Origin of the sequence: Rathayibacter sp. VKM Ac-2762 (assembly GCF_009866585.1) — a bacterium.
In the GTDB taxonomy this organism is placed as follows: Bacteria; Actinomycetota; Actinomycetes; order Actinomycetales; family Microbacteriaceae; genus Rathayibacter.
Genome location: NZ_CP047419.1, coordinates 277,538 through 334,473, shown reverse-complemented (window position 1 = coordinate 334,473; position 56,936 = coordinate 277,538). Strand labels below are relative to the sequence as shown.

Sequence of the window (56,936 nt, the reverse complement as noted above, 5' to 3'; positions counted from 1 at the left end):
TGGTCACCCACTCGCTCGAGCAGGTCGGCGAGCTCTGCGACCGCACCATCGTCCTCGAGAAGGGCACCGTCGTCTTCGACGGCGAGACCTCCGAGGGACTCCAGGTCCTCCGCGAGAGCTTCGAGGACCGTCGGGCCGCCCGCCAGGAGCGCGAGGCCGAGGCCGCCGAGGCCGCGGACGAGCCCGCCCCCCAGCTCATCGAGATCCTGGGCTGCCGACTGCGCGGCGGATCGATCGAGCACGGCGGCACGGTCGTCCGCAGCGGCGAGACCCTCGAGTTCGACGTCACGGTGCGCACCAGCCGCCCGGTCGACGACTGGAACATCGGCATGGGCATCGACACCCCCCTCGGCCAGCGCGTCTTCGGGACGAACACCGAGCGCATCGGCACGCCGCTGAGCGCGGTCGACGGAGAGATGACGGTCACGTTCACCCTCCCCGACCTGCACCTCGGCGCCGGCAACTACGCCGTGCACGCCTCCTCGGCCACCTTCTCGCAGGGCGAGACCATGCGGATCCCGGTCGCCGCGACCTTCACGGTCGAGCGGGCCTCCGTGCACGACGGCGTCGTCGACATCGACTCCACCGTCCGCCTCAGCAGGCCGTGACCGCGCGGCGCCGCCGCCTCCTGGTCGACGCGACCGCCCTCGCGGCGCCGCGCCTGACCGGGGTCGGCCGCGTCCTGCTCGGCCTGCTGCACGCGCTGGACACCGATGCGACCGCCGCAGACGTCGAGGTGCTCCTCGTCGTGCCGGCGAGCGAGGCGGGCTCGCTCGGGCGCTTCGGCTTCCGTACGCTGCGCGTCCGACCGGTGCCGCTGCCCCGGCCGGTGTGGAGCGCACTGACCCGAGTGCCCGCGCCGGGGATCGACCTCCTGCTCGGCCGCGGCGCCTACTTCTTCCCGAACTTCCGGAGCTGGCCGCTCGCCCGCTCCCGCTCGATCACCTTCGTGCACGACGTCTGCTTCGCGGTGATGCCCGAGCTCGTTCCGCGCGAGCGCCGAGAGCTGCTGTCGCGGTCCGTGCCCCGGTGGATCCGGCGCAGCGACCTGGTCCTGACCGGCACCCCGTCCTCCGCGGCCGAGGTCGAGAGCGCTCTGGGCGTCGATCCGGCGCGCGTCCGCGTGCTGCCGACCACGATCGACGCCGACCTCTTCCATGCCCGCGGCGAGGAGGAGGTGGCGCGGGTCCGGGCGGAGCACGGGCTCGGGTCCTACCTGCTCTTCGTCGGATCGATCGAGCGCCGCAAGAACCTCGTCACCCTGGTGGACGCGTACCGGCAGGCCGAGCGGCCGGAGAACCACACCCTGCTCCTGGTCGGCGGGGACGGCTGGGACAACAAGGACGTCCACTCCGCCGTCGCCCGCGCGGTCGCCGCAGGAGCCGACGTGCGCTTCGCCTCCTCCTACGTCGCCGACGAGGATCTGCCGGCCCTGCTCACGGGCGCCGACGCCGTCGCCATGCCCTCCTGGCACGAGGGCTTCGGCCTGCCCGCCCTCGAGGCCGTCGCCTGCGGCACTCCGGTGCTCGCGGCAGACATCCCCGGCCTCCGCGACGCGCTCGCCGGGCGGGAGTCCGCCGCCGTCTTCATCGACCCGGCGGACCGCACCGGGTGGTCGGCCGCGATCGGAGAGGCGCTGCGCCGTCCCCGGCGACTCGCACCGGAGCCCATCCCGGGGTGGGACCGCACCGCCCGGCGCCTGCTCGAGCTGGCCTTCGACGACCGCTGATCAGCGCCGGGTCGTGAACAGCAGCCAGCGCCCGGAGGCGGAGGCGACCTCGGGCTCGACGTCCCCCGTCGCCGCCTCGACGTAGGCCCGCCAGCCGTCGGGGTCGTCGGTGTAGCCGGCTGTGTCCACGTAGACGGCGCAGGCGCCGCTGCCCGCCACGGCGTCGGCGAACTCCGCGGGGTCGTCGACGTCGCCCCAGACGTCCCAGCCGTAGGTGCCCTCCACCGCCCCGTAGCTCCAGCGGAGGCGTCCCTCCTCGGTCGCGAGGTAGGGCAGCGCCTCGTCGTAGTCGGAGAGCGCTCCGATCCGCCCGCTGTCGGGGAAGCTCTTCAGGGGGAGCTCCACCACTCCGCAGCCGTCGTCCAGCTGCGCGTCGGCCTCCGACACGAACGAGCGCATCTCGGAGTCGTCGGTCGGAGCGATCGGCACCGCGGCCGATACTCCGGCCAGCTGATCGACCACGGCGACGGCGGCGAGCAGCGCCGCCACGAGGATCCGGACACCGCCACGGGCCGTGATCCGATCGAGCAGGAGCGCGAGCACGCCGAGGACGAGGACCGCGATGACGATCGACATCCGCGCCCACGCACGGATCGTCGGCCCCGCCACCAGCGAGACCACGACGCCCAGGCCCGTCACCGTGTAGAAGAGGAGCGCGGCCAGTGTCGCCACGGCGAGGACGCGCACGCGGGCGTCCGAGAAGAACCGGCCGACCGCGGTCGCACGGAGCGCCCGTCCGCCGCCGAGCGCGGTGATCGGGAGCGCCACGAGCGTGATCAGGAGCGCGACGCTGGCGAGGATCGAGAACCCGGGCGGCTCCGTCGTCGGCGCCACGCCGGACTGGCCCGCGTAGGTGTTCAGCAGGCCGTACCCCTGCGGCAGCCCGGTCCCCGACCAGGGCAGGCCCAGCAGCACCAGCTTGCCGGCGTAGGCCTCCGACTCCCCCACGGTCCGCGACGTGAAGTACGGGCTGTAGCGCTCCCCGAAGTCGAGCGAGAGCAGCAGCAGCGAGAGCCCGACGAACACGCCGAGCGCGAGGATCGGCACCGACGAGACCGCGAGCACGCGCAGCCGCTCGCGGGAGAGGAGCCCGGCGGCCGTGCTCACCGCCCAGGTCGCTCCGAGGACCAGGACCGCGAAGACGTAGTAGTAGCCGCCCGTGCTCGCCACCAGGAGCCCGAGCACGACTCCCGGGACGACGGAGCGCAGTACGCGGCTCCTCCGCGTCGCGCCCCGCTCGGCCCAGGCTCGGAGAGGATCGGTGCGCGGTCCGGCGACCATCAGCACCATCACGCCCAGGAGCGGGATCGCCCAGTAGTTGGCGAGGAACGCGTGGCCGAATCCGATCCGGAGGAAGTGGTACGGCAGCAGCGACAGCAGGACCGCGGAGAACGCCGCGACCCAGGGCCGCGTGCGGAGGGTGCGGAAGAACACGTAGCCGGTGACGGCGACCGTCGCGAACGTGCCCAGGTAGAAGACGTTCAGGAGCGTCGTCCCGTCGCGCACCACGAGGGCCAGGACCGACACGGCGAGGGCGGAGGCGACGTCGAACTGCGCGCTGAAGAAGGCGTTGAACCCGTCGGGGAAGCCGAGCGCCGCGTTGCCGTCGAACGGGAACGCCTGCGTGGCGCTGGTGAAGAGCGTGTAGTGCAGGATCTGGTCGTCGCCGCCCACGGTCCAGCGGGCCGTCAGGTCCTGCGGCCCGATCCCGAGCGCGAGCACGGCGGCGACGACCGAGACGAGGGCGGCGACGAGGGCCCATCCGAGCTCGACGAGCGTCCGGCGCCGCCGACTCGCCGTCCGCGGGCCGCGCACGTCAGTAGCCGCGCTCACGGCGCTGCTCCTCCACGCTGGTCTGGACGATCCGGTTCAGCTCGGTCTCGCCGTCGGTGCCCGCGTAGTCGTAGATGTCGAACCCCCCGCAGGCGACGATATCGGAGGGAGCGCCGAGCGTCCCGCGCGCGAGCCCCGCCCAGTCGGGCGAGCGGTCGGCCAGGACGAAGCTGTACTGCCGGTCGCGGTAGTCGCTCAGGTTGTTCATCCACAGCTGCACCGTGAAGTCGAAGTTGACCTGCTGGACGTGCAGCGAGGCCGGCCCGTAGAGGTCCAGCGGCCGCGTCGACCAGAACGAGCCGACGCCCGCGAGCTCGCGGCCGTCGATCCAGCGCTCCAGGCAATCGGCGTCCGGGTCCGATCGCGCCTCGGCCGCCGCGGAGGCGACCGCCGTTGTGGCCGGCACGGCGGCGACGACGAGGCCTGCGGCGGCCAGCGGAGCGACGACGCGGACGACCGGCGCCAGCCGCGCGCCCGCAGCACGCCGGTGCGCCGCCGCGGCGCCGATCAGGGCGATCACGACCACGGTCGCGGTCACCGGGATCGGCATCAGGTAGCGGCTGACCGAGCTGCCGGTGAAGACCTGCACCACCAGGAGCACCGCCGTCTGCGCCGGCAGGAACGCGCACACCGCGAAGCGCGCACGGGCCGCCTCATCGAGGGCGGCTCCCCGCGCCAGTCGGGCGACACCGGCCATGACGACGGCGAGGGCCGCCAGCAGCAGCAGACCCAGCAGCGCCACCTCGAGCTTGCCGATCAGCGGCGCCTTCAGCACCAGGAACTGCACGATCAGGTCGTCCAGGGCCGTCCCGGCGAGCGGCAGCCGGAGGTACCCGCCGGCGTCGGTCCCGATCAGGAAGCCGAGCGGGACCCGCAGCGCGGCTCCGAGCGCGGCGGCCCCGAGGACCGTTCCCGCGACGATCAGCACCGCTCGGGGAGCAGCGAGAGCGAGCACCAGCAGCACGACGAGGACCACCAGCAGTGGGCCGACGAACTGCACGAGGAGGAGCGGATCGGAGAGGGTCGTCGCGGCGACGGCCGCTCCGACCAGGAGCAGCGGACGCGCGGCCGGACGGCGCTCGCGCAGCGCGCCCAGGGCGACGGCGAGCCCGGCGAGGCCTGTGAGCACCGCGCCGTAGTAGTAGGTCGTGAGGAGGAAGGTGGTCGCCAGGGCCCCCTCGTTGTTGAGCGCACGGCCCTCCGTCAGGCAGAGCACCAGCAGCACGGCGATGCCGGCGAGCGCGGCGGCGGGCCGCAGCCGGCGGTGCCGGTCCGCGACGAGCCGTCGCGCGAGCATCCGGAGCACGCCGTAGAGGAGGACGACGTTGAGCACGGCGTTGACCGCGAGCGACGCCGCGGGATCGCCACCGGTCAGCAGCCACGCGACGCCGAAGACGGGGAGCTCGGGGAAGAGGAAGAGCTGGCTCGTCATCACCCACGCCGCGGGGCGGCCCTCGGCGAAGGACTGCAGGATCAGCGGCAGCGCCAGCGAGTCGCCGTCGCGGAAGAGCAGCGGCCGCCACGGCGTGCCGACCATGAATCCGAGCACGAGCAGGGTCCCGCTGACGACGACGGCGAGGGCGGCGAGCTCGAGGAGGGCCCTCCGGGTCCGAGGGGATCCCGTCGGACCCGCCGTCACCGGTGCTTCCCGCCGAACCGGATGGCCAGGACGAGCAGGAGGTTCTTCAGGAGGGTGTCGCTCGGGATCTTGGAGTTGCCGACCGTGCGGTCGAGGAAGACGATCGGGATCTCCTTCACTCCGCGGGCCCGGCGCAGCGCCCGGTACTTGAGCACGATCTGGAAGCCGTAGCCGGCTGCGCGGATCGTCTCGAGGTGGAGGGTGCGCAGGAGGTCGGCGCTGAAGAGGTTGAAGCCGCCGGTCCAGTCGGTGATCTTCGAGCCGAGGAAGAGGCGCGTGTAGAGGTTGCCGCCACCGCTCAGCAGCTTGCGGTCGAGCGTCCAGTCGGGAGTGCCCCCGCCCGCGATGTAGCGGGAGGCGACCACGAAGTCGGCGCCCGCGCGCACCTCGCGGAGGAAGGCGTCGATGTAGTCCGGGTCGTGCGAGAGGTCGGCGTCCATCTGCAGCAGGTAGTCGTAGCGGCGCTCGGCCGCGAGGAGGTGCTGGAAGGCCCAGATGTACGCCGCGCCGAGCCCCTCCTTCTTCTCGCGCGAGAGCACGAGGACCTCGAAGGTGTCGGACCCGAGCTCGGCCGCGAGCTCGCGCGCGCGGTCCGCGGTGCCGTCGGGGGAGCTGTCGTCGATGACGGCGACGGTCACGTGGAAGTCGGGGTTGCGGGACGCCGCGAGCGCGACCCGCGGCAGCGCCGTCGCGATGTTCGCGACTTCGTTGTAGGTGGGGACGACGACGGCGAGGGAGCGCATGAGGCGGGGAGGATCCGTTCTTCCGGTGCACCGGCTGACCGGTGAGAGCCCTGCGAGTATAACGAGGCGGTGCTCGCGAGCCTCCGAGCGCGCCCCGCGGCCCGCCGCCCCGTCCGCGCACTCTCTCAGGAACATGGCACCGGCTGTTCGACCGCCCGGCAGGGGTCCGCGGTTACGATGGACGACAGTGCACGGCGGTTCACCCCTTGTTCGCCTGCCCCGATGGACGCCCGTCGGAGCCCGACGGTCGGGCATCGACGCCAGAGGGGGACGGGAAAGAGCACCGCAGATGAAGAGACTCCTCGAATCGCAGAAGGTCCGCTTCCTCATCGCGGGCTGCACCAACACGGCGATCGACTTCCTCATCCTCAACACGCTCGTGCTCCTGCTCGGTCTGCCGACCCTCGTCGCCAACGTCTTCTCCGTCCTGGTCGGCATCACGATCTCGTACGCGCTGAACCACTTCTTCGTCTTCCGCCACCCGGGCAGGGTCTCGGTCGCCACGTTCGCGAAGTTCTTCCTCGTCACCGGGTTCAGCTCGCTGGTCCTGCAGTCGGCGATCATCTACGGCTTCGAGGTCTTCTTCGACACCCGCTTCGGCAACTCGCTGCTCTTCCTCCCCAGCTCCGGCGAGAACGCCTTCCTCGCGATCAACATCGCCAAGGCCGTCGCGGTCCTCGTGGGACTGGTGTGGAACTTCTGCATGTACAAGTTCGTCGTCTTCCGCCGTCCTACGCACGATGCGCTGCCCGCGATCGAGACGGTCTCCCCCGCCGCCGTGGCCGTCAGCACCGAGCCCGTCGACATCGTCCGCTGAGGGCCGCAGGCTCCCGGGCACCGCTCGACCCGCGTGCTAGCCTCGTCGAGTTCTTCCGACGGGGCACTCCTCCCGTCGACGCCGCACCACCCGGAGGCTCCCATCGCCCGCTCGACGTTGCCCATCGCGGTCGTCGTCGTCACCCACTTCTCGGGTGAGGTCCTCCGCGCGTGCCTCGAGTCCGTGCCGGAGGCGACGGAGCACGACGTGCGCATCGTGGTGGTCGACAACCTGACCACGGACGACTCCGTCCGCAGCGTCGTCGAGCGCCTGCCGCAGGTCGAGTTCCACGAGACCGGGCAGAACCTCGGCTACGGCCGGGCCGTCAACTACGCGGTCGACCGCCTCGGGCCCGATGTCGAGTGGATCCTGGTGACCAACCCGGACACGGTCTTCCTCCCCGGCTCGATCGACGCCCTCTACGCCGCCGCGACGGCGGACGACCGGATCGGCTCGATCGGGCCGCGGATCCTCGACTCCGACGGCACGATCTACCCCTCCGCCCGCGCTCTGCCCTCGCTCGGCACGGGCGTCGGGCACGCCGTCTTCGCCCACGTCTGGCCCGGCAACCCCTGGTCGGCGACCTACCGGCGCTCGCGCGCGGTCGAGACCCTCCGCCACGGCCGGATGGAGGCGGGCTGGCTCTCCGGCGCCTGCGTGATGGTGCGCCGCACGGCCTTCGAGGAGATCGGCGGGTTCGACGACCGCTACTTCATGTACTTCGAGGACGTCCAGCTGGGCGACTCGCTCGGACAGCGCGGCTGGACCAACGTCTACCTCGCCGACGCGGTCGTCTCCCACCTCGGCGGGCACTCCACCCGCCTGGCCTCGGCGCGGATGCTCGCGGTCCACCACCGCAGCGCCTACCTCTACCTCGCGCAGAAGTACGGCGCCTGGTACCAGGCGCCGATCCGCGCGGCGGTCCGCGCCGGGCTGGGCGCCCGGGTCGCGCTGATGCGCCTGCGCTCGAAGAGCTGATCCGCTCCGATCGGGCGGGCCGCCTGGCCGGCGCCGGGCGGCCCGCCCACCGGAGCGGCGGTCAGGACGCGGAGTCGAGCTCCGTGTAGAAGGCCCGCGCCTCGTCCCAGGTCGGCAGCAGGCCCTGCGCCTCGGCCTCGGCCAGCGTCGGTGCGTCGGTGTCCTTCGGCGAGAGGAGCAGCTCGCCGGCCTCCTCCGGGAAGCGCAGGCCGATCTGCTCGTCGAGCGGGTCGATACCCTTCTCCCGCACCGGGTCGAAGGTGGCGTTCACGAGGTACGAGACCACGGCGCCCTCGGTCAGCGCCACGAAGGCGTGCGCGACCCCCTCGGCGATGTAGACGGAGCGGCGGTCGACGTCGTCGAGCAGGATCGACTCCCAGCGCCCGAAGGTCGGCGACCCGACGCGCACGTCGATCACGTAGTCGAGGACCGCACCGGAGAAGCACGAGACGTACTTGGCCTGCGACGGCGGGATCTGCGCGAAGTGGATGCCGCGGACGGTGCCGCGCCGCGAGACGGAGGTGTTGCCCTGCCGGAGCGAGAGCGGGTGCCCGACCTTCTCGGCCAGGCGGTCGAAGCGGTAGAACTCGTAGAAGACCCCGCGATCGTCGGGGAACTGGCGCGGAGTCACTTCGTAGACGTCGGGGATGTCGAGCTCTCGGATCTGCACGGTCGCCAGTGTAACGACGGCGTGTCACGGGCCCGCGACGCCTCTCTGCGCCACCCGGCGGCGTGCCGGAGCGCCGACCGTCGGCCGACGGACCGCTCGGGCATGATGAGGAGGTGACCTTCCTCATCACGGGCGCCTCCGGCATGCTCGGCACCGACCTGCGCGCGGCCCTCGGCTCCCGCCCCAGCACCGCCCTCGGCCGCTCCGACCTCGACGTGACCGACCTCGACGCCGTGCGCGCCGCCGTCGCGGGACACGACGCCGTGGTGAACTGCGCCGCGTACACCCGCGTCGACGACGCCGAGACCGACGAGGAGGAGGCGCACCGCGTCAACGCCGTCGGAGCGCGCAACCTCGCCCTCGCCACCGCCGAGACGGGAGCCGCACTCGTGCAGGTCTCCACCGACTACGTCTTCGACGGCTCCGCGACGACCCCCTACTCCGAGGACCACCCCCGGAACCCGATCTCGGCCTACGGCCGCACGAAGGCCGAGGGCGAGCGCCTGGTGCTCGAGGCCAACCCGGAGCGCGGGTACGTCGTCCGCACGGCCTGGCTCTACGGCGAGCACGGCGGCAACTTCGCTAAGACGATGGTGCGACTGGCGGGCGCGCACGAGACGCTGACCGTGGTCGACGACCAGCACGGCCAGCCCACCTGGACCGCCGACCTCGCCGCGCGCCTGATCGAGCTGGTCGACGCGGAGGCCCCGGCCGGCGTCTACCACGGCACCAGCTCCGGCGAGACGACCTGGCTCGGCTTCGCCCGTGCCGTCTTCGCCAAGGCGGGCCTGGATCCCGAGCGCCTGCGCCCGACCGACAGCGGCTCGTTCGTCCGCCCCGCTCCGCGTCCGGCCTACTCGGTCCTCGGACACGACGGCTGGAGCCGGGCGGGCCTGCCGCCGTTGCGCTCCTGGCAGGACGCGCTCGCCGCCGCACCCCTCGAGGCGGTGACCCCGTGACCACCACTCTCCGCGTCGTCGTCGACCAGATGCTCGCCCGCGTGCCCGGCGGCATCGGCCGCTACACCGAGGAGCTCACCCGCGAGCTGATCGCGACGGCTCCCCGCGACTGCGAGGTGGAGGCCGTCGTCTCCGCCCACCCGCCCGAGAAGGAGGAGGAGCTGCGCCTGCGCCTGCCCGGCCTCGCGCGCATCCACCGGCTGCCGCTCGGGCGCCGCGAGCTCTCGCGCGCCTGGCAGTACGGGATCGCCATCCCGGCCGGCGGCGGCATGATCCACGCCCCGAGCCTCTTCGCCCCGCTGCGCAGCCACGACGGGAGCGAGGGCGAGCAGATCGCCGTCACGATCCACGACACGGTGCCGTGGACGCATCCCGAGACCCTCACCCCGCACGGCGCGAAGTGGCACCGGGCGATGGCCAAGCGCGCCCGCAAGCACGCGGACGCCGTCGTCGTCCCCACCCACGCCGTCGCCCACCAGCTCTCCCAGCTGATGGACTTCGGCGATCGACTGCGCGTGATCGGCGGAGCCGTCGGCTCCGGCCTGGTCGTCCCGGAGGACGCCGACGAGCGCGCCACGGCGCTGGGCCTCCCCCCGGAGTACGTGCTGAGCGTCGGCACGCTGGAGCCGCGCAAGGGCCTGGTCTCGCTGATCGCGGCCTTCGGAGGAGCGTCCGCGCCGGCGGTCCCGCTGCTCCTGGTCGGCCCGACCGGCTGGGGCGACCTCGACGTGGCCTCCGTCGCCGACGAGCAGGGCCTCGACGAGACGCGCGTGCGCGCCCTGGGAGTCCTCAGCGACGCCGACCTCGCCGTCGTCCTCTCCCGGGCCACCCTCTTCGTCTACCCGAGCATCGCCGAGGGCTTCGGCCTGCCGGTGCTCGAGGCGATGCACTTCGGAGTGCCGGTGGTGCACTCCGACGACCCCGCGCTGATGGAGGTCGCCGCGGACGCCGGCGTCGCCGTCGAGCGCGGCGACGCGAAGGACTACCCGGACCGCCTCGCCCTCGCCATGAGCAGCGTGCTCGCCGACACCGGGCTGCGCGAGCGGATGTCGGTGGCCGGCCGCGACCGCTCCCGCGCCTTCAGCTGGCGCGACTCCGCGGAGCGCGTCTGGGCGCTGCACGCCGACCTCTGAGGCGTGCGGCCCCCGGCCGTCTACGGCGCGGAGTCGCCCGACAGTCCGGCGCTCACCAGCGAGTGCACGACGTCGTAGTCCGGGTCCTCCGGGTCGACGGCCGGCGGGACCAGCTCGATCGGATCCACCGGCTGCGACTTCGTCTTGAGCCCCAGCTGCACGAAGTAGCCGAGCATCCCCTGCGGGACGTCCGTCTTGATGACCTGGGACCCGGCGGACGCGACGTCCTGGAACTTGGCGAGGACGTTGCCCGGCTCGAACTGGGCGAGCAGCGCCTCCTGCACCTGCCGCTGGCGCGCCATCCGGTCGTAGTCGCTCGTGGTGTAGCGAGACCGGGCGTAGGCGAGGGCCTGCTCGCCGTTGAAGTGCCAGTGCCCGGGATCGATCCACTGGTTGACGCCCTGCATCACGCCGTCGGAGTCGGGCAGCCCGCCCAGGGGCAGCGGCTCGTCGGCCACGTAGTCGATGTCGATGCCGCCGAGCGCATCGATCAGCTGGGCGAAGCCCTCCATGTCGATCAGCGCGTAGTACTGGATCCTCAGGTCGAGGATGCCCTCGACCGCGTCGCGCATCGCCTCGATGCCGGGCTCGCTGCCGTGGTCGACGGCGTCGGGGTAGAGCTCCGGGTGCTTCAACTCGACCTCGGTGTAGACCGAGTTGAGTTTGCAGACGTCGACGGCGCAGTTGTCGGTGTCGTAGCCGTCGGGGTAGAGCTCGTGCATCGGGCTGGTCTCGGGAAACGGGAAGTCGACGAACTCGCGCGAGACGCCGATGATCGAGGCCTTGCCGCTCGACGCGTCGATGCTGACCACCGAGATGCTGTCGGGGCGAAGACCGTCGCGGTCCTCTCCCGCGTCGCCGCCGAGGAGCATCACGTTGTAGCGGCCGTCGATCGGCTGCTCGATCGCTCCGCCGCCGAAGATCGACGACAGCGTCCCCCGTGTCACGCCGAGCAGGTAGGTGCCGTAGGCGGTGGTGCCGACCGAGACCGCCATCAGCGCGATCGTCGCGAACGCGAGCACGCCGCGCATTCGCGGGCGCACCCGGACGACGCGGATCAGGCGGAGGGTGTCGAGCGTCAGCACGGCCCAGACCACCCCGTAGACGACGAGCGCGGCCTGGAGCGCGAGCATCGAGACGTCGAAGGTCGCGAGCGTGTAGAGGCCGGTCGGGAAGACGAAGTAGAGGAGCACCGCGACCAGCAGGGCGACCCAGAGCCCGAGGGTGAAGCCGAGCCCCAGGCGCCCGAGCCGGCGGTTGCCCGCGAGGACCTGAGCGGACCCGGGCACCAGCAGGTTGACGATCAGCAGCCACCACGCCCGCCGCGTCATGAAGGCGCGGGAGGCGACGTCCGGGTGCCGCAGCGGCAGGGCGACGGCCGTCACAGGCCCGCCACCAGGGCGTCGTTCTTCGCGGCGACCTGCACCTCGAGGTCGGCGGCGAAGGCGTCGAGCGCTGCGGAGAGGGCGTCGTCCGCGGTCGCGAGGATCTTCACCGCGAGCAGTCCGGCGTTCCGCGCTCCGCCGATGGAGACGGTGGCGACGGGGACGCCCGCGGGCATCTGCACGATCGAGAGGAGGGAGTCGAGCCCGTCGAGGCGGGCGAGCGGGACCGGCACTCCGACGACGGGGAGCGAGGTCACGGCGGCGAGCATGCCGGGGAGGTGGGCGGCTCCGCCCGCTCCGGCGATGACGACCTTCAGGCCGCGGCCGCGGGCCTCGCGTCCGTACGCGATCATCGCCTCCGGGGTGCGGTGCGCGGAGACGACGCGGACCTCGTGCGCCACGCCGAACTCGGCGAGGACGGCGGACGCCGCCTGCATGACGGACCAGTCCGAGTCCGAGCCCATCACGACGCCGACGAGCGGCGCGGGCCCGTTCACGAGCGCGTCCGCGCTCACGAGAGGGCTCCGGCAGGGGTCGGGGAGGTCGGCAGGCTCGTCACGGCGACCATCGTACGGGTCAGTCCGTGAGAACGGCCGCCGCCGCGCGAGCCTCGTAGACCACGAGGTCGAGGTCGTCGCCGGTGGCGTTCACGTGCCCGACCTTGCGGCCCGGTCGCGGCTCCTTGCCGTAGTTGTGCACCTTCACGCCCGGGTGATCGGCGAGCACCCGCGGATAGCGGTCGGTCAGCGACTCCCCCACCGGGCCGCCGAGCACGTTGACCATCACGGTCCACGGATCGCGGCAGCCCGTCGCGCCGAGCGGCAGGTCGAGGACCGCGCGCAGGTGCTGCTCGAACTGCGACGTTGTCGATCCGTCCATCGTCCAGTGGCCGCTGTTGTGTGGGCGCATGGCCAGCTCGTTGACCAGGATACGGTCGTCCGTCGTCTCGAACAGCTCGACGGCCAGGACGCCGGTGACCCCGAGGCTGTCGGCGATCGTCTGCGCGATCTCGGCCGCGGCTGATGCGAGCCGGCCGGCGGACGCGGGGGCCGGAGCGATCACCTCGGCGCAGACGCCGTCGCGCTGCACCGACTCCACCACCGGCCAGAGGATGCTCTCGCCGGAGGGACGCCGGGCGACGAGCTGCGCGAGCTCGCGGCGGAAGCCCACCAGCTCCTCGACCAGGAGCGAGCCGCCCCGGCCGTCCTCGGCGAGGGCGGTGAACCAGTCGTCCGCCTCGTGGGCGCCGCGCACCACGCGCACGCCCTTGCCGTCGTAGCCGCCGCGCGCGGTCTTCACCACGGCGCTGCCGCCGTGCTCAGCCAGGAACTCCCCCAGCTCCTCGGCGGAGGAGACCTCGGCCCACTCGGGCACGGGCACGCCGAGCTCGGTCAGGCGGCGCCGCATCATCAGCTTGTCCTGGGCGAACAGCAGGGCGTCGGGGCCGGGGTGCACGGCGACGCCGCGGGCGATGAGCTCGCGGAGGATCGGCTGGGGAACGTGCTCGTGGTCGAACGTCACCACGTCCACGGTCTCGGCGAAGGCGAGCACGGTCGCCTCGTCGCGGTAGTCGCCGACCCGTGTCGCGGCGAGCCCCGCCGGGGCGCCCTCGCTCTCGGCGAGCACGGCGATCTCGATGCCGAGCTCCACCGCCGCGGGGATCATCATCCGGGCGAGCTGGCCGCCCCCGATCACGCCGACGCGCATGGCGCTCCTCCGTCTCCGCCCGCTGGCGCGGGGCGGCTCCATGCTACCGAGGCCCCGACGCGCTCACGCGGGCGGCGGCCACTCCGGCTGGAGTGCGGGAGCCGCGCCGATCGCCTCCCGCAGCAGGTCGGCCGTGAGCTCCGGATCCGGCAGGTCCCGCAGCACGAACACCTCGGCTCCCGCCTGCAGGATCCGGACGTCGCCGCACCGGGCGAGGCGCTGGCCGAGGGAGCGCTCGACCGCGACCTCCATCCTCCGATCGAAGACCACCTCGGCCCGCCGGATCGACGCCACGCCCCGGCGCGCGCTGAGGCCGGAGGCGGTGACGCGGTAGCGCACGCTCGCCCAGCCCGCGATCCCGGGAGCGCAGAGGAGCAGCACCAGAAGTGCGGTGCCGAGCCCGATGATCCAGCGCTGCAGGGCGAGCTCGAACTGCGCGGCGAAGTAGAAGCCCGTCCAGGTGAGCAGGAGGAGGCCGACGACCGGTGCGACCGCCCGGCGGGCGCGCGGGGTCAGCCGCGCCAGCTCGCGGTCGGCGGGGTCGGTCCTGGCCATCAGGAGCGCAGATGCGTGACGTCGCCGGCCGTGAACGAGCGCAGCGCGCCGCCCTGCTCGAGCAGGAGCGAGCCGTCCGGGGCGAGTGCGGCGGCGGTCCCCTCCTCCTGCGTGCCGTCGGGCAGCTCGAGCCGGACGCGCGTTCCGAGGGTGCCGCAGGAGGCGCGGACGGCGGCGGCCGCTCCGGAGGCCTCGGGGTCGCCCTGGGCGAGCAGCGGAGCCAGCAGGCCCTGGAACCCGGTCAGGAACGCGGCGAGCACCTCGTCGGCGCTCGTCGTCCGCGCTCCGGCGAGGGCGAGCGAGGTGGCGGTCGGGACCGGCAGCTCCGCCTCCGTCAGCAGCAGGTTCACGCCGGTGCCGACGACGACCCGTCCGTCCGGCAGTCGCTCGGCGAGGATCCCCGCGACCTTCCTGCCGTCGATCAGGACGTCGTTGGGCCACTTGACGGCGACGTCCCCGTCGACGAGGGGTGCGAGGGCCCGGGCGAGAGCGGCGCCGGCCACGAGCGGCAGCCAGCCGGAGGCCTCGGCGCCGAGGGCGGAGGCGTCGACCAGAGTCGAGGCCGCGAGCGTGCGGCCCGCGGGCGCCTGCCAGACGCGCCCCAGCCGGCCGCGCCCGGCTCGCTGGTCGCCGGTGGCGACGACGGAGAGGTGCGGCCACGCGGCGGGGTCGGCGGCCGCCCGCTCGCGGAGCTCGTCGTTCGTCGACCCCGCCGACTCGAGCGCGAGGACGCGGGGGGAGACGGCGGAGGAGAGCGGGAGGAGCATGCCGCCACGGTAGCGGCGGCTCCCGCGAGGCCGCTCCGAGCGCCGCGCGCGACGGCCCGCCCTTGTCCGGATCCTCCCGTCGGGAGCGGCCCTCCCTGTGCGAGTGCGACAAGAGGAGGCGTCCGCCCCGCCGGTAGGGTGAGCGGGTGACCGCGAACACCGAACGTCCCGCGCCCGATCTGTACACGACCGCGGGGAAGATCGCGGACCTCAGGAACCGCTACCACGAGGCCGTCACGGCCAGTGGCGAGGCGGCGATCGAGAAGCAGCACGCCAAGGGCAAGATGACCGCACGGGAGCGGATCGACACCCTCCTCGACCCGGGCTCGTTCGTCGAGCTGGACGAGTTCGTCCGCCACCGCACCCACGCCTTCGGCATGGAGAAGAAGCGCCCCTACGGCGACGCCGTCGTCACCGGGACCGGCACCATCCACGGCCGCCAGGTCGCCGTGTACTCGCAGGACTTCACGATCTTCGGCGGCTCGCTCGGCGAGGTGGCCGGCGAGAAGATCATCAAGGTGATGGACCTCGCCCTGAAGACCGGCGTCCCGATCATCGGCATCCTCGACTCCGGCGGAGCACGGATCCAGGAGGGCGTGGTCGCCCTCGGCAAGTACGGCGAGATCTTCCGCCGCAACACCGCGGCGAGCGGCGTGATCCCCCAGATCTCGATCATCTGCGGCCCTGCCGCGGGAGGCGCGGTCTACTCCCCCGCCCTGACCGACTTCGTGATCATGGTCGACAAGACCAGCCAGATGTTCGTCACCGGGCCCGACGTGATCAAGACCGTCACCGGCGAGGACGTCGGCATGGAGGAGCTCGGCGGCGCGCTGACCCACAACAAGATCTCGGGCGTCTCGCACTACCTCGCGAGCGACGAGAACGACGCGCTCGACTACGCGCGGACGCTCCTGTCCTTCCTCCCGGACAACAACCTGTCGCCTGTCCCCGTCTTCGAGACCGAGGTCGACCTCGAGACGACCGACGCGGACCGCTTCCTCGACACGGTCATCCCGGACAGCCCGAACCAGCCGTACGACATGCGCGCCGTCATCGAGCACATCGTCGACGAGGGCGACTTCCTCGAGGTGCAGCCGCTGTTCGCGCCGAACATCGTGATCGGCTTCGGCCGCGTCGAGGGCCGCTCCGTCGGCATCATCGCGAACCAGCCGAGCGCCATGGCGGGCACGCTGAACATCGAGGCGGGCGAGAAGGCGTCCCGCTTCGTCCGCTTCTGCGACGCGTTCTCGCTGCCGATCCTGACCCTGGTCGACGTCCCGGGCTACCTGCCCGGCACCGACCAGGAGTGGACCGGCGTCATCCGCCGCGGCGCGAAGCTGCTCTACGCCTACGCCGAGGCGACCGTGCCGCTGGTCACGGTCATCCTGCGCAAGGCGTACGGCGGCGCGTACATCGTGATGGGGTCCAAGCAGCTGGGAGCCGACATCAACCTCGCGTGGCCGACCGCCGAGATCGCCGTCATGGGCGGCCAGGGCGCGGTGAACATCCTCTACCGCAACGAGATCCGCAAGGCGGAGGAGGCCGGCGAGGACGTCGCAGCCGTCCGGACGCGCCTGGCGAACGAGTACACCTACAACGTCGCGAGCCCGTTCCTCGCGGCCGAGCGCGGCGAGCTCGACGGCGTGATCGAGCCCTCGGCGACGCGTGTCTCCGTCATCAAGGCGCTGCGTGCGCTGCGCACCAAGCGCGCCAACCTGCCCGCGAAGAAGCACGGCAACATCCCGCTCTGACCCGGCTCGCTCGGACGCCGCGGCAGGAGACGGGAGACCGTCCGTGCCGCGGCGTTCCGCTGCGCCCACCTCCTCACGGGGCGGAGGGGCGGAACGATCAGTCGGAGGAGCCGGGGCCGGTCCGTCGGGCAGCGGACTCCGCGGGAGCATCGGGCCGCACGACGGGAGCGTCCGGCTCCGCGGCCGGAGCGTCCGGCTTCCCTGTCGCGGAATCGGGCTCCGCTTCCCGGGCATCCGCCCTCGCAGCCGGAGCACCCGCCTTCACCGCAGGACCACCCGCCTTCACCCCAGGACCGTCCGGCTCGGCTGTCGGAGCACCCGCCTTCACCGCCGGAGCGCCTGCCTTCGCGGCCGGAGCATCCGGCTTCGCCGCGGACGCCTCGGACGGCTTCTCCTCCGGCTTCGCCCCGACCACCCGCGCGAACGCCAGCGCCTGCGCGGCGGAGAGGTCGGGCAGATAGGCGCGACCCAGCGCGGCTCCGATCCGGGGCAGCTGCAGCGCGTCGGGGTAGGTCATCCAGAGGCCCGCGTAGCGCGGGTGGAACTTGGCCTTGAAGCGGAACAGCGACGTGAAGCCGTAGGCCGGCTCGAGCGTCCGCGAGAGGAACTCGAGCAGGCGCGAGAGGACCGTCGGCTCCGGAGGCTCCTCCCCCTCCTCGACCGGTGCGGTGGCGAGCGGTGCGCCCGAGAGCGAGAGGAACTCGGCGCCCTCCTCCTTGACGCGCAGCGCCGCGGAGGCGATGAGGAACTCCATGATGCCGGGCATCGAGTCGTCGGAGCGGCGCATGAAGTCGAGGGTCCAGCCGACCACGCGCCCCTCCCGATGCACGGGCAGCCAGCTCGTCACCCCCTGCAGCACGCCGTCCGGTCCGACCGCGAGCAGGAGGGCGACGTCGGGATCGCGGACCTCGTCGATCCCACCGAGGGTGAAGCCCATCTCGGGCAGCGCCTTCTCGGCGACCCAGCGCTCCGACAGGTCGACGATCTGGTTGGCCATGCCGAGGGAGAGCTCGGGCCAGCTGGTCCACTGCGCCTCGATGCCCAGCTTGATGCCGCGCGTGAGCGGGTAGCGCACCTTCTGCCACCGCTTGCCGGTGAGCTCGAAGGAGGAGAGCTCGATGATCGTCTCCTCGCCGACCGAGAGGCGCGACCAGCCGAGCCGGTCGAAGACGGGGAGCAGCTCGTCGTGGATGCTGTAGAAGACGGGCGTCCAGCTGCGCTCGTCGCAGAACCGCACGAACTCGGCCACGACGTCCTCCCGCCGCTCGGGAGCGCAGGCCGGGTCGGAGAGGGTGATCGCCACGCCGCCGATCACCCGGTAGGCGACTCCGCCGGTCCCGTCGGCCGAGATCCAGTGCGCGTTGCCCTCCCAGGTCCCCTGATGGCCGAGGCTGCCGGCGCCGTGCAGGGACAGGAGCGCGCGGTACCGCGCCTCGTCGCCGCGGTTCCGCTGCACGTCGGTGGCCCGGAGCAGGGCGACCACCGCGACGACGACCACGAGCCAGAACACCGGGCCGACCCACTCGAAGACGATCCGCGCGACGGGCTCCCGCGGCACGGCGAGCAGTCCGGCGCCGCCGAGGAAGCTCACCGGGACGAAGCGCAGCAGCCCGTCCAGGAGGAGTCTCCCGAGGCCCAGGAGCGGCTCGAAGCTCGTGCGCACGCCGGCCGAGAGCGCCAGGTAGCCGCCGAGGGACACGACGAAGGCGATGGCGATGACCCGCGTCCAGAGCCTCGCAGCGGCACGGGGCGCGCGGATGCGGAAGTGCCTCCTCCCGATCACGAGCATCGCCACGACGGCCAGCGGCACCAGCACCGTCGTCGCCACCCAGAGCAGGTACTCGGCGTAGTACAGGAACTCGGGGTGACGGGCGGCGCGCTGGAGGGAGAAGACCTCCAGGATCGCGATCGCGATGTTCACCCCGACCGCCAGCAGCAGGCCCAGGCGGCGCCCGGAGCGCAGGCCGTAGGCGGCGACGAGCAGGAGGAGGAGCGGGACGAACGTCAGCAGGATCGGCCCGGGGGCGACCAGGCTCAGCTTCACGTGGTGCGCGCAGTGCCGGAGGGCGCGGCTGCACGGGTCCTCGAGGTCCGTCGTCCCCGTGAAGGCGCTCTGCAGCAGTCGGCCGAGGAACGAGAACGGACCGTAGCCCGAGTCCGAGAGGACGGCGACGAGCGGACCGATCGCGGTGACGACGACGACCGCCGCCAGCAGCCCCCGGGACTCGCGGTGCGAGCTCGGCGCCGGACGCTGCGGACGCAGCCCCGCCGCTCCCCGCGCGAGCACCGCGCCGAGCACGAGCCCCGCGCCGCCCGCGAGGAGCCGGTACGCGTCGGCGGAGTCGCCCGCGTAGAGCACGAACATCAGCACGACGGCGAAGACGGTCACCCGGAGCCGGCGACGCCACAGAGCGCCCATGAAGGCGGTCGAGGCGATGAGGGCGCCGACCGCGCCGATCAGCGGGTCGAAGGTGTGGTCGCCGACGGTGTCGCCCGCCCACCACTCCCCGACGAGAGCGCCGATCGACTGCACGGAGGACCCGACGACGATCCCGACGGCGCCGGTCACGAGGAAGGCGAGGAGGGTGCGGGCCGAGCCGAGGCGGCGCTCCGCGGCGAGGAGCATCGGGAGCACCAGCACGACGTCCAGGAGCAGCTGCAGCGGGTCCGCCGCGATCAGGAGGGCGGTCACCGCCGTCCACGGACGGCCGTCGAGGGTCGTCGTCGGGCCCGCCGCCCACCAGGCCGTCGTCTCGGCTCCCGCGGGGGCGACGAGCGTCCCCGTGATCGCGCTCGCGGCCAGGAGGACCAGGACGACCGAGACGGCCGCAGGCGACCTCCGGACCAGCAGACGCAGGGGGCGCAGCGCCGCGGCACCGCTCCTCGGGAACCACGTCGGCATGCGGGGACGCTCCTGTTCGCAACGGACGGACGACGCTCCGGCGGCATCCGGCGTCAGCATAGCCATGCCCCGCCGACCGGCGCCGTGAACGGCATGCGATAGCGTCACGGGATGACCGCCTCCGACTCCGCACCCGCCGTCGTCATCTCCACCCCCGGCCTCGACGCCGCCGAGATCGCCGCCGTCACGGCCGTCGTCACCGCACTGACCTCGCGCACCGAGGCCGAGCCGGAGACCCCGCAGGAGCTCAGCGGGGGCTGGAACGACCGCGCCGCGGCGGTCCGCAGGCCGCTCCGGCCGGCACCCGGAGCGTGGCGCTCCTTCTCCGGCTGAGCGGACTCGCAGACGCAGCCCGTCGGGGAACGAGCGATCCGCGACGCGGAACGTGAAATTTGTCCCCCGATTAGTCCCCTAAAGTGCTGACTATGCGCCTCCTGGCGGAGCGAGCACACTAGACGACGTACGGTACTCCTCCTTCGGAAGGGGCACCGCCAATCACTCGCCGACCAGGGTAAGCAGGCGGGTGTGTTGGGGGCGAGTGAGGGTAATATTCGGGTTGTTACCCTCACTCGGGGTTTGACGGCGGGCCGGGCCCCCTCTTCGGAGGAGTGGACGGCCCGCCGCACTCCGTTAACGGGCTCTTCTCATTACGCGCTCTGCGCGCGACGGGCTGTGCGCTCGACGGGCACTGCTCACGACGGCTCTGCTCACGCTCGTGCCGCGCCCACGATCGGTCCGCGCCGAGAGACCGGACGCGCCGAGACCTGAGCCGTGCTGAGAGCCGGAGCGTCCCGCCCGCGGCACCGATCCGACATCCGCACGCCCTCCGGGCCGGGTCGCCACCGGTCGCTGCGCATGGGGACGGCCGCGCCGTCCCGCGCGCTCTCCGCCGCTCAGACGTCCCGTCCGCCGACGCCGTCGCGCCGGATCTCGACCCAGGCGTCGACCTCGTCCCCCGCGTCGTCGGAGCCGAGGGCGCCCGCGCTGCCGTCGCCGGCCGTCCGCAGGCCCACCACTGTGACCGCCGAGGCCGAGTCGGCCGAAGCAGTGCGCACCACCACGCGGTCGACCTCCTCGCGGATCCCGCTCAGAGCTTGGGCGAGCTCCCCCAGCACCCGGCGGCTCTCGCCCTCGGAGGTGCGGTCGAGGCCGCCGTCGTCGAGCACCGACACGGTCACGCCCCGCCGCCGCGCGTCGAGCACGAGACGACGCACCTCGTCGTCCAGCAGCCGCCGGCCGCGGATCTCGTCGCGCACGGCCGCCTCGAGCAGCCGGCACTCGCGCCGCTCCTCGTCGGTGAGGCCCGGTCCCGGCTCGGCGATGCGCAGCAGCATGTCGGCGGCGAGGGCGCGGGTCTGCTCCAGCCGGACCTCGCGCTCCGTGAGGTGCGCCTCCTCCGCGGCCCTCCACGACGCGGCCGCGCGCTCGGCCGCCTCGAGCACGCGCGCCTCGGAGCCCGCGCGCCCGAGCTCGACGATGAGCAGCTGCGCGATCGCGACCCAGGCGATCCCCCCGACGACGCCGAGAGTGGCCAGCGCGGCCGGGCCGGCCCAGAACACGGTGTGCACGATCAGGAAGCCGACGCCGACCCAGGCGCAGGCCGCGCGCCGGCGGGCGCACACGATCGTCATGAGGGTGCCGACCGCGGCGATGTACCAGGTGGAGTAGCCGTTGGAGGCGCCCGGATCGAGCGACGGCGCGACCAGCAGCGGCAGAGCGACGGCGACCGCGGTCATCCCGACCGCGACGGGCAGGGCGAGCCGGGTCGTCGCTCCCGGCCAGAGGGCGACGACGGTCGCCGCGACGTACAGCGCGACCGCGACGAGGTCGGCCGGCGTGGCCGGGGAGATGCGGAAGGAGAAGAAGGCGAGCACCACGTGGTACAGCGAGAAGCCGGCGCCGAGCGCCTGGAGCAGGGGGCGCGGGTAGGCGATCACGGCCCTCCTCCCGCGTCCGCCCGCCAGGAGAGGACGACTCGGGTGCCCTCGCCCGGAGTCGAGTCGACCCTCGCCGATCCCCGCGCGTTGTGCACCCGCTCGAGGATGGAGAGCCGGATGCCCAGCCGCTCGCGCGGGACGTCGGCGAGCCGGAAGCCGCGGCCGTCGTCCTCCACCACGACCTCCACCGCGCCGTCGCCCAGCAGCCCGTGCACGGCGCGGTGGACGCTGCCGCTCGGACCCGCGTGCTGGACGCTGTTGGCGAGCGCCTGCCAGACCGCGCCGAGCAGCGCCTCGGCCACCGGGCGCGGCAGCGTCGTCGCGCGCGGATCCACTCCATCGGCCGTCGCGACTGCGATCTCGGTCCCGAAGGTGGACGCCGCGTGGGCGAGCTGGCGCTGCAGGAGCTCGAGCGGGACCAGCCCCTCGGGCGGCTCCGGCTCGTGGTCGGGCAGCAGCACGGCGAGGGTGCGCTGCGCCATCGAGGAGACCAGCGCACGCTCGGCCGGCGACTCGGCGGAGGCGGCGGAGAGCAGCGTCGCGAGCACGTTGTCGTGCACCAGGGCGTCGACCTCGACCCGCTCCACCTCGCCGGCGTGCTGGCGCATCGCCGCCTCGTACTGCTCCATGGCCGTCGTCTGCGCGCGATCGATCTGGTCGGCCGATTGCCGGAGCACCGTGATCAGCACCAGCATCACGAAGCCGACGATGCCCACGTAGGCGGCGTCGAGGATCGCGCGGGTCGGCTCCGCCCCGCCGCCGGAGGGGAGGATGCGCAGCAGCCCGAACAGCACGGTCGTCACCGACACGTACGCGATCGCGATCCGGAGGGGAGCCGCGATCGTGCAGAAGGCGGTGCCGATGGTCAGCAGGTACCAGATCCACGGGGTCTCGCGGTCCGCGCCCCCGGCGGCGACGGCGGCCGGCCAGGTCAGGAGGGCGACGAGGACACCGACCGCGACCAGGACCGCCGTCATCCGCGTGCCCCGCCGCAGCACGGCGGTGACCACGGCGGCGGTGAGCGATCCGAAGACCAGCGCCAGCACCGGCCAGGCCACCTCGGGGCGCAGCAGGGGCAGCTGGGCGAGGATCGGCGGGACGGTCTGCACGCCGAAGCCGAAGCCGAAGAACGACACGACCGTGCTGATGATCCGGTCGATGCGCTCGCGCCCGGCGTTGCGGCGGGCGATCGGCGCCTCAGCGCCCGCCATCGCCGTCGTCCGGGTCGATGCCCGGCAGGATGCCGTCCTCCACCGCGCGCCGCAGCAGATCGACCTTCGTCGGGGCGGGACGGCCGATCTCGACGTACTTGTCGCGGATCCGGTCGAGGTACTCCTTCGCCGTCGACACCGAGATCTGCAGCCGCTCGGCCACCAGCTTCAGCGGCAGCCCCGAGGCGTAGAGGTGCAGGACGTCGCGCTCGCGACGACCGAGCACGGCCCGCGCGAAGTCGTCGTCGGCGTCGATGGCCGAGGCCCACTCCAGATTGTTGAGGACCTCGCCGCGGGCGACGGTGCGGATGGCGGCGACGACCGTCGACATGGGCGAGGACTTCGGGATGACGCCGGCCGCTCCCGCGGCGAGCGCCTCCCGCACGGCCACGACGCGGTCGGCGATGCTGTGGACGAGGACGGCGGAGCCGCGCACCTGCCCCCACTTGACGTTGCTGGTGATGCTCGAGCCGTCGTTCAGGGACAGGTCGAGGACGAGCACCTCGATCTCGGCGCCGCCGATCGTGCTCTCGAGGGCCTGGACGGTCTCGGCGGCGGCGACCACCTGCATCCCCGCGCTCTCGACGGCGGCGGCCACGCCCAGGCGCACCGACTCGTGGTCGTCCACGATCGCCACGCGCACGCGCGGGGCCTCGGCTGCGTCGACGTGGGGCTCCATCCCGCCCATGGTACGCAGGCGCGGGCCCGCGGTCAGTCCTCTCGGCGGACCAGTCGCGCAACGGCCTCCACGTGGGAGGTGTGCGGGAAGAGGTCGAAGCCCTCGAGGCGCTCCAGCTCGTAGCCGGCCCCGGTCAGGGCGCCCACGTCGCGGGCGAGCGCGACCGGGTCGCAGGCGACGTAGACGAGCTGCGCCGGCCGCAGCTCCGCCAGAGCGTCGGTGACCGCCCGGCCGGCGCCCGAGCGCGGCGGGTCGAGGACCACGGTCGCCGCGCGCCACCGCGCCCGCTCGCGCCTATCGGCCTGGGCGACGACGTCGCGGAGGTAGCGGTCGACGCGGGCGGTCACTGCGCGGGCGCCGACCTGGTCGGCCAGGTTCTCGAGCGCGTGCTCGGTGGCGCGGGAGTCGCTCTCGACGCTGGTCACGCGCACTCCGGCGCCGAGGCGGTCGGCCAGCGCCGCGGCGAGCAGGCCCACCCCGCCGTAGAGGTCGTGGTTGGCGGCCGACGGGTCCGCCGCGTCCGCGTCGACGGCGGCCTGCACGGCCTCGAAGAGCGCGGCGGCGGCTCCGCGGTGCACCTGCCAGAAGCCGGTGCGGTCGACCCGGAAGGTGCGGTCGGCGACGAACTCGCTCACCACCGTGCGGTCGCGGCGGGCGCGCTTGTCGGAGGGGTCGTGCACGAGCACCGCGGCTCCCTCGGACCCGGCCGCGTCGACGAGGTCGACCACCGAGCCGGGAGCGAGGCGCTCGCCGAGCGGTGCGGCCAGGGAGGAATCGGCGGTCGCGAGGGGCAGCGACTCCACGGTGACGACGTGGTGGCTGCGTGCCGCGTAGGGGCCGACCCGTCCGTCGTCGTCGACGTGGAGGCGGTTCCGCGTGCGCCAGCCGAGGCCGCCGGATGCGTCGTCCCCGCCGATCGGCGCGACCTCCACCTCGATCTCGCGACGGGCGAAGCGGGAGAAGGAGTCGACGAGCACGAGGCGCTTCAGCTCGCGCTGGTAGGCCAGGTCGGCGTGGCCGAGCTCGGCGCCGCCGACGCGCTCCTCCGGGCGGCGGTCGAGGGCGGCCTCGGGCCAGACGTGCTCCACCCGGTGCTCGGACGCCTCGAGCACCTCGAGCGCCTCGGCACGCCAGAAGCTGTCGTGCCGGACCTCGCTGATCCGCGCCCGCACGCGCTCGCCGGGGAGGACGTCCGGGACGAAGACGACGCGGCCCTCGTGCCGGGCGACGAACACGCCGCCGTGGGCGACGTTGCTAATGTCGAGCTCGATCTCGGTCCCGAGTGCGTCGTCGGCCCCGTCGGGGCGGGCGGATGCTCGGGACGGGGTCTGTGCCATCCGTCGAGCATCCCACAGCGTGGGCCCGGCCGCAGGGAGCCCTCGTGCGCCTCTACCTCGCCTCCACCTCCCCCGCGCGCCTCGCGCTGCTGCGGGCCTCCGGGATCGAGCCCGTCGTCGTCCCCTCCGAGGTGGACGAGCCCGCGGCCGTCGCCCGGGCCGAGCAGGAGCGGGGCGCGGCGCTGGACGCGGACGCCACCGTCTCGCTGCTCGCCCGCGCCAAGGCGCACGCCGTCCTGCGCCCGGACATCGACGGTCTGGTGCTCGGCGGCGACTCCGCGTTCGTCCTCGACGGGGTCGTCCACGGCAAGCCGCACGAGCCGGAGCGGGCCCGGGAGCGCTGGCGCGCCCAGCGCGGTCGCACCGGCCGCCTCCACTCCGGCCACTGGCTCGTCGACCACCGCGGCGGGAGGATCGTCGCCGAGGCCGGAGCGGTCACCTCCGCCGCCGTCACGTTCGCCGACGACATCGACGACGCCGAGATCGACGCCTACGTCGCCACCGGCGAGCCCCTCGAGGTGGCCGGCGCCTTCACCATCGACGGCCGCGGCGCCGGCTTCATCACCGCGATCGAGGGCGACCCCTCGACGGTGATCGGGATGTCGGTGCCGGCCCTCCGCACTCTCGTGCGGAGCCTCGGCGTCGACTGGCCCGCGCTCTGGAACCGCTGAGGCCCGTCCCGCCCTTGTGAGGAACCGACGAAGGCCCTCCGCTTCTTTGTGGTGAGCCGCGCCGGGCCGGGCGGAGCCGCCCCCTAGGGTTGGGGACCATGCCGAAGATTACGAAGGTGCTCGTCGCCAACCGGGGCGAGATCGCCGTCCGAGTCATCCGCGCCGCCCGCGACAGCGGGATCGCCTCCGTGGCCGTCTACGCCGACCAGGACCGCGACGCCGTGCACAGCCGCCTCGCCGACGAGGCCTACGCCCTCGGCGGGACGACCAGCGCCGAGACCTACCTCGTCATCGACAAGCTGCTCTCGGTGGCGCGCCGATCCGGAGCCGACGCCGTGCACCCCGGCTACGGCTTCCTCGCCGAGAACGCCGACTTCGCCCGCGCCGTCATCGACGCCGGCCTGATCTGGATCGGCCCCGGCCCCGAGGCCATCGAGCGCCTCGGCGACAAGGTCTCGGCCCGCCACGTCGCCGAGAAGGTCGGCGCGCCGCTCGCCCCGGGAACCCTCAACCCCGTCTCCGGCGCCGCCGAGGTGCTCGAGTTCGTGGACCAGTACGGCCTCCCCGTCGCGATCAAGGCGGCCTTCGGCGGCGGCGGTCGCGGCCTCAAGGTCGCCCGCGAGCGCGACGAGGTCGAGGAGCTGTTCGCCTCGGCCACGCGCGAGGCCGTCGCCGCCTTCGGCCGCGGCGAGTGCTTCGTCGAGAAGTACCTCGACCAGCCGCGCCACGTGGAGACCCAGTGCCTGGCCGACGCGCACGGCAACGTCGTCGTGGTCTCCACCCGCGACTGCTCCCTCCAGCGCCGCCACCAGAAGCTCGTCGAGGAGGCGCCCGCGCCGTTCCTGACGGACGCGCAGAACACCGAGCTCTACCGCGCCTCGAAGGCGATCCTGCAGGAGGTCGGCTACCTCGGCGCCGGGACCTGCGAGTTCCTGATCGGCAAGGACGGCACGGTGTCCTTCCTCGAGGTGAACACCCGCCTCCAGGTCGAGCACCCCGTGTCGGAGGAGATCACCGGCATCGACCTCGTGCGCGAGCAGTTCCGCCTCGCCGAGGGCGGCGTGCTCGACTACGACGACCCGGCGCCCCGCGGCCACTCCTTCGAGTTCCGCATCAACGGCGAGGACGCGGGCCGCGGCTTCCTCCCCGCTCCGGGCCCGGTGCACGTCTTCAAGGCCCCCGGCGGACCCGGCGTCCGCGTCGACTCCGGTGTCGTCGCCGGCGACGTGATCTCCGGCTCCTTCGACTCGCTCCTCGCGAAGCTGATCGTCACCGGCGACAGCCGCGAGCAGGCGCTGGAGCGCTCGCGCCGCGCCCTCGCCGAGTTCGAGGTCACCGGACTGCCGACCGTCCTCCCCTTCCACCGCGCGATCGTCGAGGACCCGGCCTTCGCCCCCGAGGGCGGCGCGCCCTTCACGATCTACACCCGCTGGATCGAGACCGAGTTCGAGAACACGATCCCGGCCTGGAGCGGCGAGCCCGGAGCGACCGACGAGCCGGCGGCCCGCCGGAACGTGGTCGTCGAGGTCGACGGGCGCCGCGTCGAGGTCACGCTCCCCGGCGACCTGGTCGGCTCGGGACCCGCCCGCGGGGCCGCTGCCGCCTCCCCGAAGCGCCGCGGCTCCTCCTCCGTCAGCACCGTCACGGGCGACTCCGTCGCCTCGCCCATGCAGGCCACCATCGTCAAGGTCGCCGTCGCCGAGGGCGACACGGTCGTCACCGGCGACCTGGTCGTCGTCCTCGAGGCGATGAAGATGGAGCAGCCGCTCACCGCCCACAAGGACGGCGTCGTGAAGGGCCTCGACGCGACGGCCGGAGCGACCGTCCCCGCGGGACACGTGCTCCTCCAGATCGTCTGAGCCCGTTCCGGGCCGCTCCCCGCGCGGCCCGGCGCGGTCGGCTCCTCGACGTGAGGGGTACCGCAGAGCGGGTCGCGTCGCGCTGCCGTGAATCGCTCCGCACGCGATTCCCGGTCGCGCGCTCTGCCGATGAAGGGCCGCACCCCGCGCGGCCCGGCGGAGGGGCGCGTCAGGTGACGATGTGCATGGCGCGCGCGGCGTCCGAGATCGAGCCGGTGAGGCTCGGGTAGACGGTGAAGGCCCGCGCGACCTGGTCGACGGTCAGGCGGTGCTCCACGGCGAGGGCGAGCGGGAAGATCAGCTCGCTCGCCTTCGGAGCGACGATGACGCCTCCGATGACGGTGCCGGAGCCGGTGCGCGCGAACAGCTTCACGAAGCCGTCGCGGATGCCCATCATCTTCGCCCGCGGGTTCGCGGCGAGCGGGAGCTTGTAGATCTCGCCCTGCGCGATGCCCTCCTCGATCTCGCGCTGGCTCCACCCGACGGTCGCGATCTCGGGCTGCGTGAAGATGTTCGCCGCGACGTTGCGCACCTCGGTCGGGTTCACGGCGTCGCCCATGGCGTGGAACACGCCGGTGCGGCCCTGCATGGCGGCGACGGAGGCGAGCGGGAGGAACGTGGTGCAGTCCCCGGCCGCGTAGATCGAGGGGACGCTGGTGCGGGCGACGCGGTTGACGCGGATGTGCCCCGACTCCGTCAGCTGCACCCCCGCGTCCTCGAGGCCGATGCCCGCCGTGTTCGGCACGGAGCCGACGGCCATCAGGCAGTGCGAGCCCTCGACGACGCGTCCGTCCGAGAGCACGGCCTGCACGCCCTTCTCGGTCCGCTCGACGCGGTCGGCGCGCGACTTCGAGAGCACGACCATGCCGTTGCGCTTGAAGACGTTCTCGATCACCGCGGCCGCGTCGGCGTCCTCGCCGGGCAGCACCTGGTCGCGGGAGGAGATGAGGGTCACGCGGGCGCCGAGCGCACGGTAGGCGGAGGCGAACTCCGCGCCGGTCACGCCGGAGCCCACCACGATCAGGTGCTCGGGGACGGACTTGAGGTTGTAGAGCTGGGTCCAGCTGAGGATGCGCTCGCCGTCGGGAGCCGCGGTCGGGAGCACACGCGGGCTGGCGCCCACCGAGACCACGATCGTGTCCGCCTCGATGCGGTCGAAGTCCATGCCCTCGCCACCGGCCGCCGTCGAGACGATCAGGGCGTTCGAGCCGTCCAGGCGCCCGTCCCCCTGGACGATGCGCACGCCGTGGTGCACCAGGTTCGCGCGCATGTCCTCGGACTGCTGGCGCGCGAGGCCGAGCAGGCGCTTGTTCACCGTCGCAAGGTTGACCGCCACGTCCGGGCGCACCGGCTTGTTCAGCTCCGAGCGGGTGAAGAACTGCACGCCCAGGTCGGCGGCCTCGCCGATGGCGTTGGTGGCCTCCGCCGTCGCGATGAGCGACTTCGACGGGACGACGTCGGTGATGACGGCCGAGCCGCCCACTCCGACCCGCTCGACCAGGGTGACCTCGGCGCCGAGCTGCGCTCCCGCGATGGCGGCTTCGTAGCCGCCCGGCCCCCCTCCGAGTACAGCGATCCTCTGCGCGCGCTCGAACTCGTAAGCCATGCTTCCCATTGTCCTCTCTCACTGAGTGTTCGCCCAATCGCGGGGTGTCGGATCGGCCGCGGGAGTCGCCCTCCGCCGCCGCGCAGCCCGTCGGTAGGGTGGGAGGATGTCCGACCAGACCCTGCACCCGCTCGACGCCCCCGACGCCGATCCCTTCGAGATCGCGGCCCGCGCGGCCGCTCAGATCGCCGAGGCGACAGGGGTCGAGAAGCACGACATCGCCCTCACCCTCGGCAGCGGCTGGGGCAAGGCCGCCGACGCGATCGGCGAGACGACCGCGACGGTGGAGGCCACCGAGATCCTCGGCTTCTCCAAGCCGGCCGTGCACGGGCACGGCGGCACCCTGCGCTCCGTCCTGCTCCCCACCGGCAGGCGCGCGCTGATCATCGGCGCCCGCACCCACTACTACGAGGGCTACGGCGTGCGCCGCGTCGCGCACAGCGTCCGCACCGCCGCCGCGACGGGCGCGACGGTGATGATCCTCACCAACGGCGCGGGCGGCATCAAGGAGCACTGGACGCCCGGGACCCCCGTGCTGATCAGCGACCACATCAACCTCACCGCCGACTCGCCGCTCGAGGGCGCGACCTTCGTCGACCTCACCGACCTCTACTCCTCGCGCCTGCGCGACCTCGCCCGGGGGACGCGTCCTGAGCTGGACGAGGGCGTGTACGTGCAGTTCCGCGGGCCGCACTACGAGAGCCCGGCCGAGGTGCAGATGGCGAAGATCATCGGCGGCCACATCGTCGGCATGTCGACCGCCCTCGAGGCCATCGCCGCGCGCGAGGCGGGAATGGAGGTGCTGGGCATGTCGCTCATCACGAACCTCGCCGCCGGCATCCAGAAGACCCCCCTCAGCCACGAGGAGGTGCTCGAGGCCGGCCGCGACGCCGAGGACGACCTCGCCCGCCTGCTCGCCGGGATCACGGGCGCCCTGTGAGCGCCGACGTCCGGGAGCTCGCCGAGGCCTGGCTCGCCCAGGACCCCGACCCGGAGACGCGGGAGGAGCTGGTCGGCCTGCTGACCGCCTCCGACTCGGGCGACGCCTCCGCCCGCGCCGAGCTGGAGGACCGCTTCGGCGCCCGCCTGGCGTTCGGCACCGCGGGCCTGCGCGGCGCCATCGCGGCGGGATCCAACCGGATGAACCGCGTGCTGGTCTCGCAGGCCGCCGTCGGCCTGGCCGACTTCCTGCTGGCGCAGGGCGTCCAGCGGCCCGTGGTCGTGATCGGCTACGACGGCCGGAGGAACTCGCGCGTCTTCGCGGAGGACTCCGCCGCGCTGATGGCGGGCGCCGGCGTGGACGCGGTGCTGCTGCCCCGGCTCCTGCCCACCCCCGTGCTGGCCTTCGCCGTGCGCCACCTCGGCGCCGACGCCGGAGTGATGGTCACGGCGAGCCACAACCCGCCGCAGGACAACGGCTACAAGGTGTACCTCGGCGGCGCCGACGAGGGCTCGCAGATCGTGCCGCCGGTCGACTCCGAGATCGCCGAGCGGATCCTCGCGGTCGCGCGGGACCGGCGCGTTCCGGAGCTGCCGCGCGGCGAGTACCGGCTCGCGGACGAGTCCGTGGTCGCCGCCTACATCGAGGCGACGGCCTCCGTCGGCCGCCAGTCCGCTCCGCTGCGCGTCGTCTACACGGCGATGCACGGGGTCGGCTGGGAGACGGCGCACCGGGTGCTCTCCGCGGCGGGATTCGACGAGCCGGCCGTCGTGGTCGAGCAGATCGAGCCCGACGCGGCGTTCCCCACGGTCGCGTTCCCGAACCCGGAGGAGGCGGGCGCCCTCGACCTCGCCTTCTCGACCGCGCGCTCCGGTCGCGCGCAGCTGATCGTGGCGAACGACCCGGACGCCGACCGCTTCGCCGCCGCCGTGCCCGACGCCTCCGCCCCGGAGGGCTTCCGGCGCCTCACCGGCAACGAGGTCGGAGCGCTGCTCGGCTGGCGCGCCGCCGAGCAGGCCCGCCGCGAGGGCCGCACCGGAGGAGCGCTCGCCTGCTCGATCGTCTCCTCCCCCGCCCTCGGTGCCGTGGCGGCCGACTACGGCCTCGACTTCACCGAGACGCTCACGGGCTTCAAGTGGATCTCGCGCGTCCCCGACCTCGTCTTCGGCTACGAGGAGGCGCTCGGCTACCTGGTGAACCCCGGGACGGTCCGCGACAAGGACGGCGTCTCGGCCGCGCTCGCCTTCCTCTCCCTCGCGAGCGGGCTCGCCGCCGAGGAGCGCACGATCGACGACGAGCTGGAGTCGTTCGCCGAGCGGTTCGGGCTCTTCGGATCGGAGCAGATCTCGCTCCGCGTCACCGACCTCTCCGAGATCGGCCGGATCATGGCCGGACTGCGCGCGACGCCTCCGACCGCGATCGGCGGGCTCGCCGTCGAGCGGAGCGAGGACCTGCTCGCCGAGGGCGGCGCGCTGCCTCCGACCGACGCGCTCCGCTTCTCCCTGGACGGTGCCCGTCTCATCGCGCGCCCGAGCGGCACGGAGCCGAAGGTCAAGCTCTACCTCGACGCCTGGTCGCACGACTCCGACGCCGACGCCCGCCGGTCGGCCGTCTCGTCCCGCCTCGCCGCCCTGCGCACCGGCGCCGCGGAGCTCCTCGCGTAGGTCCCCCTCCGGTCAGCGGGGCGCGCGGACACCGATCCGCTCGCCGCGCTTCCAGAGCCACTCCACCGGACCGAGCTCGAACCGGCGCAGCCACAGGTGCGCCGCGAGCACGACGACCGCCGCGATGAGCAGGAACGCTCCGACGGTCGCCGGGACGCGCCACTGCGCGGCGGTCACCGCCAGCCCGAGTCCCCAGCCGTAGAAGAGGGCGCCGCCGAGCAGGTTCTGCAGGAGGTAGGCGCTCAGGGCGACCCGGCCGACCTCCCGCGCCCGGCGTGCCGCCCAGCCCTCGGCGCCCAGGCGGAGGCAGGCCTCGGCGAGGGCCGCGAGCAGGCCGAGCCCGACCAGGGGCGCGACGAGGTAGCGCTCGGCGAGCAGACCGGCGGCGCTCCCCCCGATGCCCAGCGCGAGGTCGACGGGGAGGGCGAGGGCGCCGAGGACCATCAGGCGACGGCGGAGTGACGCGCCCTCGGCGGCGAGGACCCCCGCCCGATGGAGGCGCGCGCCGAGGAGGAACATCGCGAGGCTGAGGAGCCCGATGAGCACCGGCTCCGCACGGAAGACGCCCGCGTTCTGCAGCCGGAAGAGGGCGAGGCCGAGGAACGACGCGTCCGCGTAGGGGCTCCGGCCGGTCGGCCCCTGTCCGGCACCGTCCGGGCTCGCCGCCACGAGCGCCACGAGCGCCGAGATCAGGACGACGTGCAGAGCGCCGCAGACGAGGATCACGCGGCGCTGCGTCGTCGGCCGGGTGAGCAGCAGCCAGGCGACGACCGCTCCGGTGACGGCGTATCCCATGAGGACGTCGAACTCCGCGATCAGCACGTAGTTGACCGCGCCGTCCAGGAGGAGGAGCGTCGCGCGCCAGAGGTAGCGGCCCGGCCAGCGCGTCCCGCGCCGGACCGCGGACGCGTGCTGGATCGCGAGGCCCACCCCGAAGGCGAGGGAGAGGAGGGCGAGGAACTTGCCCTGCGCCAGCGCCATCAGCAGGAGCTGCGCGGTCCCGGCTGAGGAGGAGGTCTCCGGCGTCACCGGGACGGAGAGCAGTCCGAGCATCCCCCAGGGGTGGGAGAAGATCCAGATGTTCGTGCCGAGGGTCCCGATGATCGCGACACCGCGGACGACGTCCAGGGTCGCGATGCGGCGGCCGGCTCCGGCACGGGGCGGCAATACGGTCGTATTGGTCATGTCCGAGAGCGTAGCCTGCTCGAGCAGTCGAACGAGAGGGACGCCATGCCGGATCGGCGCGAGAGCAGGAGCGACATCCTCTCGGCGGTCGTCGCCGTCCTCTCGACCCGCGGGGCGGAGCACCTCAGCATCCGCACCGTCGCGGCCGAGGCCGGCGTCTCGGTGGGGGCCGTCCAGCACCACTTCCCGACGAAGCAGGCGCTGCTGGCCGGCGCGATGGCCCGGGTCGAGGAGCGCTTCCGCGAGCGGATGCGGAGCCGCCTGGAGGCCGAACCCTCGGCCGAGGTGCGGCTGCGTATCTTCTGCGACGAGATCGCGTGCGTCGCTGACGAGGACGTCCCCGACGCGATCGTGTGGACCGCCTTCGCCTCCCGCGCCGGCACCGATCCGGAGATCCGCGCGATCCACACCGCCGGCTGGTCGCGAACGGAGGACGTCGTCCTCGAGCTGCTGCGCGCCGCGCATCCCGCGGCGTCGTTCGGCGCCGACGACGCGGCGCTTCTCCTCGCGGTCCTCGACGGCATCGCGGTCTCCCGCGCGGCCGAGCGGCCCGCCCGCCTCTCCCCCGCCCGCGCCCGCCGCCTGATCGGCACCGTCCTCGAGCAGCTCGCCGCCCGCTGATCCCCCAAGGCCCGAGCAGCCGTCCGCGCAGGAAGCCGGCTCCCGGCACGCCGCTCCGCGGCCACTCGACCAGCAGGGGGAGGAGGACGCCCTCTCCCCGCAAGGTGGAGGGCGCGTCCGAGAATCGCGTGCCAGCGATTCGCGGCAGCCCGACGCGACCCGCTCTTGAGAACGCGCCCCGTCGGGAGGCCGACCGCGCTGAGCCGCGCAGGAAGCGGCTCAGAGTCGAGCTCAGCCCAGCGCTCGCTCGATCTTCTCCGTGATCTCGTTCTGGTCGAGGTAGTTGTCGATGACGACGACCTCGGCGAAGGTGCGGCCGATGCGGTCGACGAGCTCGCCGGAGGTGAGGATGACCTGCGCGTCGGCGGCGAGCGCGTCGACGGAGGCCAGGTCGGAGGCGATCACCTCGGCCTCGAGGTCGAGGGTCTCGAGGGCGCGCTCGGCGCCGAGCTTGAGGATGGCGGAGGTGCCGATTCCGGCGCCGCAGAGGGTGACGATCTTCATGCGCTTCTTCCGTGGTGCGGGTGGTGCGGGGTGCTGTCGGTGAGGACGGCGTTGATGCTGCGGACGGTGCGGGCGGCGGCGAGGGCGCCGACCGCGTCCGGACGGCTGAGCACGTCAGCGAGCCCGGAGACGAAACCGACGTGCCCGTGCGCCTGGGTGGCGGCGATCCCGATGACGACCGAGACCGGATCGTTGGTGCTGTGCCCGAAGGCGACGGGCTCGGCCAGCGTGACGACGGAGAGGCCGTCCGCGAGGACGTCGTTGCCGGGCCGGGCGTGCGCGAGGGCGAGCCCGGGCGCGATGACGATGTACGGCCCGAGCACGTCGACCTGCTCGACCATGCGCCGGGAGTAGGCGGCGTCGACCGCACCGGTCCGCTCGAGAGCACGGCCCGCCTCGAGGACGGCCTCCCGCCAGGATCCGGCGGAGTGGCGGAGGGCCACCGCCTCCTCGGGGAGCGCGTCGAGCGGCACCGTCAGGCCGCCTCGAAGCCGGCGCTGATCGTCTCGACGAGCTCGCGGCGCTCGTCGAGCGGCAGGAAGGCGGCGTGAGCCGCGTTCAGCTGGAAGGCCTCGAAGTCGTCGAGGTCGTACCCGAACGCGTCGGACAGGAGGGCGAGCTCGCGGCTGAGGGTCGTCGCGCTCATCAGGCGGTTGTCGGTGTTCACCGTGACGCGGAAGCCCAACTGGTAGAGCAGGTCGAAGGGGTGGTCGGCGAGCTCGGCACCCCACGCTGCGACGGCTCCGGTCTGCAGGTTGGAGGAGGGGCTGAGCTCGAGGGCGATCTCGCGGTCCTTCACCCACTCCGAGAGCTCGCCGAGGGTCACGTAGCTCGCGTCGTCGTCCTGGCGCTCGATGCGGATGTCCTCCGCGATCCGGACGCCGTGGCCCAGGCGCAGCGCGCGGCCGTCGAGCAGGGCCGAGCGGATGCTGTCGAGGCCGTCCGCCTCCCCCGCGTGGACCGTGGTCGGGAAGTGAGCCGCCGCGAGCAGCTCGAAGGCGGGACGGTGCCGCGAGGCGGGGAAGCCCGCCTCGGCTCCGGCGATGTCGAAGCCGATCGCACCACGCTCGCGGTGGCGCAGCGCCAGCTCGGCGACCTCGAGCGAGCGGTCGGCGTGCCGCATCGCGGTGATCAGCTGGCCGACGCGGATGCGGTGTCCCTGCGCCGCCGCCGCCTGCACGCCCTGCTGCAGCCCCTCCTGGACCGCTTCGACAGCCGCGTCGAGCGAGAGCCCGGCGCGCTGGTGCTGCTCCGGCGCCCAGCGCACCTCGCCGTGCACGACTCCGTCGGCGGCGAGGTCGAGCACGAACTCGCGGGCCACGCGCTCGAGCGCCGGCGCGGTCTGCATCACGGCGACCGTCGTCTCGAAGGTGGCGATGTAGTCGGTGAGGGAGCCGGAGTCGGCCGTGGCGCGGAACCACTCGGCGAGGGCATCCGGCTCCTCGGCCGGGAGCGGCACGCCCGTCTCGCGGGCGATCTCGAGGACCGTCCCGGGCCGCAGCCCCCCGTCGAGGTGGTCGTGCAGCGACACCTTGGGGAGCTCGTCGATGAGGACGCCCTCGCCCGGGAGGAGGTACTCCTCGGTCTGATCGGTCACGGTGCTCCTCGCAGGTCGGCGGTGGTTCGCCGACCACCCTAGAGGGTCGGCGGAAGCGGCTCGCCGGGCGGCGCCTCCTCCGTGCCGGGCGGCGCGGGGCTAGGAGACGCGCTCCGCCACGAGGGGGCCGCCGTCGAGCACCTCGTCGCCCTCGTCGCCGATCCGGTAGGCACCGGCGAGCGCCTCCAGCGCCCGGGCGAAGCGCTCCGGCTCGTCGGCCGACAGCGTGAGCAGGGGCTGGCCCGCGCGGACGCGGTCGCCCGGCTTCGCGTGCAGGTCGATCCCCGCCGCGTGCTGCACCGCGTCGGACTGGCGGGCGCGTCCGGCGCCCAGGCGCCAGGCGGCGATGCCGAACGGCAGCGCCTGCTGCTCCACCAGGACGCCGTCGCGCTCGGCGACCACGACGTGGGTCTCGCGGGCCTCGGGAAGCGCCGCATCCGGATCCCCTCCCTGAGCGCGGATGACCGCGCGCCAGGTGTCCATCGCCTCGCCGCCGTCGAGGGCGCGCTCGACATCCGCGTCCGGCTGCCCGGCGAGGGCCAGCATCTCGCGGGCCAGGGCCAGCGTCAGCTCCCGGACGTCCGAGGGGCCGCCGCCGGCGAGCACCTCGACCGACTCCCGCACCTCGTTCGCGTTGCCGATGGCCAGACCGAGCGGCACGTTCATGTTGGTCAGCAGCGCGGTGGTCCGCACCCCCGCGTCGTTGCCGAGGTCGACCATCGCCCGCGCCAGCTCCCGCGAGCGCTCGATGTCGACCATGAACGCCCCGGAGCCGAACTTCACGTCGAGCACCAGGGCGTCGGTCCCCTCGGCGATCTTCTTCGACATGATCGAGGACGCGATCAGCGGGATCGCCTCGACGGTCCCGGTGATGTCCCGGAGCGCGTAGAGCTTCTTGTCGGCGGGGGCCAGGCCCGAGCCCGCGGCGCAGATCACGCCGCCGACCGTCCGCAGCTGCTCCAGCATCTCCTCGTTGCCGAGGTCGGCCCGCCAGCCCGGGATCGACTCCAGCTTGTCGAGCGTTCCGCCCGTGTGGCCGAGCCCGCGTCCCGAGAGCTGGGGCACCGCCACGCCGAAGGAGGCGACCAGCGGCATCAGCGGCAGCGTGATCTTGTCGCCGACTCCGCCCGTGGAGTGCTTGTCGACCGTGCGCTTGCCGAGTCCGTCGAAGCGCAGGCGCTCGCCGCTGGCGATCATGGCCAGGGTGAGGTCGCGGATCTCGTCGCGCTCCATCCCGTTCAGCAGGACCGCCATCGCGAAGGCCGCCATCTGCTCGTCAGCGACGTAGCCGCGGGTGTAGGCGTCGATCAGCCAGTCGATCTGCGCGGTCGAGAGCGTGCCGCGGTCGCGCTTGGTGCGGATGATGTCGACGGCGTCGAAGTCCTCGACGGGGGTGGTGCGGGTCATGCGGAGTCCTCGGTTCGGGAGTGGGAGCGGTGACGGCGGCGCTAGGAGGCGGCGTAGGCCTCGAGCGTGCGCGGGCCGAAGGCGTCGGGGATGACCTCGTCGATCGTCTTCACGCCAGACACGGTCTGGAGGAGCATGCCCTCGGCCGAGTGCTCGAAGAGCAGCTGGCGGCAGCGCCCGCAGGGCATCAGGACGCCGCCCTTCCCGTCGACGCAGGTGAAGGCGACGAGCCGGCCGCCGCCCGTCATGTGCAGAGAGGACACCAGCGCGCACTCGGCGCAGAGCGTGAGCCCGTAGGAGGCGTTCTCGACGTTGCAGCCCGAGATCGTCCGGCCGTCGTCCACGAGCGCGGCGACCCCGACGGGGAACTTCGAGTACGGGACGTAGGCGTGGCTCATGGCCTCGAGCGCGGCCTCGCGCAGCGCCTCCCAGTCGATGTCGGTCACGACGGCTCCTCTCAGGACTTCAGGTACGGCTTGCCGGCGGCGGCCGGTCCGCGGGACTGGCCGACGAGACCGGCCACCGCGAAGATCGTCACGACGTACGGCAGCATCAGCATGAACTCGCTGGGCACGGGCGAGCCGATGACGCCGAGCACGTTCTGCAGATTGGTCGCGAAGCCGAACAGGAGCGACGCGAGCGTCGCCTTGATCGGGTCCCAGCGGCCGAAGATGACGGCGGCCAGGGCGATGAAGCCCGCGCCCGCGGTCATCTCCTTGCCGAACGCGCCGACCGCGTCGAGCGTGTAGTACGCGCCGCCGACTCCGGCGATCGCCCCGGCGAGGGAGACGTTCCAGAAGCGCGTGCGGGCGACATCGATGCCCACCGTGTCCGCGGCCTGCGGGTGCTCGCCGACGGCGCGCAGGCGGAGGCCCCACTTGGTCTTGAACAGCCCCCACCACACCGCGAAGATCGCGAAGTACATCAGGTAGACGATCACCGTCTGGTTGAACAGGACGGCGCCCACGATCGGCACCTGGCTGAGCACCGGGATCGGGAGGCGGTCGAACTTCATCGGCGAGTTGAACGTCGACGCGTCGGCGGAGAGGACCTGGGAGTAGAGGAAGCTCGTCAGGCCGGTCACCAGCACGTTCAGCACGACTCCGACGATCACCTGGTCGACCAGGTACTTGATCGCGAAGGCGGCCAGCACGAACGACACCAGGACGCTCGCGACCATCGCCGCGAGCAGGCCGAGCACCGGCTGGCGGGTGAGGGAGCCGACCATCGCCGCGGTGAAGGCGCCGGCGAGCAGCTGCCCCTCGATCGCGACGTTGACGACTCCGACACGCTCCGAGATGACGCCGCCGAGCGAGCCGAAGATCAGCGGAGTGGCGAGTCCGACGGTCCCGAGCAGAAGTCCCGAGACGGGCAGGGCGGCACCGGCCGATGCCCAGACGAGGAACCCGATCAGGAAGACCAGGGCGAAGACCGCCGAGAGCCAGAGCGGGATCCGGCGGCCGGCGCGGGTGAGTGCGGCCGACGCGACGGCCAGGGCGACCAGGAGGATCGCGACGACCACGCCCGTCCCCCGCGTCGGGAACGGGATGTCCGGCAGCGCGAAGAAGTCGGTCCCCGCGGCGAGGCGGAACGAGCTCGTCCCGTCGCGGCCGAGGGCCACGAAGAGGACGACGGCGAGCAGCGCGAAGACGCCGAACGCGATCGGCGCCTTCCAGCTGCGGATCACGACGCGGTCGGGGGCGGTGGCGACGGCGGTGCTCATGCGGACACCTCCGAGGTGCGGCGGGTGCGGCGCTTCGGGGCGGCCCCGGGCGTCGGGAGGCGGAAGATCGCGCGCACCAGCGGCGGCGCGGCGATGAAGAGGACGATCAGCGACTGGACGACGAGGACCACGTCGATCGGCACGCCCTCGGCGGCCTGCATCGAGTAGCCGCCCGCCTTGAAGGCGCCGAAGAGGATGCCGGCGAAGAACACGCCCCAGGGGCGGGAGCGGCCCAGCAGCGCGACCGTGATCGCGTCGAAGCCGATGCCCGCGTCGATCCCGGAGGTGAAGCCGGTCGTGACCGTCCCCATCACCTGGGCGCTGCCGGCGAGGCCGAGCAGGCCGCCGGAGAGGAGCATCGCGTACACGTAGCTGTTCTTCACGTCGATGCCCGCGACCCGGGCCGCGTGAGGGTTCTCCCCCACCGCGCGGAACTTGAAGCCGATCGTCGAGCGGTTCAGGAGCCACCAGACGAACACGGTCGCGAGGACCGCGAAGACGAAGCCGAGCGTGAGCGAGTAGCCGGGGCCGAGGAGCGCCGGGAAGACCGCGGTCTCCTTCATCCCGGGCGACTTCGGGTTGTTCGAGCCGGGCGCCTGCAGCGCGCCGGGCGTCCGCAGGAGGTAGGAGATCAGGTAGAACGCGACGTAGTTGAGCATGATCGTGAGGATCACCTCGTGCGCGCCGGTGCGGGCCTTGAGCAGTCCCACGAGTCCGCCCCAGAGCGCGCCGCCCAGGATCCCGGCGGCGAGCGCGACGACCAGGTGCACGCCCCACGGGAGGTCGAAGGAGAAGCCGACCCAGCCCGCGCAGGCGGCGGCGATCAGCATCTGACCGCGGCCGCCGATGTTGAACAGGCCGACGCGGAAGGCCAGCGCCACTCCGAGGCCGCCGGCGATCAGCGGGGTCGCGAAGGCCAGGGTGTCCGTCAGCGGCTTGATGCCATTGGCGAAGCCCTCGCGGCGGAAGTTGTAGACCGAGCCCTGGAAGAGCGAGGAGTAGGCACCGGAGACGGACTGCCAGATCGCCTGCAGGGTGTCGAGCGGCCGGGCGAAGAAGTAGCCCGACGCCGCCTGGACGTCCTTGTCGGTCGCGGCGATCAGCACGCCGCCCGCGATGAGGGAGAGCAGCACGGCGAGCACCGACATCAGCGCGGTGCCGGAGAGGATCTCGCGCAGGACGCGGGAGGCGCCGCTCTCGAGCGGGCCGGTGCGCACCTCCTGATCCGGCTTCTGGCCGGGCTCGAGCCCGGACGCCTTCTCGGTCTCCGCGTCGGGATCGACCGCGGGCAGTTGCGCGTCGCTCACGCCGCCGCTCCCTTCTCGGCGGGCGTCTGCCCGGCCATCATGAGCCCCAGGACCTCGCGGGGCGTGTCGGCGGGGACGATGCCGATGATCCCGCCCTTGTACATGACCGCGATGCGGTCGGCGAGCGCCGCGACCTCGTCGAGCTCCGTCGACACCACGATCACGGGGACCCCGGTGTCGCGCGTCTCGACGATGCGCTTGTGGACGAACTCGATGGAGCCGACGTCGATGCCGCGGGTGGGCTGCGCCGCGATGAACAGCCGCAGCTCCCGGCTGAGCTCGCGCGCGAGCACCACCTTCTGCTGGTTGCCTCCGGAGAGGCGGCCGACGTGGGTGCCGATCCCCTGGGCGCGCACGTCGAACTCGCGCACCCGCTCCTCGGCGAAGCGCTCGAGCTCCTTGAGCCGCAGGCCCAGTCCCTTCACGAACGGACCGCGGTCGCTGCGGTCGAGCATGAGGTTCTCGGCGATCGTGAACTCGGCGACCAGACCGTCCTCGGTGCGGTCCTCGGGGACGAAGCCGACCCCCGACTCGAGGACGCGGCGCACGGACAGCCCGTCGAGGCGGCGCCCGTCCAGGGTCACCGAGCCCTCGACCCGCTCCTGCAGGCCCATGATCGCCTCGGTCAGCTCGGTCTGGCCGTTGCCCTGCACGCCCGCGATCGCGAGGATCTCGCCGCGGCGGACCTCGAAGGAGACGTCGTCGACGACGGCCTGGCCGTTGGCGTCGCGCACGGTGAGGTTCGAGACGACGAGGGCCTCGTCGCCCGGCACCGCCTGCTCCTTCTGCACCGTCAGCTCGACGGCGCGACCCACCATCAGCGAGGCGAGCTCGGCGTTGCTCGCCGTCGGCGACGCCTCCCCCACGACTCTGCCGAGGCGGATGACCGTGATGCGGTCTCCGACCTCGCGCACCTCGCGGAGCTTGTGCGTGATGAAGACGATGGCGGTCCCGGCCGCACGCAGCTGGCGCATGATCGCGATCAGCTCGTCGGTCTCCTGCGGGGTCAGCACCGCGGTCGGCTCGTCGAACACGAGCACCCGGGCGTCGCGGGAGAGGGCCTTGATGATCTCGACCCGCTGCTGGACGCCGACGGGGAGGTCCTCGACCAGGGCGTCGGGATCCACGTCGAAGCCGAAGCGGTCCGAGATCTCGCGCACCCGCGCGCGCGCGGCGGCGAGGTCCAGGCGCCCGCCGGCCTTCGTCTCCTCGTGGCCCAGCATGACGTTCTCGGCGACGGTGAACACGGGGACGAGCATGAAGTGCTGGTGGACCATCCCGATGCCCGCCTTCATGGCGTCACCCGGACCGGAGAAGTGCTGGACCGCGTCGTCCAGCAGGATCTCCCCCTCCTCGGCCTGGTACAGGCCGTAGAGCACGTTCATGAGCGTCGACTTGCCCGCGCCGTTCTCGCCGAGGAGGCAGTGGATCTCACCGGGTTCGACGGTGAGATCGATGTGGTCGTTGGCCACGAGCGCGCCGAAGCGCTTCGTGATGCCACGCAGTTCGAGCTTCATGGGACCAATCTAACTTTCGGTTCGCGCCACGATGCGCCGTCGGCCGGGATCGAGGGACGCAGCGGAGCCGATCCGCCCGCCGGACCGACGAAGAGGCCGGCGGGCCCGAGGTGTGCTCGGGCCCGCCGGCCTCTTCGAGGAGACGGCTAGGACGCCGCGGGAGCGGACGGGGAGGTGACGGTGATGGAGCCGTCGATGATGCCCGCCTTGATGGTGTCGAGCTCGCCCTGCAGGTCGCCCGAGACCTTCGACTCGAAGTCGTGGAACGGCGCGATGCCGACTCCGTCGTTCTCGAGGGTGCCCACGAAGGGAGTGGGGTCGAAGTCGTCGGCTCCGGCGGAGCTGGTGACGTCGGTCGTGCCGGCCTCGATGCCCTTGAGGATCGAGGTCAGGTACAGGTCGGCGCCGTCGGGGTAGGTCTCGTACAGGTCCGCGTCCACGCCGACCATCGCGATGTCCTTGCCGGAGTCGCGGATCGCCTCGATCGCCGACTGGAAGATCGGACCGCCGACGGGGAGGATGACGTCCGCGTTCTGGTCGATCAGCGACTGCGCGGCCGACTTGGCCTCGACGCCCGCCGCGAAGCCGCCGGTGAAGGAGCCGGTCTGCGCGTCGACGTCCCAGCCGACGACCTTGACGTCCTTCCCCTTCTGCTCGTTGTAGTACTTCACGCCGTCGGCGTAGCCGTCCATGAAGATCGTGACGGTCGGGAACTGCTGGCCGCCGTAGGTGCCGACGACGCCGGTCTTGGAGTACGACGCGGCCGTGTAGCCGGCGAGGAACGCCGCCTGCGAGGTGTCGAAGGTGATCGGCTTGACGTTCGGCAGGTCGATCGACGCGTCGTCGATGATCGCGAAGTCGATGTCCGTGTTCGCCTCGGCCGCGGCCGACGTGGCCTCGGCCAGCGCGAAGCCGACGGTGATGATCAGGTTGCAGCCCTGGTCGACGAGGCTGGTCAGGTTCGGGGCGTAGTCCGTCTCGGACTCCGAGGTGACGGTCTTCGGCGTGACGCCGAGGTCCTCCGAGGCCTTCACGAGGCCGTTGTAGCCGAGCTCGTTGAACGACTTGTCGTCGAACCCGCCCGCGTCGGAGACCATGCAGGGCAGGAAGTCGCCACCGGCGGCGGCGCTGGAGCCGCTCTCCTCGGGGGCGGAGGCGCAACCGGCGAGAAGCGCGGTGACGCCGAGGGCGGCGAGACCGCCGAACGCGGCCTTACGCGAGGTGATAGTCAAGATGTCGTCCTCCAGGAATGCGGCCCCGCGCGACGAGCGCAGCAGGGCGTCGATCCCCACACGTTACCCAATGTGACAAGCCGCTCAGCCGCCCGGACGGTGGTGGTCAGGAAGAGTTACACAGTGTTGATCTTCGCGACACGCGGAGCGTGTCGCGGGTGCGGGCGGCTGTGCCCGATTCCGAGCTGCGGAGCGCCTCGGCGCGGTCGGCTGGGCTCGATTCCGAGCCGCGGGGCGGCTCGGCGCGGTCGGCTGGGCTCGATTCCGAGCCGCGGAGCGGCTCGGCGCGGTCGGCTTCGCGACGGGTGCGTTCCGCAGAGCGAGTCGCGTCGGGCTGGCCTGAATCGCTTGGCACGCGATTCCGGCTCGCGGCCCTCTCCCCTGCTGCCGGACGTCGAAGGCGTTCGGAGGAGCTCCGCGCTGCGCGCGGTCGGGCTCGACGCGATGCTCCTCCATGGTGGTCGAGTTGCCGCGGAAGCGGCGGATCGAGACCCGGCCACCAGCCCCCAGGGCGACGGCCGAGGTCCTCACCGGTGGTGGTCGAGTGGCCGCGCGAACGGCGTATCGGGACCGCCGCACGCGCATGAGGCGAGGGGCGGAACGGCGAAGCGCGGCGCCTCCGAGGGGAGGGCCGCGCTTCGCCGGGTGTGACGGAGGGCTAGAGGACGTCGGTGCGGCCGGAGAGGCGCAGGGCGTCGACGACGCCCTTGACCTTCTGGGCGTTCTCGGTCGTGGTCACCAGGAGCGCGTCGGGGGTGTCCACGACGACGATGTCCTTCACTCCGATGAGGGCGATGGTGCGGTTGCCGCCGCTGACGACGATGCCCGTCGCGGAGTCGGCCAGCACGCGGGCGTCCTCGCCGAGGATGGCGAGGTCCGAGCGGAGCCCGCTCGAGTGCAGCTTCGCGATGGACGCGAAGTCGCCCACGTCGTCCCAGGAGAAGTGGCCCGGCACGACGGCCAGCTTGCCCGCGGCCGCGGCCGGCTCGGCGACGGAGTAGTCGATCGCGATCTTCTCCAGGCCCGGCCAGATGCGGTCGACGACCGCGCCGCGCTCCGGGGTGTCCCACGCGGCGGCGAGCTCGAGCAGTCCGGCGAGCAGCTTCGGCTTGGCGCGGCCGAGCTCCTCGAGGAGGCGGTCGGCGCGGGCGATGAACATGCCCGCGTTCCAGAGGTACTGACCGCTGGAGAGGTAGGCGCGCGCGGTGTCGGCGTCGGGCTTCTCGACGAAGGAGTCGACGGCGAGCGTGTGCGTCGCCCCGTCGATCCCGAGGTGCTTCCCCGTGCGGATGTAGCCGAAGCCCACGGCAGGCTCGGTCGGCGTGATGCCGATGGTCGCGATGTAGCCCGCGTCCGCCGCGACGACGGCCTCGGCGACCGCGTCGTGGAACAGCTGCTGACCGCTGATGACGTGGTCGGCGGCGAACGAGCCGATGATCACGCCGGGCTGGCGGCGCTCGAGGATGGCGGCGGCCAGGCCGATCGCCGCGGACGAGTCCCGCGGCTCGCTCTCGAGGACGACGTTGAGGTCCTCGAGGCTCTCGAGCTGCTCCTCGACGGCGGCGCGGTGCGCGCGCCCGGTCACGACCATGATCCGGTCGGCGCCCGAGATGGGCGCGAGGCGGTCCCAGGTGTCGCGGAGGAGGGTCTGTCCCGATCCCGTCAGATCGTGCAGGAACTTCGGGGCGTCGGCCCGGGAGAGCGGCCACAGCCTCGAGCCGATCCCGCCGGCGGGGATCACGCTGTAGAAGCGGTCGAGCGGGGCGCGGCCATCGGTCTCAGGTGATGTCATGTCCGCAGGATACAAGGGAGCCCGAGCGCGACCGTCCGTTCACCCGGGCGCGCGCCGCCGTTCATCCCGCCGCCGTAGCGTCCGGGGCGTGAGAATCGCGGTCGTCACCGAGAGCTTCCTGCCGTCGTTGAACGGCGTGACCACGAGCGTCCTGCGGGTGCTCGACGAGTTCGCGGAGCGCGGGATCGAGGCGCTCGTCGTCTGCCCGGCCGCGGGGGCGCCGGGCCACTACGCGGGCCACCGCGTCGTGGAGCACCCGGCGATCGCCTACCGCGACTTCCCGGTCGGGATCCCCACGCTCGCCCTCACCCGGGAGCTGGCCGACTTCGAGCCCGACGTGGTGCACGTCGCCTCGCCCTTCCTCCTCGGCGCCCGCGCCATCGCCTCGGCCGGCCGGCTCGGGGTGCCGAGTGTCGCGATCTACCAGACGGACGTCGCGCGATTCGCGGCCCGCTACGGCATCCGCGGCGCCCGCGCCCTCGCCTGGCGGGTGATCCGCCAGATCCACGCCGGGGCGGACCTGACCCTCGCCCCCTCCACCAGCGCCCTCGACGACCTCGCCGCCGCCGGCATCGAGCGCACCGCGCTGTGGGGCCGCGGCGTGCAGAGCGAGCGCTTCCACCCGCGCCGCCGCTCCTCCCCCTACGCGCAGGCCGTCCGGGCCGGACTCGGCGCCGATGACGCGCTCGTCGGCTACATCGGGCGCCTCTCCCCCGAGAAGAGGGTGGAGCGGATGGCGGCACTCGCCTCCCTCCCGCACGCGGAGCTGGTCGTGGGCGGCTACGGCCCCTCCTCCGCCCGGGTCGACGCCGCCCTCGGCCCGGCGGCGCGGATGCTCGGCCGGCTCGACGGCGACCGGCTGCCGGCGGTCTTCGCCGCGCTCGACATCTTCGTGCACACCGGCACGGAGGAGACGTTCGGCCAGACGGTCCAGGAGGCGCAGGCGTCCGGCACCGCCGTGGTCGCGCCGCACGCGGGCGGCCCCACCGACCTCATCGAGCACGGCGTGGACGGCCTGCTCTACGCGCCCGAGAGCGACTCGGACCTGCGCCGGCAGGTGGAGCGCCTGGTCCGAGATCCCGCACTGCGCGCCCGGCTCGCCGAGGCGGGCCGCCGCCGCGTGCTCCACCGCACCTGGAGCGCGCTCACCGACGAGCTCCTCGCGCACTACGCGACCGCGGCGGCGCCCGCCCTCGCCCTGCCCCGCAGCTAAGGCTCGCCTAAGCCGCGCCCGCCTGCGAGCGCGCTTAGAATCGGAGGGCGAGTTTCTCGTCGCTCCCCGCCCCGTCCCCGTCCACGCGACGTGGGAACAGGTCAGGCCGTCGGAGCACAACCAGGGAGGGTTGTTCGTGTCAGTTCAAGCTGCTCAAACCCTCGCACCCCGGAAGCAGGGGAAGATCCGGCGTCCGGCCGGCACCCTCTACCGCGGTCGCGAAGGCATGTGGTCGTGGGTGCTCCACCGGATCACCGGTGTCGCCATCTTCTTCTTCCTCCTCGTCCACGTCCTCGACTCCGCTCTCATCGCCGTGAGCCCCGAGGCGTACAACGCGGTCATCGGGACGTACAAGAACCCGATCATGGGACTCGGCGAGACCGGGCTCGTGGGCGCCATCGCGTTCCACGCGCTGAACGGCCTGCGGATCATCCTGGTCGACTTCTGGAGCTGGGCGACCCGCAACCAGCGCGTCCTCTTCTGGGTCGTCATGGGCCTCTGGGTCGTGCTGATGCTCGGCTTCGCGCCGCGCCACCTGATCAACGTCTTCAGCGAGGGGGGTGCGCATTGAGCACCGTCGCCGCACCGCGGACCCCGCACACCCCGACCCGCTCCTCCGGCACCAACTGGGAGAAGTGGGGCTGGATCTACATGCGCGCCTCCGGCGTCGTGCTGATCGTCCTGATCTTCGGGCACCTCATCTACAACCTGCTGCTGGGCGACGGCATCAAGGCCATCGACTTCGGCTTCGTCGGCGGCAAGCTGGCGAACCCGTTCTGGCAGTGGTGGGACGTCCTCATGCTGTGGCTCGCGCTGATCCACGGCGGCAACGGCATGCGCACGCTGGTCAACGACTACGCGACCTCGCCCCTGCTGGCCAAGGCCTTCAAGGGCGGCATCCTCGTCGCCGTCGTCGCGCTGATCGCGCTCGGCACCTGGGTCGTCTTCGCGTTCGACCCGTGCCCCGCCGGCACCGCCGCGGACCTGCTGCCCTCCTTCTGCGCAGCGTGACCACGGTGCCGCGGATCGGAGAGGGGCCCGCGCCCCTCCCGGTCCGCGGCACCGCGTCCCGGCACCTCCCCCTCCCATCCCCGTACGACGGAGCACCCACCCCGTGAGCACACCAGGCCACTCCCACACCGGCGCCGACCAGAGCGCCTTCGCGCAGACCGTCGGACCCGACGGCGTCCACTACCACCAGTTCGACGTCGTCATCGTCGGCGCCGGCGGTGCCGGTATGCGCGCGGCCATCGAGGCCGGCCCCAAGGCGAGGACGGCCGTGATCTCGAAGCTGTACCCGACCCGCTCCCACACCGGAGCGGCGCAGGGCGGCATGGCCGCCGCGCTTGCGAACGTCGAGGAGGACAGCTGGGAGTGGCACACCTTCGACACCGTCAAGGGCGGCGACTACCTCGTCGACCAGGACGCGGCCGAGATCCTCGCGAAGGAGGCCATCGACGCGGTCATCGACCTCGAGAACATGGGCCTGCCCTTCAACCGCACCGAGGAGGGCAAGATCGACCAGCGCCGCTTCGGCGGCCACACCCGCGACCACGGCAAGGCGCCCGTCCGCCGCGCCTGCTACGCGGCCGACCGCACCGGCCACATGATCCTGCAGACGCTGTTCCAGAACTGCGTCCGGCTCGGCATCAACTTCTACAACGAGTTCTACGTCCTCGACCTGGTGATGACCGAGGTCGACGGAGTGGCCAAGCCCTCCGGCGTCGTCGCCTACGAGCTGGCCACGGGCGAGCTGCACGTCTTCCAGGCGAAGGCGATCATCTTCGCGACCGGCGGCTTCGGCAAGATCTACAAGACCACCTCCAACGCGCACACCCTCACCGGCGACGGCGTCGGCATCATCTGGCGCAAGGGCCTCCCCCTGGAGGACATGGAGTTCTTCCAGTTCCACCCGACCGGCCTCGCCGGCCTCGGCATCCTCCTCACCGAGGGAGCGCGAGGAGAGGGTGCGATCCTCCGCAACGCCTCGGGCGAGCGCTTCATGGAGCGCTACGCCCCCACCATCAAGGACCTCGCGCCGCGCGACATCGTCGCCCGCTGCATGGTCCAGGAGGTGGCGGAGGGCCGCGGCGCCGGACCGCACAAGGACTACGTTCTGCTGGACTGCACCCACCTGGGCGCCGAGGTCCTCGAGACCAAGCTCCCCGACATCACCGAGTTCGCCCGCACCTACCTGGGCGTCGACCCCGTCGTCGAGCCGGTCCCCGTCATGCCGACCGCGCACTACGCGATGGGCGGCATCCCGACCAACGTCAAGGCCGAGGTGCTCTCGGACAACACGACCGTCGTCCCCGGCCTCTACGCCGCCGGCGAGTGCGCGTGCGTGTCGGTGCACGGCTCCAACCGCCTCGGCACCAACTCCCTCCTCGACATCAACGTCTTCGGCAAGCGCAGCGGCAACAACGCCGCCGACTACGCCAAGACGGTCGACTTCACCCCGCTGCCCGCCGACCCGGCCGGCGCGATCCGTGACATGCTCGCCTCGCTCCGCTCCGCGACCGGCACCGAGCGGATCGCCTCGATCCGCAAGGAGCTGCAGGACGAGATGGACAAGAACGCGCAGGTGTTCCGCACCGACGAGTCCCTCGAGGCCGTCACCGGGACCATCCAGCGCCTGCGCGACCGGTTCCGCAACATCTCGGTGCAGGACAAGGGCAAGCGCTTCAACACCGACCTCCTCGAGGCCGTCGAGCTGGGCTTCCTGCTCGACCTCGCCGAGGTCGTCGTCTACTCGGCGCGCAACCGCAAGGAGAGCCGCGGCGGCCACATGCGCGACGACTTCCCGAAGCGCGACGACGAGAACTACATGCAGCACACGATGGCGTACCTCTCCGGTGACGCCCACTCCTCCGACGCCGGTGACCACATCCGGCTCGACTGGAAGCCCGTCGTGATCACCCGGTACCAGCCGATGGAGAGGAAGTACTAGCCATGTCGACCGCTACCCTCGAGCAGCCGCCCGCCGCCCCCGCGGCCCCGGAGGCGTTCACCGTCACGTTCATCATCCGCCGCTTCGACCCCGAGGTGGACGCCGAGCCGCGCTGGCAGGACTTCGACGTCGAGATGTACTCGACCGACCGCGTCCTCGACGCCCTGCACCGCATCAAGTGGGACCAGGACGGATCGCTGACCTTCCGCCGCTCGTGCGCGCACGGCATCTGCGGATCCGACGCGATGCGGATCAACGGCCGCAACCGCCTGGCCTGCAAGACGCTGATCAAGGATCTCGACATCTCGCAGCCGATCTACATCGAGGCGATCAAGGGCCTGCCCCTCGAGAAGGACCTCGTCGTCGACATGGAGCCGTTCTTCGCCTCCTACCGCGAGGTGCAGCCGTTCCTGGTCGCCAACACCCCGGCGCCCAAGGGCAAGGAGCGCGTGCAGTCGGTCGCCGACCGCGCCCGCTTCGACGACACCACGAAGTGCATCCTCTGCGCCGCGTGCACCTCGTCCTGCCCCGTGTTCTGGACCGACGGGCAGTACTTCGGCCCCGCGGCGATCGTGAACGCCCACCGCTTCATCTTCGACTCGCGCGACGACGCCGGTGGAGCGCGCCTGGACATCCTCAACGACAAGGAGGGCGTGTGGCGCTGCCGCACGACCTTCAACTGCACGGAGGCGTGCCCGCGCGGCATCCAGATCACGCAGGCGATCGCCGAGGTGAAGCAGGCCGTCATCCGCGGCCGCGCCTGATCCTCCCCCTCGCGAACGCGTCCGGCCCGCCGGGATCCTCGGATCCGGCGGGCCGGACGCGTTCCTGCGTGCAGGCGGGCGCGTGCACGGGAGCGCCGCGAGGCCTCGGTACGCTGGAGGAATGACCGAGGCGGCCGACACTCCCCGCGGGATCCCGGGCCTGCTCGAGCGGGTCATGCGGACGCGGCCGGTGCGGGTGATGCTCCACTACTCCGAGACCGGCGGGCCCCTCTTCGCCTCCGGACTCGCCTTCCAGGCCCTGTTCGCGGTCTTCGCGGCGCTCTTCGTCTTCTTCGCCGTCTTCGGCTTCTGGGTGCGCGACGACTCGGTGCTGCGCGACTCCCTCCTCGACCTGGTGACCCGCTCCGTCCCCGGTCTGATCGGCGGGAAGAACGCCCTCGTGTCGGTCGACGACCTGCTCGACTCGTCGATCCTCGGCTGGACGGGTGCGATCGCGGCCGCCGGCCTGCTCTGGACGGCGCTGAACTTCCTGGGGAGCCTGCGCCAGGCGGTCCGGCTGCTCTTCTCGCTCCCCGGACCCACGACCCTCTTCGTCCTGCTCAAGCTCAAGGACGCGGGGCTCGCCCTGGTCTTCGGGGCGGTGCTGCTGGTCTCGGCGGGTCTCTCCGTGTTCTCGACCTCGCTGGTGGACGTGGCGTTCGGCTTCCTCGGGATCGGCAGCGAGTCGATGCCGGCCCGTCTCGCCGGCAGCGCGGTCGGCCTGCTGATCATGCTCGCCCTGGACACGGGCACCCTCGCCGGCTCCTTCCGCATCCTCTCGGGCATCTCGATCCCCTGGAAGAACCTCTGGGCGGGGTCGCTGCTCGGCGGGATCGCTCTCGGCGCGCTCAAGGTCCTCGGAACGCAGCTGCTGGGCGGCGCCTCCCGCAATCCGCTGCTCGCCTCGTTCGCGGTCCTCATCGGTCTGCTGATCTGGTTCAACCTCGTCTGCCAGGTGATCCTGATCGCCGCGTCGTGGATCTCCGTCGGGATGAGCGACGCCGGGATCTCGGCGCGCAAGCTCACGCCGGAGGAGCGCGAGAAGGAGCGGGAGGAGCAGCTGCGCACCGCGCGCCGCACCCTCGCCGAGGCCGAGCGCGAGCGGCTTCGCGCCGCGCTGCCGGAGGCGTCCCTCCTGAAACGACGGCGCCTGGAGCGCCAGCTCGCGCAGCTCGAGGAAGAGCTCGAGCAGCTCGCCGCCTGACCCGGCGGTCCGCTTCCCGGTCTTCCCGGCGTCGCCGCGCCCGATTCCGCCTGCCGATTCTGTCCGTTTCTGTTGACTTCCCTCCTGAACGGGTCTAAAAAGAGGTAAACGCAGATCCGAGGTCGGCAACGACACCGCGGATCCGGCGCACCACCCACGGCGAGACGACGGAGTCCACATGTACGCACCGGAGCGGCACCAGGCGATCCTGGACCGCGCCCGCACCGACGGGCGCGTCGAGGTCCGCGACCTCGCCCTCTCCCTCGCCGTGACGCCGGAGACGATCCGCCGCGATCTCACCAGCCTCGAGAAGCGGGGCCTGCTGCGCCGTGCGCACGGCGGCGCCATCCCCGTCGAGCGCCTGGGCATCGAACCCGAGGTCGCCGCCCGCGAGGGACACCTCGCCGGCGAGAAGGACCGCATCGCCACCGCGGCCCTCGCCGAGGTGCCCGACGGCGGCTCGATCGCCATCGACGCCGGCACCACCACGGTGCGGCTGGCGGAGCTGCTCCCCCTGGACCGCCGGCTGACGGTCGTCACCCACTCCCTCCCCGTCGCGATGGCGCTCGTCGGCCGGCCCAACATCGACCTCCACCTCATCGGCGGGCACCTGCGCGGAGTCACGCAGGCTGCCGTCGGACCGTGGGCCGCCCAGGCCCTCTCCACGGTCTCGGTGGACGTCGCCTTCATCGGCACGAACGGCCTCAGCGTCGAGCGCGGGCTCACCACCCCCGATCTCGACGAGGCCGTCGTCAAGTCCGCGATCATCGCCTCCGCGCGCCGGGTCGTGGTCCTCGCCGACCACTCGAAGTTCGGCCGTCAGGACTTCGGGCACGTCGCTCCGCTGTCCGCGGTCGACACCGTCATCACCGACGCCGATGTCGACGACGAGCTCGCCGACGACATCGAGTCGGCCGGCCCGGAGGTCGTCCGCGCATGATCGTCACCGTCACCGCCAACCCGAGCATCGACGTCACCCTCTCCACGAGCGGCTTCGCCGTCGGCGAGGTCAACCGTGCGCACGACGTGCGGCGCGACCCGGCCGGCAAGGGCGTCAACGTCGCCCGTGCCCTCGCGCGCAACGGCGTCGAGGCGACCGCGGTCTACCCGGCCGACGCCTCCACCGGCCTCGACCTGTCCACGATGCTCCGGGCCGCCGGAGTCCGCTCGGCCAGTGCGGCGATCGCCCACCCGATCCGCACCAACATCACCGTGGTCGACGACCGGACGGGCCGCACCACCAAGATCAACGAGCCCGGCCCCGCCGTCACGGAGGAGGAGGCCCGCGCCCTCTCCCAGCTGATCGGCGAGCACGTCTCGGCCTCGCCCCGCTGGCTCGTCGCCTGCGGCAGCGTCCCCCCGGGACTGGGAGCGGACTTCTACCCCGCCCTCGGCCGCCTCGCCCTGCACTTCGGCGTCCCCCTCGCCGTCGACACCTCGGGAGCCCCCCTGACCGCGATCATCGCGGCCGGCACCGCCACCCTGGTGAAGCCCAACCTCGAGGAGCTCGAGGAGCTCCTCGGCCGCTCCCTGACGACGGTCGGAGACGTCGTCGCCGGAGCCCGTGAACTCCTGCAGCTGCCCGACGCGCGAGCGCTCGTCAGCCTCGGAGAGCACGGCGCCCTCCTCGTCACGGCGCACGCGTCGTGGTGGGCGGGCGCCCCCGCCGTCGTGCCCCTCAGCACCGTCGGCGCCGGCGACAGCACGCTCGCCGGCTACCTCTCGGCCGTCGACGCCACGGAGGCGGAGCGCCTCGCGACAGCAGTCGCATGGGGTACCGCCGCCGTCCAGCTCCCGGGCAGCGAAGCCCCGGGTCCCGACTCCCTCCGCCTCGACGACGTCTCCGTCGTCGAGAACCCCGACCCCACCCTCCCGATTGGAGAACTGAGCGCATGACTGCTCTCACCGAGGCGTCGACGGTCATCGTCGACCTCACCGCCGCCACGAAGGACGAGGCCACCGCGCAGCTCGCGAAGACGCTCGCCGACGCCGGCCGCGTCACCGACCTCGACGGCTTCCTCGCCGACGTCCGCGACCGCGAGTCGCAGATGGCGACCGGCATGCCCGGCGGAATCGGGATCCCCCACGCCCGCTCCTCCCACGTCGTCTCGCCCAGCGTGGCGGTCGGCATCGCGAAGCAGGGCGTCGACTTCGGCGCCCCCGACGGCCCGGCCGACCTGATCTTCCTGATCGCGGCTCCGGACGGCGCCGACCAGGCGCACCTCAAGATCCTCGCCCAGCTCGCCCGCAAGCTGATCCACGAGTCCTTCACCGGTTCCCTCCGCGCCGCCGCCAGCGGCCAGGAGGTCGCGGACATCATCGCCCGAGAGGTCGTCGTCTCATGAGGATCGTCGCCGTCACCAGCTGCATCGCCGGCATCGCGCACACCTACATGGCGGCCGAGGCCCTCGAGCAGGCCGCGAAGAAGAAGGGGTACGAGATCCAGGTCGAGACCCAGGGCGCCGCGGGGTCCGATCCCATGTCGGACCGGACCATCGCCGACGCCGACGTCGTGATCCTCGCCGCCGACCTCGAGGTCCGCGGCAAGGAGCGCTTCGCCGGGAAGCCCACCCTCGAGGTGGGCACGTCGGAGGCGCTCGCGAAGGCGGCCGACGTCATCGACCGCGCCGTGGCGAAGGTGCAGGACGCGCCGGCCGCGAGCCCCGCCTCCGGCCCGCGCTTCGTCGCCGTGACCAGCTGCATCGCGGGCATCGCCCACACGTACATGGCGGCGGAGGCGCTCGAGCAGGCCGCGAAGAAGCGCGGCTACCCGATCCACGTCGAGACCCAGGGTGCGGCCGGCTCGGACGAGATGACCGCGGCCGACATCGCCGCCGCGGACGTCGTCATCCTCGCCGCCGACCTCGAGGTCCGCGGCAAGGACCGCTTCGCCGGCAAGCCGATCCTCCAGGTGGGCGTCGCCGAGGCCCTGTCCAAGCCGGACGAGGTCCTCGACCGTGCTCTGGCCCTCCGCGGCTCCGGCTCCGCCGCGTCCGCCCCCGCCCGCTCGACTCCGGCCGCGGCCCCCGCCGCGCCGAAGAAGGTCGGCGTCGGCACGCGCATCCGCCAGAACCTGATGACCGGCGTCTCCTACATGATCCCGTTCGTCGCGGCGGGCGGTCTGCTGATCGCGCTGTCGTTCCTGTTCGGCGGCTACCGGATCGTCGACTTCACGGCCCAGCAGATCATCGACGACGGCTTCAACGTCGCGAACATCACCGACTGGGCCGGAGTGATGTTCCTCATCGGAAGCGCGACCTTCGCGTTCCTGGTGCCGGTGCTCTCGGGCTTCATCGCCTTCGGCATCGCCGACCGTCCCGGCATCGCGCCGGGCTTCCTCGGCGGCGCGGTCGCGGTCACCGTCGGCGCGGGCTTCCTGGGCGGCCTCGCCTCCGGCTTCATCGCCGGCTACGCGGCCCTCTACATCTCGCGGATCAAGCTCCCCGCGGCGTTCAAGTCGCTGATGCCCGTCGTGATCATCCCCCTGATCGCCACCTTCATCACCGGCTTCCTGATGTTCGTGGTGCTCGGAGCGCCGCTCCGCGCACTGAGCGAGGGCCTGTCGTCCTGGCTCTCGGGCCTCTCGGGCGGCAACCTGATCATCCTGGGGATCATCCTCGGCCTCATGATGGCGTTCGACATGGGCGGTCCGGTCAACAAGGTGGCCTACGCCTTCGCGACCACCGGCCTCGCCTCCGTCCCCGCCGACGGCGACCCGAACTCCGTGCAGTTCAAGGTGATGGCGATCGTCATGGCCGCCGGCATGACCCCGCCGCTGGGTCTGGCCCTGGCCACGACGCTCCGCAAGCGCCTGTTCACCGACGCCGAGCGCCAGAACGGCAAGGCCGCCTACCTGCTGGGCGCGTCCTTCATCTCGGAGGGGGCCATCCCGTTCGCCGCGGTCGACCCGCTGCGCGTGATCCCGTCCGCCATGGTCGGCTCGGCCGTCACGGGTGCGCTCGTCGCGCTCTTCGGATCCACCCTCCGCGCCCCGCACGGCGGAGTCTGGGTCACCGGGCTCGTCGGGCAGCCGATCCTCTACCTGGTCGCCATTCTGGTGGGCATGGTCGTCACGGCCGTCTGCGTGATCATCGCGAAGAGCATCAAGCGCGCCCCCGTGGTCGCCGAGGTGCCCGAGCCCGCCACCGCGCAAGCGGTCCCCGCCTGATCCCCTCCGACCGACCGTCCTGAGCGGTCCCGCCGGCGGTCGCCTCCGCGCTCCTCCCCCTCTCCGAGGGAGTCGCGCGAGGCGGCCGCCGGCTTCCGCGTTCCGGGGTGCGAGCGCTGCCGGGCGGCCCGCTCCGCGGCTCCGAATAGACTGCTCCGGTGACTCGCAGCACCCTCCGCATCGCCTCCGTCAACGTGAACGGCGTCCGCGCCGCCTACCGCAAGGGGATGGGCGACTGGCTCGCCGCCCGCGACGTCGACGTCCTGGCCCTGCAGGAGGTCCGCGCCTCCACGGACGACCTCACGGGGCTCCTCGGGGACGAGTGGGACGTGCTGCACGACGAGGCGACCGCCAAGGGGCGCGCCGGAGTCGCTCTCGCCTCGCGCAGGCGCGCCACGATCCACCGCGTGACGTTCGGCGCCGACGACTTCGACTCGGCCGGACGCTGGCTCGAGGCCGACTACGAGGTCGGCGGCCGCTCGCTCACCGTCGTCTCCACCTACGTCCACTCCGGCGAGGTCGGCACCCCCAAGCAGGTCGAGAAGTACCGCTTCCTCGACGCGATGGAGGCGCGCCTGCCCGAGATCCGGGCGCACAGCGAGCTCGCCGTGGTGATGGGCGACCTCAACGTCGGCCACCGCACGCTCGACATCAAGAACTGGAAGGGCAACGTCAAGAAGGCCGGCTTCCTCCCGGAGGAGCGGGCCTACGTCGACCGCTTCGTCGGCGCCGAGGGCGACCCGGACTACAACGCCGGTGCCGGACTGGGCTGGGTCGACCTCGGCCGCCGGTTCGCGGGCGAGGTGCCCGGACCGTACACGTGGTGGTCGCAGCGCGGCCAGGCCTTCGACACCGACACCGGCTGGCGCCTCGACTACCAGCTCGCCACGCCCGCGCTCGCCGACCTCGCCCGCAGCTACGAGGTCGACCGCGCCGCCTCCTACGACACCCGCTGGTCCGACCACTCCCCCGTGGTCGTCGACTACGAGCTCTGACCCTCTCCCCCGCGAATCGACCCCTCGAGGCCACCCATGACTCCCAGCACCCCGGGCGCCAAGCCCGTCATCTTCTCCGGCATGCAGCCCTCCTCCGGGTCGCTGCACCTCGGCAACTACATCGGCGCGCTGACCCAGTGGGTCGCGATGCAGGAGGACTTCGACGCCTACTTCTGCGTCGTCGACCTGCACGCGATCACGGTCCCGCAGGATCCGCAGCAGCTCCGCGAGCGCACCCGCGCGACCGCCGCGCAGTACATCGCCGCGGGCATCGACCCCGCGCGCTCGACCCTCTTCATCCAGTCCCACGTGCCCGCTCACGCCGAGCTCGCCTGGGTCCTCAACACCCTGACCGGCTTCGGCGAGGCCAGCCGGATGACGCAGTTCAAGGACAAGTCGGCGAAGCAGGGTGCCGAGGCCGCCTCGGTGGGCCTGTTCACCTACCCGATCCTGATGGCGGCCGACATCCTGCTGTACCAGACGGACGCGGTGCCGGTCGGCGAGGACCAGCGCCAGCACCTGGAGCTCACCCGTGATCTCGCCGCGCGCTTCAACTCGCGCTTCGGCGAGACCTTCGCCGTGCCGGAGCCCCACATCGTGCGCGAGACCGCGAAGATCTTCGACCTGCAGAACCCGGGCGCCAAGATGTCGAAGTCGGCGGAGTCGGACGCGGGCCTGCTCAGCGTGCTCGACGAGCCGAAGGCGACCGCGAAGAAGATCATGCGCGCCGTGACGGACACCGAGTCGGAGGTGCGCTTCGACCGGGCGGCGAAGCCCGGCGTCTCGAACCTGCTGACGATCTACTCGGTCCTCGCCGACCGCTCCGTCGAGTCGCTGGAGCAGGAGTACGCGGGCCGCGGCTATGGGGACCTCAAGAAGGGCCTCGTCGAGGTGGTCGCCGCCACCTTCGACCCGATCCGCGCGCGGACCGCGGAGCTGCTCGCCGACCCGGCCGAGCTCGACCGGGTCCTCTCCCTCGCCGCCGACCGCGCGTCCGAGACCGCGGAGCGCACGCTCGCCGCCGTCTACGACTCCGTCGGCCTCCTCCGCCGCGTCCGCTGAGGCGGCCGTGCTGCGGCTCGCGCTCTTCGACCTCGACGACACCCTCTTCGCCCATGCCCGCGCTGTGCGGGAGGGGATCGTCGCGTACGCCGCCTCGCTCGGCGCCGCCTACGCCGGCGAACCGGCCGACGTGCAGCGCCGCTGGCACCTGCTCGAGGAGGAGCACTACCACCGCTACCTCGCGGGCGAGCTCGACTACGAGGGCCAGCGCCGGGCGCGCGCC

The 56,936-nt window shown here is 72.6% G+C and carries 52 protein-coding genes (2 of these 52 running past the window's edge); 26 read left to right on the top strand and 26 right to left on the bottom strand.

Translation table 11 applies throughout. The features are described 5' to 3' along the window. Positions 1–608: the 3' portion of an ABC transporter ATP-binding protein gene (locus tag GTU71_RS01690; protein ID WP_244229465.1), read on the top strand. 646 nt of this gene lie to the left of the window's left edge; only the last 608 of its 1,254 coding nucleotides appear in the window; its start codon lies beyond the left edge, outside the window; it ends in the stop codon at positions 606–608. Further along, positions 605–1,729: a glycosyltransferase family 1 protein gene (locus GTU71_RS01685; RefSeq protein WP_159939160.1), complete on the top strand. Its 1,125-nt coding sequence runs from the start codon at positions 605–607 to the stop codon at positions 1,727–1,729. The genes GTU71_RS01690 and GTU71_RS01685 overlap by 4 nt, the downstream gene beginning before the upstream one ends. Here GTU71_RS01685 and GTU71_RS01680 read toward each other — a convergent pair whose 3' ends face one another. Genes GTU71_RS01680 through GTU71_RS01670 form a run of 3 tightly spaced genes read right to left on the bottom strand, consistent with a single transcriptional unit; the run spans position 1,730 to position 5,944 of the window. Continuing rightward, on the bottom strand, positions 1,730–3,562 hold the full coding sequence (locus tag GTU71_RS01680; RefSeq protein ID WP_159939159.1) for a hypothetical protein: 1,833 nt from the start codon (positions 3,560–3,562) through the stop codon (positions 1,730–1,732). Further along, positions 3,546–5,201, bottom strand: a complete 1,656-nt coding sequence (locus GTU71_RS01675; protein WP_159939158.1) for a hypothetical protein — start codon at positions 5,199–5,201, stop codon at positions 3,546–3,548. The genes GTU71_RS01680 and GTU71_RS01675 overlap by 17 nt, the downstream gene beginning before the upstream one ends. Further along, the gene (locus GTU71_RS01670; RefSeq protein WP_104223157.1) at positions 5,198–5,944 is read right to left on the bottom strand and encodes a polyprenol monophosphomannose synthase; all 747 of its coding nucleotides are present in this window, start codon (positions 5,942–5,944) and stop codon (positions 5,198–5,200) included. The genes GTU71_RS01675 and GTU71_RS01670 overlap by 4 nt, the downstream gene beginning before the upstream one ends. Before the next feature lie 289 nt (positions 5,945–6,233). Here GTU71_RS01670 and GTU71_RS01665 point away from each other — a divergent pair, with 289 nt between their 5' ends. Together GTU71_RS01665 and GTU71_RS01660 are read left to right on the top strand one after the other, a co-directional pair. Beyond that, positions 6,234–6,761 carry a GtrA family protein gene (locus tag GTU71_RS01665; RefSeq protein ID WP_159939157.1) on the top strand — a complete coding sequence of 176 codons (528 nt, stop codon included), beginning with the start codon at positions 6,234–6,236 and terminating at the stop codon, positions 6,759–6,761. A 117-nt stretch (positions 6,762–6,878) separates the two neighbouring features. Next, positions 6,879–7,739 carry a glycosyltransferase family 2 protein gene (locus GTU71_RS01660; protein ID WP_244230604.1) on the top strand — a complete coding sequence of 287 codons (861 nt, stop codon included), beginning with the start codon at positions 6,879–6,881 and terminating at the stop codon, positions 7,737–7,739. A gap of 61 nt (positions 7,740–7,800) precedes the next feature. Here GTU71_RS01660 and GTU71_RS01655 read toward each other — a convergent pair whose 3' ends face one another. Next, entirely contained in the window at positions 7,801–8,409 is a 609-nt protein-coding gene (locus GTU71_RS01655) for a dTDP-4-dehydrorhamnose 3,5-epimerase family protein (protein ID WP_104232821.1), read from the bottom strand. Between the two features lie 113 nt (positions 8,410–8,522). Here GTU71_RS01655 and rfbD point away from each other — a divergent pair, with 113 nt between their 5' ends. Together rfbD and GTU71_RS01645 are read left to right on the top strand one after the other, a co-directional pair. After that, positions 8,523–9,368 (top strand): dTDP-4-dehydrorhamnose reductase, encoded by an 846-nt coding sequence (rfbD, locus tag GTU71_RS01650; RefSeq protein ID WP_104283345.1) that lies wholly within the window; start codon positions 8,523–8,525, stop codon positions 9,366–9,368. After that, positions 9,365–10,501 (top strand): glycosyltransferase family 1 protein, encoded by a 1,137-nt coding sequence (locus GTU71_RS01645; RefSeq protein ID WP_244230603.1) that lies wholly within the window; start codon positions 9,365–9,367, stop codon positions 10,499–10,501. The genes rfbD and GTU71_RS01645 overlap by 4 nt, the downstream gene beginning before the upstream one ends. Positions 10,502–10,521: 20 nt before the next feature. Here the strand turns inward: GTU71_RS01645 and GTU71_RS01640 are convergent, their stop codons facing one another. From GTU71_RS01640 to GTU71_RS01620, 5 genes are all read right to left on the bottom strand, one after another. Next, positions 10,522–11,886, bottom strand: coding sequence for an LCP family protein (locus GTU71_RS01640; RefSeq protein ID WP_244230602.1), 1,365 nt, complete (start codon positions 11,884–11,886; stop codon positions 10,522–10,524). Further along, complete coding sequence (purE, locus tag GTU71_RS01635; RefSeq protein ID WP_104249647.1) at positions 11,883–12,350, bottom strand: 5-(carboxyamino)imidazole ribonucleotide mutase; 468 nt, start codon at positions 12,348–12,350, stop codon at positions 11,883–11,885. The genes GTU71_RS01640 and purE overlap by 4 nt, the downstream gene beginning before the upstream one ends. 112 nt (positions 12,351–12,462) lie before the next feature. Further along, positions 12,463–13,593, bottom strand: a complete 1,131-nt coding sequence (locus tag GTU71_RS01630) for a 5-(carboxyamino)imidazole ribonucleotide synthase (protein ID WP_159939156.1) — start codon at positions 13,591–13,593, stop codon at positions 12,463–12,465. Positions 13,594–13,656: 63 nt separating this feature from the next. Continuing rightward, the gene (locus GTU71_RS01625) at positions 13,657–14,148 is read right to left on the bottom strand and encodes a PH domain-containing protein (RefSeq protein ID WP_159939155.1); all 492 of its coding nucleotides are present in this window, start codon (positions 14,146–14,148) and stop codon (positions 13,657–13,659) included. Continuing rightward, positions 14,148–14,915 (bottom strand): biotin--[acetyl-CoA-carboxylase] ligase, encoded by a 768-nt coding sequence (locus GTU71_RS01620; protein WP_104317591.1) that lies wholly within the window; start codon positions 14,913–14,915, stop codon positions 14,148–14,150. The genes GTU71_RS01625 and GTU71_RS01620 overlap by 1 nt, the downstream gene beginning before the upstream one ends. 146 nt (positions 14,916–15,061) lie before the next feature. On the opposite strand from GTU71_RS01620, the gene GTU71_RS01615 reads away from it, so the two are divergent. Beyond that, positions 15,062–16,666 (top strand): acyl-CoA carboxylase subunit beta, encoded by a 1,605-nt coding sequence (locus GTU71_RS01615; RefSeq protein ID WP_104223164.1) that lies wholly within the window; start codon positions 15,062–15,064, stop codon positions 16,664–16,666. A 97-nt stretch (positions 16,667–16,763) separates the two neighbouring features. On the opposite strand, the gene GTU71_RS01610 is transcribed toward GTU71_RS01615, so the two are convergent. Continuing rightward, the gene (locus tag GTU71_RS01610; RefSeq protein WP_159939154.1) at positions 16,764–19,568 is read right to left on the bottom strand and encodes a DUF2156 domain-containing protein; all 2,805 of its coding nucleotides are present in this window, start codon (positions 19,566–19,568) and stop codon (positions 16,764–16,766) included. A 111-nt stretch (positions 19,569–19,679) separates the two neighbouring features. Between GTU71_RS01610 and GTU71_RS01605 the strand changes: the two genes are divergently transcribed. Beyond that, entirely contained in the window at positions 19,680–19,901 is a 222-nt protein-coding gene (locus GTU71_RS01605; protein ID WP_104225462.1) for an acyl-CoA carboxylase subunit epsilon, read from the top strand. 560 nt (positions 19,902–20,461) lie between these two features. Here GTU71_RS01605 and GTU71_RS01600 read toward each other — a convergent pair. From GTU71_RS01600 to GTU71_RS01585, 4 genes are read right to left on the bottom strand one after another with little or no spacing between them, the layout of a single operon-like run. Further along, on the bottom strand, positions 20,462–21,505 hold the full coding sequence (locus GTU71_RS01600) for a hypothetical protein (RefSeq protein WP_104225461.1): 1,044 nt from the start codon (positions 21,503–21,505) through the stop codon (positions 20,462–20,464). After that, positions 21,502–22,716: an ATP-binding protein gene (locus GTU71_RS01595; protein ID WP_159939153.1), complete on the bottom strand. Its 1,215-nt coding sequence runs from the start codon at positions 22,714–22,716 to the stop codon at positions 21,502–21,504. Before GTU71_RS01595 ends, GTU71_RS01600 begins: the two co-directional genes overlap by 4 nt. Next, positions 22,703–23,395 (bottom strand): response regulator transcription factor, encoded by a 693-nt coding sequence (locus GTU71_RS01590; protein WP_244229469.1) that lies wholly within the window; start codon positions 23,393–23,395, stop codon positions 22,703–22,705. Before GTU71_RS01590 ends, GTU71_RS01595 begins: the two co-directional genes overlap by 14 nt. A 32-nt stretch (positions 23,396–23,427) precedes the next feature. Beyond that, positions 23,428–24,732, bottom strand: coding sequence for a TRAM domain-containing protein (locus GTU71_RS01585; RefSeq protein WP_159939152.1), 1,305 nt, complete (start codon positions 24,730–24,732; stop codon positions 23,428–23,430). A 44-nt stretch (positions 24,733–24,776) separates the two neighbouring features. On the opposite strand from GTU71_RS01585, the gene GTU71_RS01580 reads away from it, so the two are divergent. Further along, entirely contained in the window at positions 24,777–25,403 is a 627-nt protein-coding gene (locus tag GTU71_RS01580; RefSeq protein WP_208543603.1) for a nucleoside triphosphate pyrophosphatase, read from the top strand. A gap of 98 nt (positions 25,404–25,501) precedes the next feature. Beyond that, a complete protein-coding gene (locus GTU71_RS01575) occupies positions 25,502–27,262 on the top strand; it encodes a biotin carboxylase N-terminal domain-containing protein (protein WP_104223170.1) in 1,761 nt (586 codons plus the stop codon). Positions 27,263–27,431: 169 nt separating this feature from the next. On the opposite strand, the gene GTU71_RS01570 is transcribed toward GTU71_RS01575, so the two are convergent. Next, positions 27,432–28,868: an NAD(P)H-quinone dehydrogenase gene (locus GTU71_RS01570; RefSeq protein WP_104225458.1), complete on the bottom strand. Its 1,437-nt coding sequence runs from the start codon at positions 28,866–28,868 to the stop codon at positions 27,432–27,434. Positions 28,869–28,974: 106 nt separating this feature from the next. On the opposite strand from GTU71_RS01570, the gene GTU71_RS01565 reads away from it, so the two are divergent. Next, complete coding sequence (locus GTU71_RS01565; protein ID WP_104238027.1) at positions 28,975–29,808, top strand: purine-nucleoside phosphorylase; 834 nt, start codon at positions 28,975–28,977, stop codon at positions 29,806–29,808. Next, positions 29,805–31,472 (top strand): phospho-sugar mutase, encoded by a 1,668-nt coding sequence (locus GTU71_RS01560; RefSeq protein WP_159939150.1) that lies wholly within the window; start codon positions 29,805–29,807, stop codon positions 31,470–31,472. Before GTU71_RS01565 ends, GTU71_RS01560 begins: the two co-directional genes overlap by 4 nt. Positions 31,473–31,484: 12 nt before the next feature. On the opposite strand, the gene GTU71_RS01555 is transcribed toward GTU71_RS01560, so the two are convergent. Next, the gene (locus GTU71_RS01555; protein WP_159939149.1) at positions 31,485–32,657 is read right to left on the bottom strand and encodes a DUF418 domain-containing protein; all 1,173 of its coding nucleotides are present in this window, start codon (positions 32,655–32,657) and stop codon (positions 31,485–31,487) included. A gap of 45 nt (positions 32,658–32,702) precedes the next feature. Between GTU71_RS01555 and GTU71_RS01550 the strand changes: the two genes are divergently transcribed. Then, the gene (locus tag GTU71_RS01550; protein ID WP_104223175.1) at positions 32,703–33,278 is read left to right on the top strand and encodes a TetR/AcrR family transcriptional regulator; all 576 of its coding nucleotides are present in this window, start codon (positions 32,703–32,705) and stop codon (positions 33,276–33,278) included. Positions 33,279–33,509: 231 nt separating this feature from the next. On the opposite strand, the gene GTU71_RS01545 is transcribed toward GTU71_RS01550, so the two are convergent. The 10 genes from GTU71_RS01545 to GTU71_RS01500 all read right to left on the bottom strand — a co-directional run bounded on the left by GTU71_RS01545 (position 33,510) and on the right by GTU71_RS01500 (position 44,357). Next, a complete protein-coding gene (locus GTU71_RS01545; protein ID WP_104226416.1) occupies positions 33,510–33,782 on the bottom strand; it encodes a PTS sugar transporter subunit IIB in 273 nt (90 codons plus the stop codon). Next, positions 33,779–34,255, bottom strand: coding sequence for a PTS sugar transporter subunit IIA (locus tag GTU71_RS01540; protein WP_104255398.1), 477 nt, complete (start codon positions 34,253–34,255; stop codon positions 33,779–33,781). Before GTU71_RS01540 ends, GTU71_RS01545 begins: the two co-directional genes overlap by 4 nt. Positions 34,256–34,257: 2 nt before the next feature. Then, positions 34,258–35,379 (bottom strand): adenosine deaminase, encoded by a 1,122-nt coding sequence (locus tag GTU71_RS01535; protein ID WP_159939148.1) that lies wholly within the window; start codon positions 35,377–35,379, stop codon positions 34,258–34,260. Positions 35,380–35,478: 99 nt separating this feature from the next. Then, on the bottom strand, positions 35,479–36,786 hold the full coding sequence (locus tag GTU71_RS01530; protein ID WP_159939147.1) for a thymidine phosphorylase: 1,308 nt from the start codon (positions 36,784–36,786) through the stop codon (positions 35,479–35,481). A gap of 41 nt (positions 36,787–36,827) precedes the next feature. Then, positions 36,828–37,232: a cytidine deaminase gene (locus tag GTU71_RS01525; protein ID WP_104223180.1), complete on the bottom strand. Its 405-nt coding sequence runs from the start codon at positions 37,230–37,232 to the stop codon at positions 36,828–36,830. A gap of 11 nt (positions 37,233–37,243) precedes the next feature. Next, positions 37,244–38,509 carry an ABC transporter permease gene (locus GTU71_RS01520; RefSeq protein WP_159939146.1) on the bottom strand — a complete coding sequence of 422 codons (1,266 nt, stop codon included), beginning with the start codon at positions 38,507–38,509 and terminating at the stop codon, positions 37,244–37,246. Next, positions 38,506–39,816, bottom strand: a complete 1,311-nt coding sequence (locus GTU71_RS01515; RefSeq protein WP_208543602.1) for an ABC transporter permease — start codon at positions 39,814–39,816, stop codon at positions 38,506–38,508. Before GTU71_RS01515 ends, GTU71_RS01520 begins: the two co-directional genes overlap by 4 nt. After that, on the bottom strand, positions 39,813–41,333 hold the full coding sequence (locus tag GTU71_RS01510; RefSeq protein WP_104223182.1) for an ABC transporter ATP-binding protein: 1,521 nt from the start codon (positions 41,331–41,333) through the stop codon (positions 39,813–39,815). The genes GTU71_RS01515 and GTU71_RS01510 overlap by 4 nt, the downstream gene beginning before the upstream one ends. Before the next feature lie 146 nt (positions 41,334–41,479). Beyond that, positions 41,480–42,565: a BMP family ABC transporter substrate-binding protein gene (locus tag GTU71_RS01505; RefSeq protein ID WP_104232890.1), complete on the bottom strand. Its 1,086-nt coding sequence runs from the start codon at positions 42,563–42,565 to the stop codon at positions 41,480–41,482. A 658-nt stretch (positions 42,566–43,223) separates the two neighbouring features. Next, the gene (locus GTU71_RS01500; protein WP_104223184.1) at positions 43,224–44,357 is read right to left on the bottom strand and encodes a mannose-1-phosphate guanylyltransferase; all 1,134 of its coding nucleotides are present in this window, start codon (positions 44,355–44,357) and stop codon (positions 43,224–43,226) included. A gap of 88 nt (positions 44,358–44,445) precedes the next feature. Here GTU71_RS01500 and GTU71_RS01495 point away from each other — a divergent pair, with 88 nt between their 5' ends. The 13 genes from GTU71_RS01495 to GTU71_RS01430 all read left to right on the top strand — a co-directional run. Continuing rightward, a complete protein-coding gene (locus GTU71_RS01495) occupies positions 44,446–45,570 on the top strand; it encodes a glycosyltransferase family 1 protein (protein ID WP_159939145.1) in 1,125 nt (374 codons plus the stop codon). A 184-nt stretch (positions 45,571–45,754) separates the two neighbouring features. Then, complete coding sequence (sdhC, locus tag GTU71_RS01490) at positions 45,755–46,141, top strand: succinate dehydrogenase, cytochrome b556 subunit (RefSeq protein WP_258059417.1); 387 nt, start codon at positions 45,755–45,757, stop codon at positions 46,139–46,141. Then, on the top strand, positions 46,138–46,581 hold the full coding sequence (locus tag GTU71_RS01485; protein WP_104223187.1) for a succinate dehydrogenase hydrophobic membrane anchor subunit: 444 nt from the start codon (positions 46,138–46,140) through the stop codon (positions 46,579–46,581). Before sdhC ends, GTU71_RS01485 begins: the two co-directional genes overlap by 4 nt. Before the next feature lie 103 nt (positions 46,582–46,684). Continuing rightward, positions 46,685–48,520 carry a succinate dehydrogenase flavoprotein subunit gene (gene sdhA, locus GTU71_RS01480; protein ID WP_104223188.1) on the top strand — a complete coding sequence of 612 codons (1,836 nt, stop codon included), beginning with the start codon at positions 46,685–46,687 and terminating at the stop codon, positions 48,518–48,520. Positions 48,521–48,522: 2 nt separating this feature from the next. After that, entirely contained in the window at positions 48,523–49,284 is a 762-nt protein-coding gene (locus GTU71_RS01475) for a succinate dehydrogenase iron-sulfur subunit (RefSeq protein WP_068254543.1), read from the top strand. Positions 49,285–49,405: 121 nt separating this feature from the next. Continuing rightward, positions 49,406–50,488: a YhjD/YihY/BrkB family envelope integrity protein gene (locus tag GTU71_RS01470; RefSeq protein WP_159939144.1), complete on the top strand. Its 1,083-nt coding sequence runs from the start codon at positions 49,406–49,408 to the stop codon at positions 50,486–50,488. A gap of 178 nt (positions 50,489–50,666) precedes the next feature. Beyond that, positions 50,667–51,428 (top strand): DeoR/GlpR family DNA-binding transcription regulator, encoded by a 762-nt coding sequence (locus GTU71_RS01465; protein ID WP_104283330.1) that lies wholly within the window; start codon positions 50,667–50,669, stop codon positions 51,426–51,428. Next, positions 51,425–52,384 (top strand): 1-phosphofructokinase family hexose kinase, encoded by a 960-nt coding sequence (locus GTU71_RS01460; RefSeq protein WP_104288990.1) that lies wholly within the window; start codon positions 51,425–51,427, stop codon positions 52,382–52,384. Before GTU71_RS01465 ends, GTU71_RS01460 begins: the two co-directional genes overlap by 4 nt. Next, positions 52,381–52,833 (top strand): PTS sugar transporter subunit IIA, encoded by a 453-nt coding sequence (locus tag GTU71_RS01455; RefSeq protein WP_097166616.1) that lies wholly within the window; start codon positions 52,381–52,383, stop codon positions 52,831–52,833. Before GTU71_RS01460 ends, GTU71_RS01455 begins: the two co-directional genes overlap by 4 nt. After that, positions 52,830–54,656, top strand: a complete 1,827-nt coding sequence (locus GTU71_RS01445; RefSeq protein ID WP_104232839.1) for a PTS fructose-like transporter subunit IIB — start codon at positions 52,830–52,832, stop codon at positions 54,654–54,656. Before GTU71_RS01455 ends, GTU71_RS01445 begins: the two co-directional genes overlap by 4 nt. A 158-nt stretch (positions 54,657–54,814) precedes the next feature. Continuing rightward, positions 54,815–55,651, top strand: coding sequence for an exodeoxyribonuclease III (locus GTU71_RS01440; protein ID WP_104263197.1), 837 nt, complete (start codon positions 54,815–54,817; stop codon positions 55,649–55,651). 36 nt (positions 55,652–55,687) lie between these two features. Then, positions 55,688–56,713, top strand: coding sequence for a tryptophan--tRNA ligase (trpS, locus tag GTU71_RS01435; RefSeq protein ID WP_104232840.1), 1,026 nt, complete (start codon positions 55,688–55,690; stop codon positions 56,711–56,713). 7 nt (positions 56,714–56,720) lie between these two features. Then, positions 56,721–56,936, top strand: partial view of an HAD family hydrolase gene (locus GTU71_RS01430; RefSeq protein WP_104268395.1) — the beginning only. The gene runs 516 nt beyond the window's last position; only the first 216 of its 732 coding nucleotides appear in the window; the start codon lies at positions 56,721–56,723; the stop codon falls past the right edge of the window.

Excerpts from the sequence above, each read along its gene's own strand:
- GTU71_RS01670 (WP_104223157.1), bottom strand. The coding sequence starts at position 5,944 with ATGCGCTCCCTCGCCGTCGTCGTCCCCACCTACAACGAAGTCGCGAAC.
- GTU71_RS01665 (WP_159939157.1), top strand. The coding sequence starts at position 6,234 with ATGAAGAGACTCCTCGAATCGCAGAAGGTCCGCTTCCTCATCGCGGGC.
- purE (WP_104249647.1), bottom strand. The coding sequence starts at position 12,350 with ATGGGCTCGGACTCGGACTGGTCCGTCATGCAGGCGGCGTCCGCCGTC.
- GTU71_RS01630 (WP_159939156.1), bottom strand. The coding sequence starts at position 13,593 with ATGCGCGTCGGCGTGATCGGGGGCGGCCAGCTCGCCCGGATGATGATC.
- GTU71_RS01625 (WP_159939155.1), bottom strand. The coding sequence starts at position 14,148 with ATGGCCAGGACCGACCCCGCCGACCGCGAGCTGGCGCGGCTGACCCCG.
- GTU71_RS01620 (WP_104317591.1), bottom strand. The coding sequence starts at position 14,915 with ATGCTCCTCCCGCTCTCCTCCGCCGTCTCCCCCCGCGTCCTCGCGCTC.
- GTU71_RS01610 (WP_159939154.1), bottom strand. The coding sequence starts at position 19,568 with ATGCCGACGTGGTTCCCGAGGAGCGGTGCCGCGGCGCTGCGCCCCCTG.
- GTU71_RS01605 (WP_104225462.1), top strand. The coding sequence starts at position 19,680 with ATGACCGCCTCCGACTCCGCACCCGCCGTCGTCATCTCCACCCCCGGC.
- GTU71_RS01595 (WP_159939153.1), bottom strand. The coding sequence starts at position 22,716 with ATGGCGGGCGCTGAGGCGCCGATCGCCCGCCGCAACGCCGGGCGCGAG.
- GTU71_RS01590 (WP_244229469.1), bottom strand. The coding sequence starts at position 23,395 with ATGGAGCCCCACGTCGACGCAGCCGAGGCCCCGCGCGTGCGCGTGGCG.
- GTU71_RS01585 (WP_159939152.1), bottom strand. The coding sequence starts at position 24,732 with ATGGCACAGACCCCGTCCCGAGCATCCGCCCGCCCCGACGGGGCCGAC.
- GTU71_RS01575 (WP_104223170.1), top strand. The coding sequence starts at position 25,502 with ATGCCGAAGATTACGAAGGTGCTCGTCGCCAACCGGGGCGAGATCGCC.
- GTU71_RS01570 (WP_104225458.1), bottom strand. The coding sequence starts at position 28,868 with ATGGCTTACGAGTTCGAGCGCGCGCAGAGGATCGCTGTACTCGGAGGG.
- GTU71_RS01565 (WP_104238027.1), top strand. The coding sequence starts at position 28,975 with ATGTCCGACCAGACCCTGCACCCGCTCGACGCCCCCGACGCCGATCCC.
- GTU71_RS01555 (WP_159939149.1), bottom strand. The coding sequence starts at position 32,657 with ATGACCAATACGACCGTATTGCCGCCCCGTGCCGGAGCCGGCCGCCGC.
- GTU71_RS01550 (WP_104223175.1), top strand. The coding sequence starts at position 32,703 with ATGCCGGATCGGCGCGAGAGCAGGAGCGACATCCTCTCGGCGGTCGTC.
- GTU71_RS01545 (WP_104226416.1), bottom strand. The coding sequence starts at position 33,782 with ATGAAGATCGTCACCCTCTGCGGCGCCGGAATCGGCACCTCCGCCATC.
- GTU71_RS01530 (WP_159939147.1), bottom strand. The coding sequence starts at position 36,786 with ATGACCCGCACCACCCCCGTCGAGGACTTCGACGCCGTCGACATCATC.
- GTU71_RS01520 (WP_159939146.1), bottom strand. The coding sequence starts at position 38,509 with ATGAGCACCGCCGTCGCCACCGCCCCCGACCGCGTCGTGATCCGCAGC.
- GTU71_RS01510 (WP_104223182.1), bottom strand. The coding sequence starts at position 41,333 with ATGAAGCTCGAACTGCGTGGCATCACGAAGCGCTTCGGCGCGCTCGTG.
- GTU71_RS01500 (WP_104223184.1), bottom strand. The coding sequence starts at position 44,357 with ATGACATCACCTGAGACCGATGGCCGCGCCCCGCTCGACCGCTTCTAC.
- GTU71_RS01475 (WP_068254543.1), top strand. The coding sequence starts at position 48,523 with ATGTCGACCGCTACCCTCGAGCAGCCGCCCGCCGCCCCCGCGGCCCCG.
- GTU71_RS01470 (WP_159939144.1), top strand. The coding sequence starts at position 49,406 with ATGACCGAGGCGGCCGACACTCCCCGCGGGATCCCGGGCCTGCTCGAG.
- GTU71_RS01465 (WP_104283330.1), top strand. The coding sequence starts at position 50,667 with ATGTACGCACCGGAGCGGCACCAGGCGATCCTGGACCGCGCCCGCACC.
- GTU71_RS01460 (WP_104288990.1), top strand. The coding sequence starts at position 51,425 with ATGATCGTCACCGTCACCGCCAACCCGAGCATCGACGTCACCCTCTCC.
- GTU71_RS01455 (WP_097166616.1), top strand. The coding sequence starts at position 52,381 with ATGACTGCTCTCACCGAGGCGTCGACGGTCATCGTCGACCTCACCGCC.
- GTU71_RS01445 (WP_104232839.1), top strand. The coding sequence starts at position 52,830 with ATGAGGATCGTCGCCGTCACCAGCTGCATCGCCGGCATCGCGCACACC.
- trpS (WP_104232840.1), top strand. The coding sequence starts at position 55,688 with ATGACTCCCAGCACCCCGGGCGCCAAGCCCGTCATCTTCTCCGGCATG.